Origin of the sequence: Streptomyces sp. NPDC007875 (genome assembly GCF_042868035.1) — a bacterium.
Classification (GTDB): Bacteria; Actinomycetota; Actinomycetes; order Streptomycetales; family Streptomycetaceae; genus Streptomyces; species Streptomyces antimycoticus.
This window is the reverse complement of record NZ_JBIADZ010000045.1, coordinates 1-57,671: the sequence shown is the minus strand read 5'-3', so window position 1 is coordinate 57,671 and position 57,671 is coordinate 1. Positions and strand designations below refer to the sequence as shown.

Annotated in this window: 46 protein-coding genes and 1 pseudogene (1 of these 47 running past the window's edge); 29 read left to right on the top strand and 18 right to left on the bottom strand. The window is 72.1% G+C overall.

From position 1 onward, the window contains the following. A protein-coding gene (locus tag ACFYOY_RS45620; protein ID WP_351881502.1) for a citrate synthase 2 crosses the window boundary here: on the bottom strand, positions 1–768 show its 5' portion. 333 nt of this gene lie to the left of the window's left edge; only the first 768 of its 1,101 coding nucleotides appear in the window; the start codon lies at positions 766–768; the stop codon falls past the left edge of the window. A 339-nt stretch (positions 769–1,107) separates the two neighbouring features. On the opposite strand from ACFYOY_RS45620, the gene pdxH reads away from it, so the two are divergent. Both pdxH and ACFYOY_RS45610 read left to right on the top strand, forming a co-directional pair. Further along, positions 1,108–1,803 carry a pyridoxamine 5'-phosphate oxidase gene (pdxH, locus tag ACFYOY_RS45615; protein ID WP_351881499.1) on the top strand — a complete coding sequence of 232 codons (696 nt, stop codon included), beginning with the start codon at positions 1,108–1,110 and terminating at the stop codon, positions 1,801–1,803. A gap of 587 nt (positions 1,804–2,390) precedes the next feature. After that, complete coding sequence (locus tag ACFYOY_RS45610; RefSeq protein ID WP_351881496.1) at positions 2,391–3,944, top strand: PAS domain-containing protein; 1,554 nt, start codon at positions 2,391–2,393, stop codon at positions 3,942–3,944. Positions 3,945–3,991: 47 nt separating this feature from the next. Here the strand turns inward: ACFYOY_RS45610 and ACFYOY_RS45605 are convergent, their stop codons facing one another. Continuing rightward, positions 3,992–4,747, bottom strand: a complete 756-nt coding sequence (locus ACFYOY_RS45605; protein ID WP_351881493.1) for an SIS domain-containing protein — start codon at positions 4,745–4,747, stop codon at positions 3,992–3,994. 152 nt (positions 4,748–4,899) lie between these two features. On the opposite strand from ACFYOY_RS45605, the gene ACFYOY_RS45600 reads away from it, so the two are divergent. Beyond that, entirely contained in the window at positions 4,900–5,592 is a 693-nt protein-coding gene (locus tag ACFYOY_RS45600; protein ID WP_059143620.1) for a metal-dependent transcriptional regulator, read from the top strand. Positions 5,593–6,427: 835 nt separating this feature from the next. Continuing rightward, positions 6,428–7,297, top strand: coding sequence for an alpha/beta hydrolase (locus ACFYOY_RS45595; protein ID WP_351881490.1), 870 nt, complete (start codon positions 6,428–6,430; stop codon positions 7,295–7,297). 19 nt (positions 7,298–7,316) lie between these two features. Here the strand turns inward: ACFYOY_RS45595 and ACFYOY_RS45590 are convergent, their stop codons facing one another. Next, the gene (locus ACFYOY_RS45590; RefSeq protein WP_351881487.1) at positions 7,317–7,946 is read right to left on the bottom strand and encodes a hypothetical protein; all 630 of its coding nucleotides are present in this window, start codon (positions 7,944–7,946) and stop codon (positions 7,317–7,319) included. Positions 7,947–8,090: 144 nt separating this feature from the next. On the opposite strand from ACFYOY_RS45590, the gene ACFYOY_RS45585 reads away from it, so the two are divergent. Further along, positions 8,091–9,278 carry a lactate 2-monooxygenase gene (locus ACFYOY_RS45585; protein WP_351881484.1) on the top strand — a complete coding sequence of 396 codons (1,188 nt, stop codon included), beginning with the start codon at positions 8,091–8,093 and terminating at the stop codon, positions 9,276–9,278. Positions 9,279–9,454: 176 nt separating this feature from the next. Continuing rightward, the gene (locus ACFYOY_RS45580; RefSeq protein ID WP_351881481.1) at positions 9,455–9,799 is read left to right on the top strand and encodes an SH3 domain-containing protein; all 345 of its coding nucleotides are present in this window, start codon (positions 9,455–9,457) and stop codon (positions 9,797–9,799) included. A 138-nt stretch (positions 9,800–9,937) separates the two neighbouring features. Here ACFYOY_RS45580 and ACFYOY_RS45575 read toward each other — a convergent pair whose 3' ends face one another. The 3 genes from ACFYOY_RS45575 to ACFYOY_RS45565 form a co-directional block, all read right to left on the bottom strand. Continuing rightward, complete coding sequence (locus tag ACFYOY_RS45575; protein WP_351881478.1) at positions 9,938–11,623, bottom strand: transporter; 1,686 nt, start codon at positions 11,621–11,623, stop codon at positions 9,938–9,940. Further along, entirely contained in the window at positions 11,620–12,429 is an 810-nt protein-coding gene (locus ACFYOY_RS45570) for an ABC transporter ATP-binding protein (RefSeq protein WP_351881475.1), read from the bottom strand. The genes ACFYOY_RS45575 and ACFYOY_RS45570 overlap by 4 nt, the downstream gene beginning before the upstream one ends. 184 nt (positions 12,430–12,613) lie before the next feature. Further along, a complete protein-coding gene (locus tag ACFYOY_RS45565) occupies positions 12,614–13,279 on the bottom strand; it encodes a bifunctional DNA primase/polymerase (RefSeq protein ID WP_351881472.1) in 666 nt (221 codons plus the stop codon). Between the two features lie 383 nt (positions 13,280–13,662). Between ACFYOY_RS45565 and ACFYOY_RS45560 the strand changes: the two genes are divergently transcribed. Both ACFYOY_RS45560 and ACFYOY_RS45555 read left to right on the top strand, forming a co-directional pair. Then, positions 13,663–15,060 carry a transcriptional regulator gene (locus tag ACFYOY_RS45560; protein ID WP_351881469.1) on the top strand — a complete coding sequence of 466 codons (1,398 nt, stop codon included), beginning with the start codon at positions 13,663–13,665 and terminating at the stop codon, positions 15,058–15,060. Positions 15,061–15,393: 333 nt separating this feature from the next. Next, positions 15,394–17,037, top strand: a complete 1,644-nt coding sequence (locus tag ACFYOY_RS45555) for a hypothetical protein (protein ID WP_388593802.1) — start codon at positions 15,394–15,396, stop codon at positions 17,035–17,037. Between the two features lie 80 nt (positions 17,038–17,117). Here ACFYOY_RS45555 and ACFYOY_RS45550 read toward each other — a convergent pair whose 3' ends face one another. Continuing rightward, positions 17,118–18,428 (bottom strand): ABC transporter substrate-binding protein, encoded by a 1,311-nt coding sequence (locus ACFYOY_RS45550; RefSeq protein WP_351881463.1) that lies wholly within the window; start codon positions 18,426–18,428, stop codon positions 17,118–17,120. 171 nt (positions 18,429–18,599) lie between these two features. Here ACFYOY_RS45550 and ACFYOY_RS45545 point away from each other — a divergent pair, with 171 nt between their 5' ends. Both ACFYOY_RS45545 and purU read left to right on the top strand, forming a co-directional pair. Further along, on the top strand, positions 18,600–19,046 hold the full coding sequence (locus ACFYOY_RS45545) for a hypothetical protein (protein WP_059143611.1): 447 nt from the start codon (positions 18,600–18,602) through the stop codon (positions 19,044–19,046). Positions 19,047–19,078: 32 nt separating this feature from the next. Further along, positions 19,079–19,948, top strand: a complete 870-nt coding sequence (gene purU, locus ACFYOY_RS45540; RefSeq protein ID WP_351881460.1) for a formyltetrahydrofolate deformylase — start codon at positions 19,079–19,081, stop codon at positions 19,946–19,948. Between the two features lie 17 nt (positions 19,949–19,965). On the opposite strand, the gene ACFYOY_RS45535 is transcribed toward purU, so the two are convergent. Both ACFYOY_RS45535 and ACFYOY_RS45530 read right to left on the bottom strand, forming a co-directional pair. After that, positions 19,966–21,582 (bottom strand): zf-HC2 domain-containing protein, encoded by a 1,617-nt coding sequence (locus ACFYOY_RS45535; RefSeq protein ID WP_351881457.1) that lies wholly within the window; start codon positions 21,580–21,582, stop codon positions 19,966–19,968. Further along, positions 21,579–22,157 carry a sigma-70 family RNA polymerase sigma factor gene (locus ACFYOY_RS45530; protein WP_351881454.1) on the bottom strand — a complete coding sequence of 193 codons (579 nt, stop codon included), beginning with the start codon at positions 22,155–22,157 and terminating at the stop codon, positions 21,579–21,581. Before ACFYOY_RS45530 ends, ACFYOY_RS45535 begins: the two co-directional genes overlap by 4 nt. Positions 22,158–22,468: 311 nt before the next feature. Here ACFYOY_RS45530 and ACFYOY_RS45525 point away from each other — a divergent pair, with 311 nt between their 5' ends. After that, positions 22,469–22,846: an STAS domain-containing protein gene (locus ACFYOY_RS45525; RefSeq protein ID WP_014061449.1), complete on the top strand. Its 378-nt coding sequence runs from the start codon at positions 22,469–22,471 to the stop codon at positions 22,844–22,846. Between the two features lie 62 nt (positions 22,847–22,908). On the opposite strand, the gene ACFYOY_RS45520 is transcribed toward ACFYOY_RS45525, so the two are convergent. The 3 genes from ACFYOY_RS45520 to ACFYOY_RS45510 form a co-directional block, all read right to left on the bottom strand. Then, positions 22,909–24,264 carry a histidine kinase gene (locus ACFYOY_RS45520; RefSeq protein ID WP_351881451.1) on the bottom strand — a complete coding sequence of 452 codons (1,356 nt, stop codon included), beginning with the start codon at positions 24,262–24,264 and terminating at the stop codon, positions 22,909–22,911. Then, on the bottom strand, positions 24,261–24,929 hold the full coding sequence (locus tag ACFYOY_RS45515) for a response regulator transcription factor (protein WP_351881448.1): 669 nt from the start codon (positions 24,927–24,929) through the stop codon (positions 24,261–24,263). The genes ACFYOY_RS45520 and ACFYOY_RS45515 overlap by 4 nt, the downstream gene beginning before the upstream one ends. Positions 24,930–25,417: 488 nt before the next feature. Further along, positions 25,418–26,878, bottom strand: coding sequence for a helix-turn-helix transcriptional regulator (locus tag ACFYOY_RS45510; RefSeq protein ID WP_351881445.1), 1,461 nt, complete (start codon positions 26,876–26,878; stop codon positions 25,418–25,420). Between the two features lie 67 nt (positions 26,879–26,945). Here ACFYOY_RS45510 and ACFYOY_RS45505 point away from each other — a divergent pair, with 67 nt between their 5' ends. From ACFYOY_RS45505 to ACFYOY_RS45480, 6 genes are all read left to right on the top strand, one after another. Next, on the top strand, positions 26,946–28,304 hold the full coding sequence (locus tag ACFYOY_RS45505; RefSeq protein ID WP_351881442.1) for an alpha/beta fold hydrolase: 1,359 nt from the start codon (positions 26,946–26,948) through the stop codon (positions 28,302–28,304). A 151-nt stretch (positions 28,305–28,455) separates the two neighbouring features. Then, complete coding sequence (locus tag ACFYOY_RS45500) at positions 28,456–29,823, top strand: M64 family metallopeptidase (RefSeq protein WP_351881439.1); 1,368 nt, start codon at positions 28,456–28,458, stop codon at positions 29,821–29,823. Between the two features lie 514 nt (positions 29,824–30,337). Further along, complete coding sequence (locus ACFYOY_RS45495) at positions 30,338–32,038, top strand: serine/threonine-protein kinase (protein WP_388593796.1); 1,701 nt, start codon at positions 30,338–30,340, stop codon at positions 32,036–32,038. Between the two features lie 87 nt (positions 32,039–32,125). Continuing rightward, entirely contained in the window at positions 32,126–33,892 is a 1,767-nt protein-coding gene (locus ACFYOY_RS45490) for a serine/threonine-protein kinase (protein WP_388593793.1), read from the top strand. An 89-nt stretch (positions 33,893–33,981) separates the two neighbouring features. Beyond that, on the top strand, positions 33,982–35,592 hold the full coding sequence (locus ACFYOY_RS45485; RefSeq protein WP_351881430.1) for a succinic semialdehyde dehydrogenase: 1,611 nt from the start codon (positions 33,982–33,984) through the stop codon (positions 35,590–35,592). 25 nt (positions 35,593–35,617) lie between these two features. After that, on the top strand, positions 35,618–37,525 hold the full coding sequence (locus tag ACFYOY_RS45480; RefSeq protein ID WP_388593790.1) for a GMC oxidoreductase: 1,908 nt from the start codon (positions 35,618–35,620) through the stop codon (positions 37,523–37,525). A gap of 66 nt (positions 37,526–37,591) precedes the next feature. Here ACFYOY_RS45480 and ACFYOY_RS45475 read toward each other — a convergent pair whose 3' ends face one another. Both ACFYOY_RS45475 and ACFYOY_RS45470 read right to left on the bottom strand, forming a co-directional pair. Continuing rightward, positions 37,592–38,596, bottom strand: a complete 1,005-nt coding sequence (locus tag ACFYOY_RS45475; protein ID WP_388593787.1) for an LAETG motif-containing sortase-dependent surface protein — start codon at positions 38,594–38,596, stop codon at positions 37,592–37,594. Between the two features lie 767 nt (positions 38,597–39,363). After that, positions 39,364–39,651 (bottom strand): chorismate mutase, encoded by a 288-nt coding sequence (locus ACFYOY_RS45470; protein WP_351881424.1) that lies wholly within the window; start codon positions 39,649–39,651, stop codon positions 39,364–39,366. A 286-nt stretch (positions 39,652–39,937) separates the two neighbouring features. On the opposite strand from ACFYOY_RS45470, the gene guaA reads away from it, so the two are divergent. From guaA to ACFYOY_RS45445, 5 genes and pseudogenes are all read left to right on the top strand, one after another. After that, positions 39,938–41,524, top strand: coding sequence for a glutamine-hydrolyzing GMP synthase (gene guaA / locus ACFYOY_RS45465; RefSeq protein WP_351881421.1), 1,587 nt, complete (start codon positions 39,938–39,940; stop codon positions 41,522–41,524). Positions 41,525–41,663: 139 nt separating this feature from the next. After that, a pseudogene (locus ACFYOY_RS45460) lies at positions 41,664–42,270 on the top strand (Uma2 family endonuclease). 65 nt (positions 42,271–42,335) lie between these two features. After that, positions 42,336–43,145 carry a class II aldolase/adducin family protein gene (locus ACFYOY_RS45455; RefSeq protein ID WP_351881418.1) on the top strand — a complete coding sequence of 270 codons (810 nt, stop codon included), beginning with the start codon at positions 42,336–42,338 and terminating at the stop codon, positions 43,143–43,145. 105 nt (positions 43,146–43,250) lie between these two features. Next, positions 43,251–44,546, top strand: coding sequence for a hypothetical protein (locus ACFYOY_RS45450; RefSeq protein WP_351881416.1), 1,296 nt, complete (start codon positions 43,251–43,253; stop codon positions 44,544–44,546). A 77-nt stretch (positions 44,547–44,623) separates the two neighbouring features. Continuing rightward, a complete protein-coding gene (locus ACFYOY_RS45445) occupies positions 44,624–45,196 on the top strand; it encodes a DoxX family protein (RefSeq protein ID WP_351881413.1) in 573 nt (190 codons plus the stop codon). Positions 45,197–45,294: 98 nt separating this feature from the next. Here the strand turns inward: ACFYOY_RS45445 and ACFYOY_RS45440 are convergent, their stop codons facing one another. Next, a complete protein-coding gene (locus ACFYOY_RS45440) occupies positions 45,295–47,169 on the bottom strand; it encodes a protein kinase (protein ID WP_351881410.1) in 1,875 nt (624 codons plus the stop codon). 124 nt (positions 47,170–47,293) lie between these two features. On the opposite strand from ACFYOY_RS45440, the gene ACFYOY_RS45435 reads away from it, so the two are divergent. The 4 genes from ACFYOY_RS45435 (at position 47,294) to ACFYOY_RS45420 (ending at position 51,780) form a co-directional block, all read left to right on the top strand. Then, positions 47,294–48,610 carry a PspC domain-containing protein gene (locus ACFYOY_RS45435; RefSeq protein WP_388593782.1) on the top strand — a complete coding sequence of 439 codons (1,317 nt, stop codon included), beginning with the start codon at positions 47,294–47,296 and terminating at the stop codon, positions 48,608–48,610. Next, entirely contained in the window at positions 48,607–48,903 is a 297-nt protein-coding gene (locus ACFYOY_RS45430) for a hypothetical protein (RefSeq protein WP_351881404.1), read from the top strand. The genes ACFYOY_RS45435 and ACFYOY_RS45430 overlap by 4 nt, the downstream gene beginning before the upstream one ends. Before the next feature lie 259 nt (positions 48,904–49,162). Further along, positions 49,163–50,440: a PspC domain-containing protein gene (locus ACFYOY_RS45425; RefSeq protein WP_351881401.1), complete on the top strand. Its 1,278-nt coding sequence runs from the start codon at positions 49,163–49,165 to the stop codon at positions 50,438–50,440. Between the two features lie 575 nt (positions 50,441–51,015). Then, positions 51,016–51,780 (top strand): LuxR C-terminal-related transcriptional regulator, encoded by a 765-nt coding sequence (locus ACFYOY_RS45420; protein WP_388593811.1) that lies wholly within the window; start codon positions 51,016–51,018, stop codon positions 51,778–51,780. A 45-nt stretch (positions 51,781–51,825) separates the two neighbouring features. Here ACFYOY_RS45420 and ACFYOY_RS45415 read toward each other — a convergent pair whose 3' ends face one another. Beyond that, entirely contained in the window at positions 51,826–52,677 is an 852-nt protein-coding gene (locus ACFYOY_RS45415; RefSeq protein WP_351881395.1) for a helix-turn-helix transcriptional regulator, read from the bottom strand. A gap of 86 nt (positions 52,678–52,763) precedes the next feature. On the opposite strand from ACFYOY_RS45415, the gene ACFYOY_RS45410 reads away from it, so the two are divergent. After that, positions 52,764–53,573 carry an SDR family NAD(P)-dependent oxidoreductase gene (locus ACFYOY_RS45410; RefSeq protein WP_351881393.1) on the top strand — a complete coding sequence of 270 codons (810 nt, stop codon included), beginning with the start codon at positions 52,764–52,766 and terminating at the stop codon, positions 53,571–53,573. A gap of 58 nt (positions 53,574–53,631) precedes the next feature. Here the strand turns inward: ACFYOY_RS45410 and ACFYOY_RS45405 are convergent, their stop codons facing one another. Together ACFYOY_RS45405 and ACFYOY_RS45400 are read right to left on the bottom strand one after the other, a co-directional pair. Next, entirely contained in the window at positions 53,632–54,618 is a 987-nt protein-coding gene (locus ACFYOY_RS45405) for an SDR family NAD(P)-dependent oxidoreductase (RefSeq protein WP_351881390.1), read from the bottom strand. A gap of 264 nt (positions 54,619–54,882) precedes the next feature. Further along, positions 54,883–55,911, bottom strand: a complete 1,029-nt coding sequence (locus ACFYOY_RS45400; RefSeq protein ID WP_351881387.1) for a C40 family peptidase — start codon at positions 55,909–55,911, stop codon at positions 54,883–54,885. A gap of 334 nt (positions 55,912–56,245) precedes the next feature. On the opposite strand from ACFYOY_RS45400, the gene ACFYOY_RS45395 reads away from it, so the two are divergent. Together ACFYOY_RS45395 and ACFYOY_RS45390 are read left to right on the top strand one after the other, a co-directional pair. Continuing rightward, positions 56,246–56,599: a hypothetical protein gene (locus ACFYOY_RS45395; RefSeq protein ID WP_351881384.1), complete on the top strand. Its 354-nt coding sequence runs from the start codon at positions 56,246–56,248 to the stop codon at positions 56,597–56,599. A gap of 121 nt (positions 56,600–56,720) precedes the next feature. Next, positions 56,721–57,515, top strand: coding sequence for a L,D-transpeptidase (locus tag ACFYOY_RS45390; RefSeq protein WP_388593777.1), 795 nt, complete (start codon positions 56,721–56,723; stop codon positions 57,513–57,515). The last annotated feature ends 156 nt before the right edge of the window (positions 57,516–57,671 follow it).

Below are 57,671 nucleotides of genomic sequence, written 5' to 3'. Positions count from 1 at the left end.
CCGCGCCCGAGGGTCCTCGGCGCGGTAGACGCGGTGGCCGAAGCCCATCAGCCGCTCGCCCCGGTCGAGGGCCTGACGGACGTAGCCGGTGGCGTCCCCGGTGCGCTCGATCTCCTCGATCATGCCGAGCACCCGGGAGGGCGCGCCGCCGTGCAGCGGCCCCGACATGGCGCCCACCGCGCCGGAGAGCGCGGCGGCGACATCGGCGCCGGTGGAGGCGATGACGCGGGCGGTGAAGGTGGAGGCGTTCATCCCGTGCTCGGCGGCCGAGGTCCAGTACGCGTCGACGGCGGCGACATGCTTGGGGTCCGGCTCACCGCGCCAGCGCCGCATGAAGCGCTCCACGATGGTCCCGGCCTTGTCGATCTCCCGCTGCGGCACCATCGGCTTCCCCTGGCCGCGGGCCGACTGGGCGACGTAGGAAAGGGCCATCACGGCCGCGCGCGCCAGGTCCTCACGGGCCTGCTCCGCGTCGATGTCCAGCAGCGGTTTGAGGCCCCAGACGGGCGCAAGCATGGCCAGCGCGGACTGGACATCGACCCGGACGTCCCCGGAGTGGACCGGGATGGGGAACGGCTCGGCGGCCGGCAGCCCCGGGTTGAAGGCACCGTCGACCAGCAGACCCCACACGTTCCCGAAGGAGACATGGCCCACCAGGTCCTCGATGTCCACGCCTCGGTAGCGCAGCGCGCCGCCTTCCTTGTCGGGTTCGGCGATCTCCGTCTCGAACGCGACGACTCCTTCGAGTCCGGGTACGAAGTCGGACATCAGGCGGCTCCTCATGCTGCGGACGACGGCGGTGCCGGAACGGTTACGCGGCCGCCTGACACGGCTCGCGGTCCGTACCGGTCACTCCGGTGATGTGCCCCGTGCGGGTAGTGGTCACCCAACCGCGGCGGGGAGTGACCTCCAGAACACGGGGGGTGGTGCCTGCCAGGCGCCGAAGGCGCATGGTCAGCCTCAGTCTGGTGCGTGGGCTCGCCACGGGGAAGCGTGAGAAGCGGCACATGCGGTGCGCGTCGCGGGAGGGTTACGGGGCGGTGGGGCGGGGGAGGGAGATCGCTCTTCCGGGGCAGCCCGTGCGAAGGACCGATGATGTTGCAAGATATGCCCGTGCCTCACGTTGACTCGGAGCCCTCGGCTTCCTCCGCGCGTACGTACGACCCGGCCGCCATGCGCGAGCACTACCGCGCGGCCGGCTTCGACGAGGCGGACCTCGCGGGTGATCCGTTCCGGCAGTTCACCCGGTGGTTCGAGGACGCGGTCGGCAGCGGGCTCTTCGAACCGAACGCCATGATCGTCTCGACGGCCGACGCGGCGGGCCGCCCCAGCTCCCGCACCGTCCTGATGAAGAGCTTCGACGAGCGCGGCTTCGTCTTCTACACCAACTACGGCTCCCGCAAGGGCCGGGAGCTGGGCGAGAACCCGCATGTCGCGCTGCTCTTCCCCTGGCATCCCATCGCCCGGCAGGTGATCGTCACGGGCACCGCGCGGCGCACCGGACGGGACGAGACGGCGGCGTACTTCCGGACCCGGCCGCACGGCTCGCAGCTCGGGGCGTGGGCGAGCACGCAGTCCTCGGTGGTGGGCTCGCGGGAGGAGCTGGACCGCTCGTACGAGGAGCTGGCGGACCGCTATCCGCCGGGGGAGCAGGTGCCGGTGCCGCCGGAGTGGGGCGGGTTCCGGGTGGTGCCGGAGGCGGTGGAGTTCTGGCAGGGCCGGGAGAACCGGCTGCACGACCGGCTGCGGTACGTCCGGCTGCCCGATGGGGAGGGCTGGCGGGTGGAGCGGCTGTACCCGTAAGGGCGGCGCTCGGGTCGGTGCGGACCGTAAGGCCGCCGAGAACAGGCAGGCCGCTGAGGCTGCTGAGAACAAGGGGGACTGCTGAGAACAAGCCCCTGAGGCCCCTGAAGAGCTCTGGGTCCCCGCGAAGAGCCCTGGGCCCGTGAAGAGCCCTGGGCCCGTGAAGAGCCCTGGGCCCGTGAAGAGCCCTGGGCCCGTGAAGAGCCCCGAAAACGCGGACAACCCGCGGGTCTTTACCCCTGACGCCCTGAGGCGGAAGGGGGCCGGTCGGACGTACCGGCGACCCGCGGGTCGGGTGACTGCATGGGATTGGCCGGCTGCGCACCTCTTTCGTGCGCCAGTCCGGCGATGCGCAGAGCGCGACGACGGACTGCTAGCCCGCAGTCACCTCACGCGTCCGGATTTCATACATCTGCCGAACCACCTCCCTTCTCGTGTACCGCAAGCCTAAGAACCGCCTCCTGCCACACACAAGCGAATTTCCGTGTGGCAACGATTTCGACGAATGCGGTGTGGCGCGTGTCACGTTCGAGTTCAATGTCCGACGTGCCCCACAACAGACAGCCACGTCGAGCAAGGGGTGTCAGGTGAGCGCTTCACCACGTTCCGAACCCGCAGGGCCGGCGCGTTCCGCCCGCTCCTCGCGGGGGGTCCCCGGACAGGCGGGCGCCGCCGCGTCGGCGTCCGTCCGGCCCGAATGCCCGGACGGGCCCGAGCGGCCCGACTCCGAACTACTCGCCGCGCTGCTCGAGGGGATGGACGCAGCCCTGTGCGCGTTCGACGCCGACGGCACGGTGACCCACTGGAACCACGAGGCCGAGCGCATCCTCGGCTGGACGGCGGCGGAGGCGGTCGGCCGCAAGGGGCTGGGCGGCTGGGCCGCCCGCCCAGGGGACGCACGGGACGTCGACGCACGCCTTACGGAGGCCATGGGCACCACGGGACGCCGGGTGCACGAGTTCGCGCTGCTGACCAAGGACGGCGGCCGGGTCCTGGTCCGTACGCAGTCCTCTGCGGTGGCGGGCGCGGACGGCCGCCCGGCCGGGGTGTACTGCGCCTTCAGCGAGGTGCATGCGCAGGTCGACCTGGAGCGGTCGATCGCGCTGAGCGAGGCGCTGCTGGAGGACGCGTCGTGGAACGTGGTCCTGGTCGACGCCGATCTACGCGTGGCCGTCGTCAACGCCAGTGCGGCGGGCGCGCTGCGTACGGCCCGTAAGGCCGCGCCCGGCCGGCCGCTGGGCGACTTCCTGGACCAGGGCGTCGAGGAGGCGGAGGCCGCGCTGCAGCACGTCCTGGCGGAGGGCGCGCCCCCGGCGCCCACCGAGCTGTGGGTGACGCTGCGGGACGCCGACGCGGCGGACGGCATCGAGGGCGCGGACGGCGTGCGCTACGAACTGCTCGACGACGACGAGGCGGTGCGCGGTGAGGGCGGCGTCGACCGCGGCGAGGCCGGCGCTGCGGCCCGGCGCCGCTGCTGGCGCAGCGGCTTCCTGCGGCTGGCCTCACCGCTCACCGAGGAGCCGACGCCGCTCGGCGTGGCCTGGATCTTCCAGGATGTGACGGAGGCGAAGAGCCAGGAGCAGGAGAGCGCCCGGATGCGCTTCCGGGGCAACCAGCTGCACCGGGCGGCGCGGGCGGCGGCCGAATGCGAGGACCCGATGGAGGCGGCCTCGGTCCATCTGGACTTCGCGCTGGCGGGCTTCGCCGATCACGCCCTGATCGACCTGGTCCTGGACCCGCCGCCGGGCGCCCCGGCGGACCGGGTCCGACTCGTCCGGGCGGCGGCCACCCCCGTCGGCGCCCCCGGCCCCTGCCCGCCCGTCGTCCCGGGCGGCATCCCGCTGGGCTATCCGGAGGGCCATCCGGCGCTCCAGGCGGTCGACCGCTGCGGTTCGGTACGGGCGAGCACGAGACGCTCGGACGAGCCGGCGGCGGCCCAGTGGGCGGCGGTCCGCAAATGGCCGGAGGGCACGGTGCACGGCCTGTGCGCGGTGCTGCGCAGCCGCGGCCGCACCCTCGGCGTGGTCACCTTCCTGCGCACCTCCAGCCGCCGGGCCTTCGACCGTACGGACGCGGCGTACGCGGAGGACGTCGCGGCCCGGGTCGCAGCCTCCGTGGACCTGGCCGCAGGCCGCCGCTGACGCCCCGGCCCGTGAAGCCCCGGGCCGGGAGGCGCCGCGCCGGGGTCTCACCTTCGGTAGAAGATCCGGTCCCCGTATTCGGTCATCACCTTGCGGTTCCACTCATGCCCGCCGTCCACGTTCCCCGACCTCAGCATGGGCGGCTCGACCCCCCGCTCGGCCAGCTCCGCGACCCCGGCCGCCACCATGGACTGCATGATCGCGCTCGTCACGACGGTGGACGCGGGGGCGAAGGGCGCGCCGACGCCGTCCACCGTGAGCTCCGCGTCGCCGATCGCGATCTTGTTGTCGATGACCAGATCGCACTGGTCCTTCAGGAAGCCACCGGAGGAGTTGCGCGAGGTCGTGCCGGTCGCGTAGCCGACCGAGGTCACCCCGATCACCCTGACACCGCGCTCCCGCGCGCTCATCGCCATCTCCACGGGCAGGGCGTTGCGCCCGGACAGCGAGATCACGATCAGCAGGTCCCCGGCCCGGAGCGGACTGCTGTCGAGGACGGTGGTGGCGAGTCCGTCGACGCGTTCCAGCGCGCTGCCGAGGGTGGCGGGGATGACGTCCACGCCCACCACCCCCGGCACCGGCAGCAGGTTCATCAGCGCCAGCCCGCCCGCGCGGTAGACGACGTCCTGCGCGGGCAGGGAGGAGTGCCCGGCGCCGAACGCGAAGAGGCGGCCGCCCGCGGCGACCGTATCGGCGATCAGGGCGCCCGCCGCGGCGATATGCTCGCCCTCCTCGTCCCGCACCTGCCGCAGCAGGCCGATGGCCGCGTCGAAGAATTGCCCGGCCGGTTTGGACTCGTTCATCAACGCGTCGCCTTCCCTGTGGGGGTTTCCGATCATGACGCTGTCAATAGCAGCCCGGTCCCTTGCGGCGGAAGAGGCCGTCTCGGCCCCGTTGTCGGCGGGATGCGTCAGAATTGGCTGAGGGCCACCGCACGACACTTCGAGGGGCACGCATGTCCGGACTGATCGACACCACGGAGATGTATCTCCGCACCATCCTCGAGCTCGAGGAGGAGGGCGTGGTCCCCATGCGCGCCCGGATCGCGGAGCGGCTCGAGCAGAGCGGCCCGACGGTCAGCCAGACGGTGGCGCGAATGGAGCGCGACGGGCTGGTCACGGTCGCGGGCGACCGTCATCTGGAGCTGACCGAGGAGGGCCGCCGGCTGGCCACGCGGGTGATGCGCAAGCACCGGCTCGCCGAGTGCCTGCTCGTCGATGTGATCGGGCTGGAGTGGGAGCAGGTCCACGCCGAGGCGTGCCGCTGGGAGCATGTGATGAGTGAGGCGGTGGAGCGGCGCGTGCTGGAGCTGCTCCGCCATCCGACCGAGTCGCCTTACGGCAACCCGATTCCGGGCCTGGAGGAGCTGGGCGAGAAGGCCGAGGCCGATCCGTTCCTGGACGAGTCCATGGTGAGCCTGCGGGAGCTGGAGCCCGGCGCGGAGGGCAAGACGGTGGTGGTGCGCCGGATCGGCGAGCCCATCCAGGCCGACGCCCAGGTGATGTACACGCTGCGGCGGGCCGGGGTGCAGCCGGGCTCCGTGGTGAGCGTCACGGAGTCGCCGGGCGGGGTGCTGGTCGGCAGCAGCGGTGAGGCGGCGGAGCTGGAGGCGGAGATCGCCTCGCATGTCTTCGTGGCCAAGCGCTGACCGCGGTCCTCGTGGTCAGGCGCCGACTGCGGTCCTCGTGGTCAGGCGCTGACCCCGGTCTTCGTGGTCAGACGCTGACCCGGGCCGGGCGCGAGCTTCTCGCATCCTGATTTCCGCCCCCTGCCCTGTTCCAGACCCTGATCGCCGACTCCCCGACTCCCCGCCCCCGGGCCCCCACAGATCCCCCCGACCCGACCGCCCCGACCCCCGGCGCGCGGACGCCCCGCCCCGGTCCGCTCCTGGCCCGGTCCGCTCCTGGCCCGGGGGCCCGGCTGCCCAACGCCTCGCGCGTACACCCCCGCACATCCTCACGCGCTTCGACACGCTGACCGATACACCCCGTTCAGTCGATTCGGCCGTCACGACCTGCGACGACGGATTTTCCCGAAACCGGAGTCGAAAGAAACCGAGCGGGCGGGGCCGACGCGTGCGACGCTGTCGCTGACGCTCAGGCCGTCAGGGGAGGGGGCCGCGGTGGGCCCGAGAGGCTGTGCCGCCGAGGGGGAGATCTTCTGCGAGGGCCCCGGTGCCGTCAGGTGCCGGGGCCCCGCTTCCCCATGTCCCCCCGCTGGACCCCGGGCCGCACGGACCGCGCGAACGCGGCCGGTGCGACCCGGAGCCCTGGTGACCCGGAGCCCCGAGCTCTCAGGGTCGTCCCCCGCGGACTCCCTTCCCCGAGCAGTCCGCCTCCCGCTATCTGTCTCCCCATGGCACAGACGATCAATCCCTGACGGTGGTCACTCGAACGAGGGGTGTTGGCCGTAACAGCACCGTGTTCGAATACGAGTTCGATACTGTGAGGGTGTTCGAGAGAGGGCTGGAGGTGCCAGACCACATGGTGCGACGCATCGAGGTGAGCGGGACCGGCGGCGTGCGGCTCGCCGCCTGGGAGTTCACCGATCCGCCCAAGGCAGGCGCTGGCCGCGAGGGAGCGCGGGGTCCCGGAGTGCTGTTGCTCCATGGGCTGCTGGGCCGGGCGGCCCACTGGGCGGAGACGGCCCGCTGGCTCTCCACCCGCCATCGGGCGGTCGCCCTCGACCAGCGCGGCCATGGCCGCAGCGACAAGCCGGCCGAGGGGCCGTTCGACCGCTCCACCTATGTGGACGACGCCGAGGCGGCCGTGGAGCAGCTCGGTCTCGCCCCCGTGACCCTGATCGGCCATGCCATGGGCGCCCTCACCGCCTGGCAGCTCGCGGCCCGCCGCCCCGATCTGGTCCGGGCGCTGGTCATCTGCGATATGCGCGCCTCCGCCCTCGGCGCCGCCTCACAGCGCGAGTGGGCCGAGTGGTTCCGCTCCTGGCCGGTGCCGTTCGCGACGCTCGCCGATGTGCGCAAGTGGTTCGGCGAGGACGATCCGACGCTGGAGCGGCCGAATCCGGCCCGGGGTGATTTCTTCGCCGAGGTCATGGCCGAGCGTTCGGACGGCTGGCGCCCGGCCTTCTCCTGCCGCCAGATGCTGAAGGCCCGTGAGACCTGGATCCAAGACGCCCATTGGGAAGAGCTCGCCCTGGTCGAGTGCCCCACCCTGGTCGTCCGCGGGCTGGACGGCCAGCTGGGCCGCGCGGAGGCGCAGGAGATGGTCCGCGTCCTGCCCCGCGGGCAGTATGCGGAGGTGGTGGACGCGGGCCATTTGGTCCACTACGACCAGCCGGACGGCTGGCGCCGCGCCGTGGAGCCCTTCCTGGCCTCGGCCCTCCCCGTCTGACGACGACGCGACCCCCGGTTCAGAACGCCCAGGTGAAGGGCTCCCCGCCGATCTCCGTCCACATGACCTCGACCTCCCTGGCCCGCGCGGGAATCAGGAAGGTGGTGCAGAGCAGATAGCTCTGCCCGTTCTTCCAGTCCTTGATCTCGTCCGGGTCCGCGCAGCCCTTGGGCTGTCCGGCATCGCCCACGACCTTCGCTCCCCGCCGGCCGTCCGCGTACACCTCCGCGTAGTCCCCGACCCGCGGATACTCCCTCACCGTGGCCCCGCGCAGATGGGTGTACTTCACAGAGGCGACCGCGGGCACCAGGCCCTTGGCGTCCGCCGGGTCCGGCACCAGCGCCTTCGCCTCGTCCGCCGTGCCGATGTCGACCTTCTGCGCGGCGATCCGGTAGGTGGGCTCGACCCCGGTGTCCTCCTTGAACGCACGCGTGCCGGTCTGACCCGGCCAGAACACCCCACCCTTTGACCGCATCCCCACCGTCTGCGCCCCACCCTGATCTCCGCCGGCGGCCTCCGAGCGGGACGTATGCCGTGCGTTCTCGGATGTATCGCCCTTTTCCCCGAATGGTCCGCACGCGGTCAGGGCGAGAGCCAGTACGGCGACGGGCGCGCCGACCCGCAGCCATGTTGTCTTGGTCAGCGGCACGGTGGAACTCCAATGCGGGAACTGTCTCCGTAGCGTTCCGGTGTGATCCCTTGAACGCGACCGACGGTTCGTTGATCCTACGAGTCCTCTACTCCCTCGCGGCAATGGGAAATTGACCAGTAATGAACAGGTGAAGGGAAGCACATGATCGGCGGCGACATCACGGATCCGGAACCCGGCAGGGACTGGGCGGCATTTCAGTACGAGATCTATCTGAACGGGATGACCGGCGCCGTTCCCCGGCTGCCCGCCGATCTGACCCGGCTCGAGGAGCTGGCCGAGGCCCGGCTGGGGCCCGGGCCGGTGGGCTATGTCGCGGGCAGCGCGGGCAACGGCAGCACCGAGCGGGCCAACCGGGCGGCGCTGGACCGGCATCGGATCGTGCCGCGGATGCTCCGTGACGTACGGCGGCGGAATCTGTCGGTCGAGCTGCTCGGCACCCGGCTGCCCGCGCCGCTCGCGCTCGCGCCGATCGGCGTGCTGTCGATCATGCACCCGGACGCCGAGTGCGCGGCGGCGCGGGCCGCGGCGGCGCAGGGCGTGCCGTTCATCCTGTCCTCGGCGTCCAGTACGCCGATGGAGCGGGTGGCGGAGGCGATGGGGGACGGCGAGCGGTGGTTTCAGCTCTACTGGGGCAAGGACCGCGAGGTCACCAGGAGTTTTCTGGACCGGGCGAGGACGTGCGGTTTCACGGCCCTTGTGGTGACCCTGGACACCCCGCTGCTGGCCTGGCGGCCGCGCGATCTCGACCAGGCGTATCTGCCGTTTCTGCGCGGGGTGGGAACCGCCAACTACTTCACCGATCCGGCGTTCCAGGCCGGGCTCGCCAAGCCGGTGCACGAGGACCGGGACGCCGCGGTGCTGCACTTTGTGCAGATGTTCGGCGACCCCGGGAAGACCTGGGAGGACCTGGCGTTTCTGCGTGAGCACTGGGACGGCCCGATCGTGCTCAAGGGGGTGCTGCACCCCGACGATGCCCGGCGCGCGGAGGCGGCGGGGATGGACGGCGTCGTGGTGTCCAACCACGGCGGCCGCCAGGTGGGCGGCTCCATCGGGGCGGCCGACGCGCTGCCGGGGGTGGTGGCGGCGGTCGGCGACCGGCTCGCGGTGCTCTTCGACAGCGGGGTGCGCACCGGTGACGATGTGTTCAAGGCGCTCGCCCTCGGCGCCCGCGCGGTGCTGTTGGGACGGCCGTACGCGTATGGGCTGGGGCTGGACGGGCAGCCGGGGGTGGAGCATGTGATCCGCTCCCTGCTGGCCGAGTTCGAGCTGACGATGGCGCTGTCGGGCCACACGGATGCGGCGGGGCTCACCTCGGACGCACTCGGCTGACAATTCCCTTCGGCTTTCAACTTGTTGTCAGGTACACCGGTAGACCGCCGACTCGCCGCGGGGCCGTCGGGGCTTTACCGGGGCATGAGCTTCCGGATTGACGGGTGCTACGCTCATCGGCGCGCAGTGAATTAACCGATCATGCAGTGAATTAACCGATCACGGGGGGTGGTTGCGTGAAGATCCAACGTAAAGCCTCGATGGTCGTGCTCGTGGCGGCGCTGATGCTGGGCGGTTCCGTGGCCCTGGCGCCAACGGCGTCGGCGGTGGGGTCATCGGCGTGTCAGTTCAATTCCCCGGACGTCAATTTCAAGGTCTCCACCAGTGGGGCGAGATTCCGTGCCGGACCGGGAAAGCGGTACCGCGCTATAGGGACGCTTTACCGGGGGGATTCCTTCCGGTACTTCTGCCGCACCCGGGGCTTTGAGAAGAGCTGGTCCTACGGAAAGATCCTGAGGCGGACGACGACCGGAATCCGGCCCGGGACCAGAGGCTGGGTGTACAGCAAGTACCTCGACTAGCCGGAACGTTACGGCAGTTGAGGTGCGGGCGGTTCGTGCGACACCACCACGCATCGGCGGGGCCGGGTGAGTCCCCGGCCCCGCTGCCCGTATCCGGGTTGAGGCCCCGGCCCCGCCGATGCGCTGCGTGCCCGGGGCTCACCCCTTGCTGACCGCCGCCAGGATCTCCGGCAGCCGCGCCGCGACCCGCGGCGCCGCCACGCGCAGGCCGGTCTCCGCGAGCGCCGCGCCGTACACCGCGCCCAGCGGGAACACCACCCACAGCCAGCCGTGCGCTCCGGAGACATGCAGCCAGATCGTCAGGCCCAGCACCGGTGCGCACAGTACGGCGCCCACGATCATCCCGCCGAGGATGCTGAGCCAGGCGATCCCCGCCTGCGCCGGGACGACGTTCTTGTAGCCGCTGTCCTGCGGAATGGAGTACGGGGCCAGCACGGAGGTCACGGAGCCGGTGGCCAGCATCGAGCCGAGCAGCGCCAGGGCGATCCCGAGCGCCTCGGGGGCGGCCGGCCAGTTCTTCTGGAGGGCGGCGGAGCCGAGCACCGCCACCGCCACATACGGCACCGCGACCAGGAGGAGCGCCAGGGCGCGGCCCCGCAGCTCCAGATAGGCGTCACGGCGCGAGGAGATCGTCTGGGCGACCATCCAGAAGGCGGAGGAGTCCTGGCCGAACTGGTTGTACATCAGCATGCCGAGCATCCCCGACGCCCAGCAGGCCCAGTAGATCGAGCCATTGCCCTGGACCGCCGTGACGAAGGGCACCAGCAGGCCGACGCCCAGCGAGGTGACCCATGCCGACTTGGTCTTGGGGTCCCGTACGGCATAGCGCAGCGTCCGCAGCAGCGCCGTGCCGCTGCGGCCGGCGGGCAGCAGCCGGGCGAACGGGCCCGAGGCGTCCGGGGTGTCGGCCGCGCCGGAGCCCCGCCGCTCGCGCGGTGCCGCCGCCTGGAGCGTGGAGGCGTCCGGGGTGGTCATCAGGTGGGTGAGGGTGCCCCTCCACCACCACATCAGCACCGCCAGCGCCCCTATGGTCAGCGCGAACTGGGCCGCCGCGACCCCGTAGGAGCCGTCGCTGACGCCCTGGACGGCGTCGACCGCCGCCGCGGGCGGCACCCAGCGCAGCACCTGCGCGGCCGGTTCCAGCACGGCCAGGCCGTTCTTACCGCCGAGCTGCTGGGCCCCGAGGTTCACGAACTGGGCGCCGATGGCCACGAACAGACCGCTGAGCACCGCTAGGTCGCGGCCCTTACGGCTGGTGAGGAGGCGGGTGTTGGCCGTGGCGACGGCGCGGGCCAGCGCCACGCACACCAGCACCGTCAGCACGACGGCCACCACCGCCGCCACCGCGGCCGCCGCCCCGTGCGCGACGGCGACGGCCGAACCGGCCGCCAGGGTCAGGGTGAACAGCGGGCCGATGCCGATCAGCGAGGACACCAGCAGCGCGATGATCAGCGAGCGCGGCCGCAGCGGCAGCATCACCAGCCGGGTCGGGTCGAGGGTTTCGTCACCGCCGGGGAAGAACAGCGGCATCACCGCCCAGCCGAGCGCGAGCACCGCCGTCAGCAGCGTGACCAGCGCGTCGACGTGGTTCGTGTCGCGCAGCAGCACCAGACCGAGCAGCTGCAACACGGCGAACAGCATGGCCAGCACCAGCGAGGTGATATACGCGGCCCGCCGACCGCTGGACTGGCGCAGCCCGTTGCGCAGCAGCGCCAGCTTCAGGGAGACGAAGACGGGGGTGGGGGAGACGGTGGGGACGGCGGGCGGCGCGGGCGCGGCGGTGCCGAGCGGGCCCTTGGCGTCGAGCGGGTCGGTGAGCGTCATCGGGCGCCGCCGCCCAGCCAGTCGAGGCTCTGGCCCGCCTCGCGCCGATTGGCGCCGACCAGCTCCAGGAAGGCGTTCTGCAGGGAGGGTGCGTCGCCCCGCACCTCGGCCAGCGGGCCATGGGCCCGGATCCGGCCGCTCGCGATCACCGCGACCCAGTCGCACAGCGACTCCACCAGCTCCATGACATGGCTGGAGAAGACGACGGTGGCGCCGGAGTGGGTGTAGCGCTCCAGAACCCCGCGGATGGTCTGGGCGGAGACCGGGTCGACCCCCTCGAAGGGCTCGTCGAGGAAGAGGACTTCCGGGTTGTGGAGCAGCGCGGCGGCCAGTCCGATCTTCTTCCGCATACCGGTGGAGTAGTCGATGACCAGCTTGTTCTGGGAGCCCGCGAGATCCAGGACGTCCAGCAACTGGGTGGCGCGCTTGTCGACCTCGTCACCGGGCAGCCCGCGCAGCCGCCCGGTGTAGGTGAGCAGCTCCCGGCCGGAGAGCCGCTCGAACAGCCGCAGTCCCTCCGGCAGCACCCCGATCCGCGCCTTGATCTCGGCCGGGTCCCGCCAGACGTCGTGCCCGCCGATCTCCACGGTCCCCGAGTCGGGCCGCAGCAGGCCGGTGATCATCGAAAGCGTGGTGGTCTTACCGGCGCCATTGGGCCCGACGAGACCGATGAACTGCCCGGCGGGCAGCTCCAGATCGATCCCCGCGACCGCGATCTGCTCTCCGTAGCGCTTCCACAGGCCGCTCACCCGCACGGCCGCGGCCCTGGTCGGCTCCGTGCTGGCTGCTGATTGCTCCTGAGGCACCGGCTTCCCCCGTTTTCCTGTGGGACGAGTCACGCGGGGGCCGGTCGTGACGCCCCCGTCCGTCGCTCCACGATAGGGGCTGACCTGGGGACCGCTCCGGGGTGTCAGCGGCCCGGGGCCGGCGGCGCAGGGCGTCAGCGGTGCGGGGTGCCTACGGCCCGATGTGTGAGCGGCCCGGGGGCGTTCAACGGCGCTCGCGGCCGCAGGCGTAGGCGAGGGCGCTCACCAGCTCCTGGGCGTCGGGCAGCCAGCGGTTGGCGGCGGTGGGCCGCCGGGCCCACTGGATCGGGCCGCGCAGGCCCACTCGGGTCGGGGGCGCGACCACGTAGTCGCCCTCGCCGCGCGCGGTCAGGTCGATCGCGTTCGGCGGCCAGCCCAGATTTCGCACCAGGTCGGGGACCTTGGCGGCGGCGCCCGGGAGGACGAAGAAGAGCATCCTGCGCCCGGGGGTGCAGGTGACCGGACCCAGCTCGACCTGGCGGCGCTCCATGCGCGCGAGCGCCAGACAGCCCGCCGACTCCGGTACGTCGAGTGCGTCGAAGGTGCGGCCGGTGGGCAGCAGGATGGAGGCGCGCGGCGTCCTGGCCCACATACGGCGGACCACGACCGCGCTGCCCGTGGCCTGGTTCACCCAGTCCCGGCCGGTCGGATGGGCGCCGGGGGCCGGGCAGTCGGCGCTTCCGCAGGAGCAGCGCTCCACTCCGTCCACGGTCTCCAGCCAGGCGCCGGAGAGCACGTCCCAATGCCGCTCCTCGGCATATCGCACCGCCGCGTCGCGCAGCCGCTCCCCGCGCTGCTGAGGGATCTGCGAGGTTCCCGCGGGGAACCGCGATGGTCCTGTCACGTCCATGGTCTCTTCCACGCAAGGACAACTTCCGCCGTCAACGGGGGTTACGGCCGGACCCTCGCACGGGCGGGCCGCCGGGGGCCCGGGGTGCGCGGGGACGGCACGGCGGGGCGCATGGGTGCACAGTCGGGGGCGCGTGTGGGGTTGCGGCTCTGTAAGCGGGTAACCACCATGCGTGACAGGCGTGCGAGTGTCCGGCGGCCATGCCGCGGCGCCAGGGGGAGGGCGGTCCCGGACTCGTATCGGCGCCGTGCGCGAACGATGCGGTCGATGCGGTCAATACGGGCAAGTTCCGCATTCGCCGTATACCTGCGATATCTGCGGGGCATCACTCAGCAACAGAGACGGATACGCCGAGAACGCAAGCAGTCACAGGGGGTAACGCCATGGCCGCTAGGCCGCTTGTGGCGCGGCAGCCGAACGAACGGCTGCAGGCGCTCATCCAGGAAGCCGGATGCTCCAACGCCGGGTTGGCGCGCAGGGTCAATATGTGCGGCGCCGAGCACGGTCTCGATCTTCGGTACGACAAGACATCGGTGGCCCGTTGGCTGCGTGGCCAGCAGCCCCGGGGCCGGGCGCCGGGCATCATCGCCGAGGCGCTCGGCCGCAAGCTGGGCCGTACGGTCACGATCGACGAGATCGGCATGGCCAACGGCAAAAACCTTGCCTCCGGGGTCGGTCTGCAGTTCTCGCCCACCGTCCTCGGCGCGATAGAGCAGGTCTGCGAGCTGTGGCGCAGCGATGTGGGGCGCCGCGACTTCCTCAGCGGTTCGACGGTCGCCGCCTCCGCGCTGGTCGAGCCGAGCCGCGACTGGCTGATCACCGGTGCGGACACCCAGGTCGCGCGCACCGCGGGTGCCCGGGTGGGGCGTTCGGACGTCGCGGCGGTGCGGGCCACCACGGACGCCCTCGTCGACCTGGACCACCGCTACGGCAGCGGACATGTGCGCCCCGTCGTCGTCCACTATCTGAACAGTGTGGTCTCCGGGCTGCTGGCCGGCTCGTACACCGAGGCGGTCGGCCGTGAACTCTTCGCGGCCGTCGCTCGGTTGACGGAGCTGGCGGGCTATATGGCGGTCGACACCGGGCAGTCCGGTCTCGCCCAGCGCTATTACATCCAGGCGCTGCGGCTCGCCCAGGCCGCCGGGGACCGGGGTTACGGCGGGTATGTGCTCGCCGCCAGCATGAGCCATCTCGCCGCCCAGCTCGGGAATCCCCGGGAGATCGCCCAGTTGGCGAAGGCAGCGCAGGAGGGCGCCCGCGGCCAGGTGCCGCCGCGCGCCGAATCGATGTTCCTGGCGGCCGAGGCGCGCGGCCACGCCCTGATGGGGGACGCGCGGGCCTGCCAGTCCGCGGCCGGGCGCGCGCTGGACGCGTTGGAGCGGGCGGTGGGGAGCGGTTCGGGCTCCGTCACGGGTGACGACCCCATCTGGATCCGCCACTTCGACCACTCCTATCTCGCCGATGAGCTGGCCCACTGTCACCGCGACCTGGGCCAGGCCGAACAGGCCCGGCGGCGCGCCGAGGAGGCACTGGAGGGGCTTCCGGAGGGGCGCGTGCGGCGGCGGGCGATCGGGCTGCTGCTGCTGGCCACCGCGCATGTGCAGCAGCGCGACGTGGAGCAGGCGTGCCATGTCGGCACCCAGGCGGTGGATCTGCTGGGCGCGCTGCGGTCCAACCGGGGGGCGGAGTATCTGGACGACTTCCAGCAGCGGTTGGAGCCGTATCGGGACGAGCCGGTGGTGCGGGAGTTCGGGACGCGGCTGCAGATGCAGGTCGCCTGAGACGGTCGCCCGAGATTTCCGCTGGGCTCGGAGATGTTGTGGGGCCTCGTGGGGTGCGGGAGCTATGGGGTGCGTCGCGTTGTGGCCGCTGGTGCGTCTGGTGTTGGTGGGTGTGATGAGGTGCGTGCGTTGGAGGTGCGTGTTGGGGTGCGCGTTGCCTTGTGATGACCGGAGGTACGGGTGGGATTCATATCGCCCCTGATCGCGGCGGTGTGCCCCCTGTCGCGGTGACCAGTCTCTCGCCGTCCCCATGGGCTCATGGGCACCGAGCCGTCTGGGGAACCGGTAGCGTGAGCCGACGATTCCGTAGTCCCGTATAACCAAGGAGTCCCGGTGACACAGAGCGGTCAGGGGAATGAGCCGCGGCTTCCCGCGGTCCCGCCCGCGCAGCCTGTGCGCGAGGGGGTTGTGCTGCCCGCCCAGGGGGACTACAAGCCCTCGGACGGCCACCAGGCGGCCCCGGCCGGGGGACAGGCATGGGGGCAGCCTTGGGGGCCGCAGAGCGCTCCGGAACTGCCGCCGCAGGGGGAGTTCGGTGCGCCGCTGTCTCCCGAGGGACAGCCTTACGGGCCGCCTGAGGGACAGACCTACGGGGGGCCGCCCGGGGCGCAGTCTTACGGGCCTCCCGAGGGGCAGACGTACGGACGGCCGCCCGAGGGGCAGCCTTACGGGGCGCCCGACGGGTCTTACGGGGCGCCCGGCGGGTCTTACGGGGCGCCCGGCGGGTCGTACGGGGCGCCCGAGGGACAGCCTTACGGGGCGCCCGAGGGACAGCCTTACGGCCGGCAGCAAGGATGGTCAGCCCCCCAGAGACCGGCTCAGCCGCCGTATCAGGCCGCGGACGAGACCCAGGTACTGCCGCCGCAGCCCGCCGGGGACGCCGACGCGACCCAGGTCATACCCCCGGTCCCGGGTGAGGCCCCGCCGCCTCTGGACACCCCCACCACCACGCTCGCCACGGTCAAGAGCGCGCCGCTGCCGCCCGAGAACCGGCCCGAGTCCCCCGCCGAGTCCACCACCCAGCTGCGCGCCGTCCGCCCTGGCCACCGGGGCGCCCACCGCCAGCAGGCCGCCGCGGAAGAGACCGCGGTACTTCCGCCCACGCCGCCCGCACCCGCGCCGAACGCACCCGTGCCCGCGTCCGCGGCGAACGTCCCGGAGCGGCCCGGCAGCGCCCCGTACGCGATCCGTCCCGGCCGTCCCGGGGACCGGCCGCCGCCCTCGGAGTTCGACGGCCTGTTCCGTGACGGCGGCGGCGCCGACGAGACCCAGCAGCTTCCGCAGTTCGCCCAGGACGTTCCGCAGCCGTCGCCGCCGTCCGGTGGTGGCGGTGGTGGTGGTGGGCGGCGCCGGATGTCGCGGGGCATGCTCATCGGCATCGTGGTGGCGGGCTGCGGCATCGCCGGGCTCGCCGCCGGAGCCGCGCTCAGCATGGGCGGGGACGACGACAAGAAGGACAACTCCACCCTGAGCAGCTCCTCGCCGAGCGCCGGGGAAGAGGAGCCGTCCACATCCGCCGACCCCGCCGAGCCGCAGGCGAAGGCGCTGGACGCGCTGCTCGCCGACAGCAACAACAGCCGCGCGTCGGTGATCAAGGCCGTGGACAACATCAAGTCCTGCAAGGACCTGTCCACGGCGGCATCGGATCTGCGGACGGCCGCGGGCCAGCGCAATGGCCTGGTGACCCGGCTGGGCAAGCTGTCCGTGGACAAGCTGCCCGACAACGCGCGGCTGACCGCGGCTCTCACCAAGGCGTGGAAGTCCTCGGCCAGGGCCGACAACGAGTACGCGGCCTGGGCCGATCAGGTCGGCGGCAAGAGGGGCTGCCCCAAGGGCAAGGCCCGCCGTACGCCCCGGGTCGGGGCGGCCGAGCGGGCGAGCGGCGAGGCGACGCAGGCCAAGAAGACGGCCTCGGGGCTGTGGAACCCGATCGCCTCCCAGTACGGCCTCACCGCGCACCAGGCCACCGAACTGTGACCGGACGGCCGGGGGGCGGCGGCGCCGTCCCCGGCCCGGTCCGCCGGGTGTGAGCGGCCCGGCCCATCGGTGCCGGCGGCTCAGTCCGCCGGGTGGTAATGCTCGAGGATCTTGGACACGTTGACGAATCCCTTGCGCACCGCCACCAGTCGGCCGTCGCGCACCATCTGGTAGGTGACGTCCGCGTTCACGATCCGCGAGTAGTTGGGCACGTGCAGCGTGTCGTCGTAGCCCCAGCGCAGCGTCGGCGTCAGCCCGCCGGTGTTGACCGCGTGGCCGTTGTCCAGCGCGTTGCGCACGGTGCGGGCGCTGATGTCGTCGGCCTGCAGGGACATCAGGACCGAGCGCAGCACGGTGTAGCCGATCCAGGTGGTCTGCGTACCGGGGTCGTCCGGGTCGATGCGGTTGTCGTCGAAGGCGTACTTGTTGATGACCTTCTTCATGGGGTTCCAGCGCGCATCGTCCCCGGCCGGGTACCAGCCGGTGGCGTAGGTGCCCTCCAGGGGGCTGGAGCTGCCGCCGGTGGAGTCTATGAGGGACTGCCGGACGCCGCCGAGTATGGAGGCGATCCGCACCTTCGGATGGTTCTCCTGCACCCGGCGGAAGGAGTCGAAGAAGGCGCCGGTGCGGTTGCCGAGCGCCGCGGTGACGCAGGAGCTGTCCAGGGCCGCGCCCTGGGCGGCGCTGCCGAGCGAGCTGTCGGCGCCGACGCTCTTCAGGGCGCTGGTGGCCTGGTTGCTGTAGTCGCCCGCGTCCTCGGGGGCGCGGACGTCACGGGCGGCGTCGCGCCGGCCCGCCCTGAGGCCGGTGTTGAGGAGCTGGGGGAGTTCGTCGCCCGCGATGGTGTCGGGGCGCACGAGCGCGGTGCGCTCGCAGCGGGAGGCCAGCTGACGGCCGTTGCCCACCAGCAGGGCGGCCTGGCCGCCGTTGACCGGATAGGAGTACGGGCTGTCGAACTCCTCCTGCGTCAGGCCGTAGCCGCCTATGTAGGGGATGCCGGCGACCTCCAGCGGGGAGATGAAGGCTCGGCCGTACTGGCTGTAGGAGCCGACGACCGCGACGGCCTTCTCGTCCTTGGCCTGCTGGGCGCAGCGGGCGGCCTGGACGGCGTCGTTGCGCTCGTTGCAGGTGACGACCTGCAGCTTGCGGCCGTGGATGCCACCGGAGTCGTTGACCCAGCGGGCAAATGCCTTCGCCATTGCGGGCATTCCCGGCATATTGGTCGCTTTGGTGCCCTCGGGGGCCCAGGTCATGACGGTGAGGGGGTCGCTGTCGTTCTTGTTCGACAGCACCCCGCCGCAGCCGGTCAGCAGCGACGCGCCGACCGCCGTGCACAGTGCCGCGACGGCGGCTCGGAAGGGGCGGGAGGAGGGGCGTCGCCGACCGGTCATGACAAGCGAGCCTGTCCCGTCGGGAGGAACGGCGCGGCTATGACAAGACAAGGAACGGTGTCCTGGAGGTGAACTCCGGGGGCCGATCCGTCGCCATGTGTGAAGAACGTACGATCGGTGATTGTGCAAGGTTCGGAGAAGTCTTCCCGTCGCGCCCGTCGCTCGACCACCATGGGAGGCATGCCTGTCAACGACATGCCCTGGTGGCGCTGGCGCACCAATGTGCGCTCGGCGCTGCACATGCTCTCGGATCCCGTCTTTCAGCAGGAGTGCTGGCTGGCCGGCCAGGCCGGGTACGGGGATGTGACCGACGCCGTCTACCGGCTCGTCGAGGACACCTGGTTGGACAACTGGTCCGCCGAGAAGTACGTCGGCACGATCTTCCGCGACTCGCAGGAGGCGGCGCTGGTCGATGTCGCCGTGCTGCGGGTGCTGAGGATCATGCACCAGGTGGGCGCGGACGCCCTCGTCTCGGCCTACCTCGAACACCATGGCTGGCCGGAGGCCGTGCGGGCGGCCCGCGAGGCCCATGTGCGGCTGGCCACCAACGACGGCGAGGACCCGGATGTGCCGCCGCGCACCCTCGAAGTACTGGCGATCATGACGCAGGCGGTCTGAACGACGTCGCGGGTGTGGGACGCTATGGAGTCATGAGCGAGCCGCATTCCGTCCCCGACCAGTACATCCTCACGCTGTCGTGCCCTGACAAGCAGGGCATCGTGCACGCCGTGTCGAGCTATCTGTTCATGACCGGCTGCAATATCGAGGACAGCCAGCAGTTCGGGGACCGCGACACCGGGCTCTTCTTCATGCGGGTGGCCTTCCGCGCCGTCTCACCGGTGAAGGAGGAGGATCTGCGGGCCAGCTTCGCGGCGGTCGGCGAGTCCTTTCAGATGGACTGGGAGATCCATCGCGCCGATCGGAAGATGCGCATTCTGCTCATGGTCAGCAAGTTCGGGCACTGCCTGAACGATCTTCTCTTCCGGTCCCGGATCGGCGCGCTGCCGGTCGAGATTGCCGCGGTGGTCTCCAACCACACGGACTTCGAGGAGCTGGTCGGCTCCTACGGGATTCCGTTCCACCACATGCCTGTGACGAAGGACACCAAGCAGGAGGCCGAGGCCCGGCTGCTGGACCTGGTGCGCACGGAGCAGGTCGAGCTGGTGGTGCTGGCCCGCTATATGCAGGTGCTCTCCGACGACCTGTGCAAGGAGCTGTCGGGCCGGATCATCAACATCCACCACAGCTTCCTCCCGAGCTTCAAGGGCGCCAAGCCGTACCACCAGGCGCATGCGCGCGGGGTCAAGCTGATCGGGGCGACGGCCCACTATGTGACCGCCGATCTGGACGAGGGCCCGATCATCGAGCAGGAGGTCGAGCGCGTCGGCCATGAGCTGACCCCCGACCAGCTGGTGGCGGTCGGCCGCGATGTGGAGTGCCAGGCGCTGGCCCGCGCCGTGAAGTGGCACAGCGAGCGCCGGGTGCTGCTCAACGGCCACCGTACGGTCGTCTTCGGCTGATTCGGAGACAGCACGGCTCAGAGGCGTGAGAGGGACGCGGCGGCGAAGAGGACGTCCCGGATCGCCTCGGTGTCCCCGGACAGGCCCGCGGCCGCCTCCTGTGGCGGCACATGCCCGGACGCCAGCAGGTAGAACGCCTCCTGGTCCAGGGCGATCGTCGCCACCGCCTCCTCCGGTGAGGCCACCGCCGCCGGGGAGTCCAGCGCGATGTACCAGTCACCGCCGCCCGTGCCCTCGACCTGCAGATGGAGCGTACGGCCCGGCGTGCCCGCCTCGACCAGCCGGCGGGGCGGGGCCGCGAGCCCGGCCCGGCGCCGCTCGGCCAGCGTCCCCGGGAGCAGTCGGGCACACAGGTCGATCATGGCTCTGAGGTGGGCGGAGGCCGGTGGTTCATAGGGGTAGTCGATGGCCTCGGCGATGTCCCCGGCGTGCACCCAGCATTCGAGGGCGCGGTCGAGGAACGCGTCGCGGATCGGCAGCGCGAAGTCCCCGTACGGCACGTCGAGCTCCGCGACCCCTCGCCCGGCGAAGGACACCGTACGGACCAGGGCATGGCCTTGCTCACGCCACAACTCCCGTACCGCCCCGGGCGGACCGGCCCCGTACGAGGCGCCGGGCTCGTGGTGCCAGTACGCCTCCGTACGTACTTGGGGCGAGCGGGGGGCGTCGGCGCCGAGCGGGTCGGGGAGGCCGAGGGAGGCGGCGATGATGCCGTCGACGACCATCAGATGGCCGATCACCCCGGCGACGGTGGTGTCCCGGCCGGTGAGCCGCCGCCCGTCGAACCACTTGAGCCGCACCGGCGCACGCCACTCGGCCTCGCCCATGTCGCGCAGCAGCGCGTCCAGCCGGGCGGCCTCGGCGTCGTACGCACCGGCCCAGCCGGGCATGGGTATCCGGGCCGGGCGGCGGCCCAGGCAGCCCGCGAGAACGCGGGAGCGGAGCATCGGATCGAGGTCCAGGCTGTGCTCGGTGTGCAGCAGCCCGACGGCGTCGCGCAGCCGCAGCGCCTCCTCGGCGCAGGAGGGGCAGTGGTTGAGATGCGCCTCGACGGCGGCGGTCTCCTCGGGCGAGCACGCGGTCAGCGCCCAGGCGCCGAGCAGCGATCGCAGCAGATCGTGCGAGAGCGGATGGGCCGCCGAGGGCGTGGGCGCCGCCAGCGGCGCGGCCGCGGGCGGGGGCGTGACCGGTGGTGCGGGCGCGGGCAGGGGCGCGGAGGCGGGCGGCTCCGGCGCTGGGCCCGGTTCCGGGTCGCGACTCAGGGCCGGTTCCTGGTCGGGGTCCGAGGTCGGCTCCTGGTCTCGGCCGGGGCCCAGGGCGGACTCCGGCTCGCGGCCCGGAGCGGGCTCCGCCTCGGGGTTCGCGGCCGGTTTCGGGGCGGGCTCCGGCGCCCGCCCCGCCGGTGTCTCGTCCGCGGTGGGCGGGCGCGGGGCGGGGATTCCGCCGTCCAGGGCACCCGGCCAGTGGCCGCTGTCCTCGGCGGCCGACCGCGGCGGCGGTATGCGGGGTGGCCCGGCGGGGTGGGACGGCAGACCCGGGTCGCTGCCCCGTCCGGGCCCGTCTCTCCCGTCCCCGGGGCCGGAGCTCTCGCCGTAGGCGTCGTCGTACGGGTCCGGCCCGCCGCGCCCGGTCACAGCGCCCGTCCGTAGCCGGGAGGCGAGACCGCGCGGGGCGGCTGGACATGGGCCGTGGAGAGCAGCTGGAGGCCCAGCCGGAGGCGGCGCCTGGCCTCGTCCTCGGTCACCCCGAGGGCGGCCGCGGCCTCGCGGTAGTCGCGGCGGTCGAAGTAGGCGAGTTCCAGGGCGGCACGCAGCGGGGCGGGCATCGAGGTGACGATGTAGTCGGCACGGGCGGCCACGGACACCTCGCGGATCCGCTCCTCAAGGGCCTCGGCCGTGAGCGTGCGCCCGTCGGCCGGGGTGGTCTGCGACTCGCGCAGCCGGTGCACCGCCTGGCGCTGGGTGAGCATGGCGATCCAGGCGCGCAGCGAGCCCTGCTGGGGGTCGTACGCGTCCGGGTTCTCCCAGACGTAGCCGAAGACTTCCCGGGTGACGCGGTCGGCGGCCGTCTCGTCCTCCAGGACCCGATGCGCCAGATTATGGACAAGCGAGGCGAATCGGTCATAGAGCTCGGCGAGTGCGGCCGCTTCGCCGCGCGCCAGGCGCTGTTGCATCCTGCGGTCCCAGCGGGGCGGTGCGTCATTCGCCATGCGGCCCCCATTCCCGAGTCGTCCGGCCGGCCCTCCAGGCACTATGCCCACGTTCATATCGAATGTAATGCCGGTTGCTCACACAACACGCGTCCATCAGGCAAAGTGCGCGAGAAACGAGCCGCGCATGGTATTGGCGCGGTCGCTTTGCGCAGCAACGGGGAGACGAAACGCTTCGGCGCGGCATAGGGTCGTCCCTCAAGGCGTATGCCTGGGGGAGTTTCATGCGCCGACGGGCGGGCAGCCGCCCGGGAACAGCAAATTCCGGTTAGGGGCGAGCGAAGGGCTTCGGGCGCGTGACGTTGAAGGTGATGGAGGACCGGCGGGGGGAGTGGGTCGTTCTCCAGGTCTCGGGAGAGATGGACCTGGTGACCTCGCCCGCAGTCCGGCAGCACATCCACGACGCGGTCGCCGAGGGCCGCCACTGGCTGGTTCTGGACCTCTCGGAGGTTCGCTTCTGCGACTCCAGCGGGGTCGGCGTACTGATCGCGGCGCGTCGGCTGATGCGGTCGTGCTCGGGGCGGCTGCGGCTGATCCTGCCGCCGCAGGATGCCGCGCACGGTTCGCATGTGCACCGGGTGCTGGCGGCCCTGGGGGTGCGGCGGCTGTTCGACGTCTATCCCGACCTGGGAGCCGCCACGGAGCTGGACGGGGACGACGAGGAGGCGGCCGACCCGCTGTCCGCCTAGGGGCGTTCGCGCTCGTCCGCCCAGGGGCGCTCGTCCGCCGCCCACGGCTGTTCGTGGTCCGCTCATGCCTTTCCCGTGACGCGCGGGGTCTTGGGGAAGTCGGCCCGTACGACGAAGCCGCCCTCCTCCGTTGGCCCTGCCTCCAGGGTGCCGCCCAGTAGTTGTGCGCGCTCCCGCAGCCCGACCAGGCCGTGACCGCCGCCCGGCAGCCCCGGGGCCACGGCGGAGGCGTCGGGCGGCCCATTGCGCACCTCGACCCGCAGGCCCCGTGTCTCCTCCGCTTTCTCAGCCGCCTCTTGAGCCGCGCCTCCAGCCGCCGTTCGAGCCGCGCCTTTGGCCGCCTCCGCGTCGTTCACCCGTACCGTCACCCGCGCCCCCGGCGCGTGCTTGCGGACGTTGGTCAGCGCCTCCTGGACGATGCGGAAGGCGGCCCGTTCCACGGCCTCCGGATGGCCCGGACGCCGCGTCGCGTCGTCCGTCTCGAAGCTGACGTCCAGCGCGCTGAGTTCGATCAGCCGGGGCAGATCCGCCAGCCGGGGCTGAGGGGTCAGCTCCTCGTGGTCGCCGCCCGCCGCGCGCAGGATGCCGACCATATGGCGGAGTTCGTCCAGAGTCCGTACGGACAGTTCGCGGATCGTCCGCGCGCCCTCCCGCGCCTTCGCGTCCTCCGCGCTGATCTGCACCGCCCCGGCCTGCAGGCTGATGAGGCTGACCTGATGGGCGACCACGTCGTGCATCTCGCGGGCGAGCCGGGCGCGTTCGGTGGACAGCACCTGCTCGGCGATCAGCTCGTCCGCATGGCGGCGGCTGCGGGTCAGATCCTCGATCCGGGCGGCGAGTTCCCCTCGCGTACGCACCAGGAGGCCCAGCGCGATGGGCCCCACCGAGGTCACGCACGCGTCGATGAGTGTGAGGGTGTTCTCCCGGTACGCGGTCGGCTCGAAGTCGGAGACCGGCCAGGGGATGAAGTGCGCGGCGGCCAGCAGCAGCGCGGAGATCCCCAGCAGTCGGCGGTTGGGGCGGAGCAGGGCCACCGTGTAGAGGGCGATCATCGGCGCGAACCATACGTAGCCGATGAGGATCCCCGGCAGCGTGATCAGGAAGACCAGCGCGGGCAGCCGTCGGCGCACCAGCAGTGCGGCCGCCGCGGCCAGTGAGACGTTGAGCTCCAGCCCGAAGGTGATGCCGTTGACGAGCAGCGCGTCGGCCACCGCGAGGAGGACGGGGACGATCAGCGACCCCCAGCGCATGACCCGGCGCGGCGGCCGCCACCGGCCGGCGGAGACGGGCGACGGCGAGGCGACGGAGGAGGCAGGCGAGGGAGAGGGGGCGGCGGAGGCAGGCGCGGGCGGCGAGGCCGGGGACGCGCCCGGCGTGCCCGGGGACGAACCGTGGGGCGGCAGCGGCGAGACGGTCATCGGGCGCCGCCTATCGGCGGCCGGCTCGTGACGAGTCCGGCGCGGTCGGCGACGATCGCGGCCTGGACGCGGTTGAGCCCGCCCAGCTTGCCGAGCATCGCCCGCACATGGTCCTTGACGGTGCTGGGCGCCAGCCCCATCCGCTCGGCGATCTGGGGATTGGCCAGCCCCTCGCCCAGCAGCGCCAGCACCTCGCGTTCGCGCGGGGTGAGCGCCTCGACGGCCTCGGCGGCCGTCGCCTCCGCCTCGGCGGCGAGATAGCCGCCGATCACGGCGCGGGTGACGGCCGGGTCGAGGACGCTGCCGCCCTCGGCGAGGGTGCGTACGGCCCGTACGAGCTGTTCCGGATCGGTGTCCTTGAGGAGGAAGCCCGCGGCTCCGGCGCGCAGCGCGGCCGCGAGGTACTCCTGGACGTCGAAGGTCGTCAGCATGGCCACGGCGGGGGAGCGGGGCGCGGCCCGCAACTGTCTGAGCACGGTGAGCCCGTCGGCATCCGGCATCCGGATGTCGAGGAGGACCACGTCGGCCTTGCTGCCCAGCACCGTGGCCACCGCGGAGGCTCCGGAACATTCCGCCACCACGTCGATGTCCGGGGCCGTGCCCAGGATCAGTCGCAGACCGGATCGTACGAGCGCTTCGTCGTCCACAACAGCAACACGAATCACCGGCCGCTCCCTCTCCTCAGCTGTCATGCCCATTGCCCGGACAGCCTGCCTCATCGGAGAGCGAATATGGAGTGGTTGGCTCCGTCAGTGGGCGGGAACACCCCCGCCGACCGGCGGGGGTGACGGACGCCCAATGGTGGATTTCCCCGGCGGCTGCGGCCAGGCAGAGTGGATATCAAGCCGCATCACCCCGTGGGGTCGTCCCGAAACCCCAGCCCCGTGAACGCGCCGGAGTGCCTCCCGATGCGCGGTCGGCGGAAACGGCAGGCGGAGTGTTGCCGCGGTCAGGCCGCCGCGACCCCCACACGCGGCGGCCTGACTCGTTTTCTCCGACCGCCCGCTATGTGGTGCGCCCCCGACCAGGCGCCCCACCGGCGACCCGGGCGCCGGTCTCCGACCGGTGGCCCAGGCGCCGCCCGGCCCCCCGAGAAGGTACGGGGAGGGGCCGGGTGGGCGGTCGGTTGGGGCGGGGAGGGCCGATGGACGCCTCACATGGGGGGCTCGGCGGGGGCCGGGCCCAGGGTGGTGGTGCCGGGCGCGGCGCGGTGGCCGAGCCCGGTGCGGTAGGCGTCCATCGCGGCCTCCAGACGGCCCTCCCGGCGCAGCAGGTCGCCCAGCAGCCGGCACAGGTCGGCCAGGTCACCGGCCGCGCCGGTGCGTTCGAGCAGGGACAGCGCCGCGCAGTAGTGCTCCTCCGCGGCCTCGGCGTCGCCCCGTTCGTCCGCGATCAGACCCAGCAGCCGGTGTGCGCCGCCCGCGTGGACCGCGCCGCGGTCCGCGGTCAGCCCGACCTCGTCCGTCGCGTCGCCCGGCTCTCCGGGGGCGTCCGCGGCCCCCTCGGCGGGGGTGCGGGCCAGCAGCGGCAGCAAGAGGGCCTCCGCGTCGGCCGTACGGCCGCGACGGCGCAGCACATCTGCCAACTCGACCTCGACCTGCACGGTGAACAGCGCGGCCCGCTTGGAGGCCAGCATGTCCCGGGCGGTGCGCAGTTCGCGCTCGGCGCGCTCCAGATTGCCGTCCTGGGCGTGCACATAGCCGCGCATCCAGTGGCAGTGCGCCAGGTCGGTGTGGATGCGCAGCTGCTCGTACAGCTCCTGCGCCTTGGCCAGGGAGGCATCGGCCTCGGCGGTGCGCCCCTCGGCGATCAGGGTGCGGGCCACCCCGCGGTGCATCCGGGCGATGAGCCCCGGGTCGTCCACGCTCGGGGCCAGCGCGAGCGCCAACTCGGCGGCGCGTACGGCACGGGCGTGCGCCCCCATGTCCATATAGGGCGCGATGGCCGCCGTATAGAGCAACAGCAGTGCGTACGGATCGTGCAGCCCGGAGGCGTTGAGCTCGTCGATGGCGCTCTCCAGCAGATAGCAGGAGTAGCGCAGTTCGCCCGCGAGGAGATGGGCCACGGCCCGGCCGCGGATCGCGGGGATCCGGCGGGGCAGCGGCTCACCGGCGAGCAGCCGCTCCACGGCCTCGAAGTGGTCGCGCGCGACGGTGAGTTCACCGGTCTCCAGCGCGCAGTCACCGAGCCCCAGCAGGGCCGCCCCCCGCTCCTCGGCGAACCCGAGCCGCTCCGCCTCGTCGCGCACCTCCGCGAAGAGCTCGGCGGCGTCCTCGGCGGCGCCGGTCGCCAGGGCCCGCCGGGCGTCGGTGACGGCGGCGCGCAGCCGGGTGGCGTCACGGGGTGAGCGGCCGGTGGTCAGCTCCTCGTAGCTGACCCCGAGCCGGTCCGCGAGATGGCGCAGCGCGGCCTCGGAGGGGCGCACCTTCCCGGCCTCGAGGGTGGAGACATAGGCGGCGGTGTAGGCGGGTTCGGCCAGCTGCCGCTGGGTGAAGCCGCGTTCCGTGCGGAGTCTGAGAACCCGGCGCCCTATCTCGGTGGTCGATTCCGCCCCCGCGGCCGCCCCCGTCACCGTTCCCGCCGCCCGCCCGTCACCGGCGCTTCTGTCGGCCACCGTGCCCTCTTCTCCCCGGCGGTAGCTTAAGCGCCGGGCTAAGTTCATTTAACGTGAGGATTGAAGGATGCAGCAGGCAAGCACAGCGGTACCGGCCGGGCCGGGCGCCGTGACGACCGTCCGTCAGCCGGAACTGCTCCTCGCCGACTATCACTTCGACGTACCGCTCGACCATAAGGCTCCCGAGGGCGAGCTGATCCGGCTTTACGCACGAGAGGTCGTCGCCGCGGAGAAAACTGGTGCCGAGCGCGACCGGCTCCCCTGGCTGGTTTACCTCCAGGGCGGGCCCGGCTGCGGCGCGGACCGTCCGGTGGGCCGCTACGGCTGGCTGGACCGTGCGCTCGACGAATACCGCGTGCTCCTCCTCGACCAGCGCGGAACCGGCCGCTCCACCCCGGCCAACCGTCAGACCCTGCCGCTGCGCGGCGGCCCCTCGGAACAGGCCGAGTACCTCTCCCATTTCCGCGCCGACGCGATCGTCCGCGACTGCGAGCTGATCCGGCGCCGGCTCATCGGGGACCGCCCGTGGACCGTCCTCGGCCAGAGCTTCGGCGGCTTCTGCGCCGTGAGCTATCTGTCCCACGCGCCCGAGGGACTCGACGCGGTCCTGATCGCCGGCGGACTGCCCGCGATCGACCCCGACACCGACGTGGACGCCGTCTACCGGGCCGCCTACCCGCGGATGGAACGCAAGATCCTCGCCCACTACGCCCGCTATCCGCGCGACGCCGCCACCGTCCGTGCCCTCGTGCGGCATCTGACCGACCACGAGGAGGTCCTGACGGACGGGACCCGGCTCACCGTCCCCGCCCTCCAGCAGCTCGGCTTCCTGCTCGGCACCGGCGACGGATCGCACCGGCTGCACTACCTCCTGGAGGACGCGTTCGTCCCCACCGCCGACGGGCCGCGGCTGGGCGACGCCTTCCGCGAGCAGGTGGCGGCGGTGCTCTCCCGCGCCGCCACCCCGCTGTTCAGCCTCCTGCTGGAGTCCATCTACGCCCAGGACGGCCGGGCCACGCACTGGTCCGCGGAGCGGGTCCGCGCCGAATTCCCCGCGTTCGACGCCGGTAAGGCGGTCACGGAGGACCGTCCGGTGCTCCTTACGGGCGAGACGGTGCACCCCTGGATGCTGGACACCCACGCCGCGCTGCGTCCGCTGCGCCGCACCGCCGAGCTGCTCGCCGAGCGCACCGGCTGGGGCCCGCTGTACGACACCGGGCGGCTGGCCCGTAACACCGTGCCGGTGGCCGCCGTGATCTACCACGACGACCTGTACGTGGACACGGCGCACTCCCTGGCCACCGCCCGGGCGATCCGGGGCGTGCGCACCTGGGTGACGGACGAGTTCGAGCACGACGGGATCCGGGCCGGCGGCCGGCGGGTGCTGGACCGGCTGCTGGGGCTGGTGCGTGACGAGAGGGGATGACGAGCGGTGAGGGCTCCACATGGTTGTGCGGTGCCCGGTTTCCTAGCCACTTCCCTAATTACCATTGCCCACGACCCCCGGACCCCTTAGGTTGAGCGGCGAATTAATCCTGTTTAACTGGCCGCTTATCGCGAAGACTTGGGGAGTCACCGTGCGCAGACGCATACGGAGCCGCATACGCAGCCGCATCTCCCTGCGCACCGCGGCCGCCGCCGGAGGCATCGTCCTGGCGGCGGCCGCAGCCATGACCGGGCCGGCCACCGCCTCGCCGGGAGCGGCCGACCCGTCCAGCCCGGCTGGCGCGCGCTCGTCGCAGCGCGCCCTGGACGTGGAGTACTTCACCGGCCCGGGCGCCCACCCCCGCCACACCGAGGTCCCGGCGGCCGCCCCCGAGCGGCTGAACCGCGCCGCCCGTTCGCTGTCCGCCAAGGAGACCGCCGCCGACGGCAAGGTCGCCTCGCTCATCGGCAACGGCACCACGGCCGACAAGCTGGACGTCGTGTTCATCGGCGACGGCTACACCGCCGGCCAGCAGGCGGACTTCCAGGCCGACGCGCGCTCCAAGTGGGACCAGATGTCCGCCGTGGAGCCGTACGCCTCGTACAAGGACCTCTTCAACGTCTGGACCGTGGACGCCGTCTCCAACCAGTCCGGCGTCTCCGGCGACCCGTCCAGGGACGTCGTCAAGGACACCGCCCTCGGCTCGTACTTCTGGTGCGACGACATCGAGCGGCTGCTGTGCGTCGACACCGCCAAGGTCGAGTCGTACGCGGCCAAGGCGCCCGAGGCCGATCTCGTGGTCGTGCTGTCCAACTCCACCAAGTACGGCGGTGCGGGCTACACCCTCACCTCGCAGGTCGGCTACGACGGCATCGCCACCGCCTCCTCCGACCACGCCGACTCCGACCAGATCGCGGTCCATGAGACCGGCCACTCGCTCGGCAAGCTGGCCGACGAGTACTTCTACCCGGAGTACGGCACCTACACCGGCGCCGAGCCCGACGAGGGCAACGCCACCAAGCTCACCGCGGACCAGATGACCGCCCAGCAGAAGAAGTGGTACCGCTGGATCGGCCAGACCTCGCCCGACGGCGGCACGGTCGGCGCCTACGAGGGCGGCCGCTACTACCCCAAGGGCATCAACCGGCCCACCGACAACTCGATCATGCGCACCCTGGGGCGGGAGTTCAGCCTCCCCGGCCGCGAGGCGATGATCGCGGGCTTCAACAGCCACGCCAGCGTGCTCAGCAGCCGTACGGCCACCACCACGGCCCTCGAGCGGTCGGCGGGCATCCAGGTGAGCATCCCCAAGAGCGCATCGCTGAAGTGGTACGTGGACGGCGTGGAGGTCGCCGCCGCGAGCGGTAAGACGAGCGTCACCCCGGCCACGCTGGGCGTCCCGAGCGACGGGGCGACCCACACCGTCACCGCGAAGGCGACGGACGGCACGAGTGCGGTGAAGGACCCGGCACTGCGCAAGCTGCTGAGCGACTCCCGTACCTGGAAGGTCACGAACTGACCCTTCCGCCCCCCTGACTGGCCGCCCCGTGGACCCCCGCCGCGGGGCGGCCCTCCCTTTTTGGAGGCTCGGTTCGCCTCCGGGGCGCATAAGTCGCTGTCGATGGTCGACCGTGCTCGGCCCCTTCGTTCCTCAGGGGCCTGCGCGCGCTCTCCCTTCCGACAGCGACGCGCCCCTTCGGCTCGCCCCCAGCTACCGCCGGGGGTTCCCCCGGCCGGTAAGACCAAGGATCCGGGAGCTCTACGGCACCCTGCGGCGTACCCCAGCACCGGTGGGAGGTGCCCCGGCCGGACGACCCGAGTGCCCGGATGCTCTATGGCACCCGGCCCTTTGGGTTGGCTCGGGTGCAAATGCCCGGAAGGGCGAAGTTGCCCGATGGGGGCGGCCGCGGTCCGCCCCTTTAACATCGGCATGACCTACGTTCCTCCATGCCGCGCCCATGCTCAATCGCCCGTAAGGGCGGCTCCGTGGTCCGGTGTTCGAGGGCTTCGATGGGGTGAGGCAAGATGAGCCCATGGGTACCGGGGGAGAAGGCCGTCTGATCGCCAACCGCTACCGCCTGGCCACGCGGCTGGGACGCGGCGGAATGGGGACGGTCTGGCGGGCCGTCGACGAGCTTCTGGGCCGTGATGTCGCGGTCAAGGAACTCCATGTGGACGAGGGGCTCACGGCCTTCGATTCGCAGCTGCGTGGCGAGCGCACCCTGCGCGAGGCCCGGACCGTCGCACAGATCAAGCATCCGAACGTGATCGTGCTCCACGATGTGATCGAGGAGGACGAATGCGCCTGGATCGTCATGGAGTTGGTCGACGGGCTCTCGCTCGCCGACCGGTTGAGCGCGCACGGTCCCGTCGGGGCGCGTGAGGCGGGGCGGATCGCGGCCGCGCTGCTGGACGCCTTGCGGGCCGCGCACGCGCGCGGGGTGCTGCACCGGGACATCAAGCCCGCCAATGTGCTGGTGGAGTCCGGCACCGGCCGGGTCGTGCTGACGGACTTCGGGATCGCGCAGGTCACCGGGTCCACCACGATCACCGAGACCGGTTCGTTCGTGGGCTCGCCCGAGTACACCGCGCCGGAGCGGATGTCGGGGCGTCGCACCGGGCCGGAGTCGGACCTGTGGTCGCTCGGGGTGCTGCTCTGCACGCTGGTGCGCGGTGAATCCCCGTTCCATCGCGAGTCCCTGGCCGCGGTGCTGCACGCCGTGGTCTTCGACGAGATCCCCATGCCCGAGGCGGCCGGACCGCTGAAGCCGGTCATCGAGGGGCTGTTGCGGCGGGATCCGGAGGAGCGGCTGAGCGGCGACGAGGTCGAGCGGATGCTGCGGATGGCCCAGGAGGTGGGCGACACCCCGGAGATCCCCCTGGAGTACACCCCGACCCAGCCCAGCGTGCCGATCGGGCCCGACGGCCGGGGCTCTTCGGCGTTCGTGCCCGCTCCCGTTCCCCTCCCTGCCCCCGCCCCGGCGGGGGCGCCCGCGTCCGCCTCCGTCCCGGCGGCCGCCCCGGCCGCCCGGGCCCGTTCGGGTCGTGGCGCGCGCCGCCGTGCCGTCCTTACGGCGGCCGCCGCGGTGGTCGCGCTCGCCGGTGTGGCCGCGGGCGTCGTGGCGCTGCTGGACGACGGGGGCGGTGACGGTGGCACGGCGAAGGGCGGGGGTGCGAGCCAGAGCGCCGACGAGGGGGGTTCGCGGAGCCCGAGCGCCCCTGAGAAGGCGCCGCAGCGTCCCGTGAAGGACGCCGATTCCACGGCGGGCTCCTCGGCCCGGATCCCCGACGGCTATGAGCTGGTCAAGGACCCGCTCGGTTTCTCGCTCGCCGTGCCCGAGGGGTTCGCCCGCGAGTACAAGGCGCCCCGGGTCTACTACAACTCGCCCGGTATGGAGTTCCGGATCGGGATCCATGTCCAGGAGCAGAGCGCCGAGGGTCCGCTGGGGCTCAGCCGTAAGGCGGATGCCAAGGGCCCGCAGGACTATCCGGGATACCGCAGCGGCCAGGTCATCGAGACGGAGCACAACGGCCGCCCCGCCGCCCTGTGGGCGTTCATCTGGAACGGCTCGGCCGACGACGGGGGCTCACGCCAGACATACGACTTGAGCTGGAACGAAAACGGGAAAATGTACGACCTGTGGCTGTCCGCCCCGGTTGGCGAGAAGTCCGTGGGTAAGCAGCATTTCGACACCGCCGCCGCCACGTTCTCGCGCCCCGGCGCGGCGAACTGAACGGGGTCGCAACGGCTTTGTCACGAGCGTCCACGGCGGCTTCCCAGCAGTGGCGGAGGGTGCCGCACCCTGGGTAATGATGGGCGCATGACGAACGACGGGGGACGGGCGAACGAGCCCACCAGCTACAGCCTGCGACCGCCGCACGCGCCGGTCGCCCCGGTGCCGGCGCCCCAGCCGCCGCCCGAGGCGCCCCAGCAGCCGGGCCGGTCGGCCGGGGCGGCGGGGCCGTCTTCGGGCGCGTACGAGCCGACGCGGTTCGCCGATCCGCGCAGCGGCTCCCAGCCGTCCGCCGGAGAGCCACACGCGGGACAGCAACCTGCCCCCGGCGCCCGGGACTCGAACAGCGGGCGGCTCATCGGCGGCCGCTATCAGCTCGTCTCCCGGCTCGGTCACGGCGGTATGGGCACCGTCTGGCGGGCGCATGACCAGATCGTGGACCGCGATGTCGCGGTCAAGGAGCCGCGCGTCCCCGACGATCTCCCCGAGCGCGAGCGGCAGACCGTCTACCAGCGGATGCAGCGCGAGGCGCGCGCCGCGGCCCGGATCGACCACCCCTCCATCGTCAGCGTCCATGACGTGGTCGTCGAGGACGGCCGCCCCTGGATCGTGATGGAGCTGGTGCGCGGCCAGTCGCTGGGCGACCGGCTGATGGAGGGCACGCTGGATCCGCGCGAGGCGGCCCGGATCGGCCTCGCCGTGCTCGGCGCGCTGGCGGCGGCGCATGAGGCGGGCGTGCTGCACCGCGATGTGAAGCCGGACAATGTGCTGCTCGGCCGGAGCGAGCGGGTGGTGCTCACCGACTTCGGCATCGCGCAGATCGAGGGTGAGCAGAGGCTCACCGAGACGGGGGGCTTCGTCGGCTCGCCCGAGTTCATCGCGCCTGAGCGGGTGCTGGGCCAGCGGCCGGGGCCGGAGTCCGACCTGTGGTCGCTCGGCGTGGTGCTGTACGCGGCGGTCGAGGGCATGTCCCCGTTCCGCCGCTCCCACGCCCCCGCGACGCTTCAGGCCGTGCTCGGCTCCGAACCGCAGGTCCCCGCGCGCGCCACCGGGCCGCTCGCCACGCTGATCATGCAACTGCTGCGCAAGGACCCGGCGATGCGCCCGGCGGCGCCCGAGGTGCGGCAGGCTCTGGAGGCGGCGGCACGCGAGCCGCAGTCGGTGCCCACGATGCTCGCGTCGGCCGGATTCGCACCGGGCGGCGGCGGGCAGTCCGCCGGCAGCCGCTTCGTGCCGCCGATCCTGCACAAGAACCGTAAGGCGCAGTTCGGGTTGGGCGGTCTGGTGCTGGTGGTGGCGGCCGCCGTGGTGCTGGTGGTCATGAAGCCGTTCTCCAGTGAGGGGCTGCCGGCCGGCTGGACGGTCCGGGAGGAGCGCGATGTCGTGGGCGCGTCCCTGGCCGTGCCCGGCGAGTACCGGCGGGTCCAGGACGACAGCGACTCGGACAACCCGGTGGTCACCTACTACGACCCCAGCGGTGTCTTCACCGTGTCCCTGAGGCGTTCCACACCCGACGGCGAGAACGACCCCGCGAGCCTCGACGCGGCGGCGGACCAGATCGTCGCCTTCTACAAGGACGGCGGCGGGTCGACGGTCGAGGACGCCATGAGCGAGACGACCAAGACCGAGCAGCAGGGGAAGGAGGCGCGGGACGTCACCACCTCGTATCTGCCGTACGGCACCAGCAGCAACAAGAACCCCATCCGGTACCAGAAGCGCGATCACCTCTACGTCAACAAGGCCAAGGTCGCGTGGGATCTGACGGTCTCCATCCCCGCCGACGGCGACGCCCATGAGGAGGGCGCGAAGCTGTACGAGCGGATCGTGCGGAATCTGAAGATCGACAAGCTCTGAGGGAGTTGGGCGGGTCCGCCGGGGGCCGCCGGACGAAAGTTGTTACCGCCGGGTACCCAAAGCCGCCGGGCGGGCCTACTCTCGCCCCCATGACGGACTCGCACATAACGCAGGGCGGCACCGGAAACCCGGTCGCCCCCGAAGGCACCCGCACCGCCGCCGACGTCGTCACCCCCGAGCTGATCACCCGGCTCACCCGGGGCGTCGCCGGCAGCGGTACCACCGTCAGCCACACCCCGTTCACGGGGGACGTCCTCGCCTCCGCCCTGCCCGAGTCCACCCCCGAGGACGTCGCCACCGCGTATGAGAACGCCCGTGCCGCCCAGCGGGCCTGGGCCGCGACCCCGGTCCGCCGGCGCGCCGCCGTCCTCCTCCGCTTCCACGATCTGCTGCTGCGCCGCCAGCCGGAGATCCTGGACCTGATCCAGCTGGAGACCGGCAAGACCCGGCTGCACGCCCAGGAGGAGGTCCAGGGCGTCGCCATCGTGGCCCGCCATTACGGCCGTAAGGCGCCCGCCTATCTGCGCCCCAAGGGGCATCTGGGCGCGGTGCCCACCCTCACCAAGGTCACCGAACTGCGCCAGCCGCGCGGGGTCGTCGGCCTCATAGCGCCCTGGAACTACCCCCTCCAGCTCTCAGTGGGCGATGCGATACCCGCCTTCGTGGCGGGCAACGCCGTGGTGATGAAGCCCGACACCGAGACCGCGCTGTCCGCCCTGTGGGCGCGCGAGCTGATGGTGGAGGCCGGACTGCCGGCCGGGGTGTGGCAGGTCGTGATCGGGGACGGCCCGGTGGTCGGCCCCGCCGTGGTCGAGCACGCCGACTACGTCGCGTTCACCGGCTCCACCCGCACCGGCCGCGAGGTGGCCCAGGCCGCCGCCGCCCGCCTGGTGGGCTGCTCCCTCGAACTCGGTGGTAAGAACGCCATGCTGGTGCTGCGCGACGCCGACCTCGCCCGCGCGGTCGACGGCGCGGTGCGCGGCAGCTTCGCCTCCGCCGGGCAGCTGTGCATCTCCATGGAACGGCTGTACGTCCACGAGTCGATCGCGGACGCCTTCCTGGAGCGCTTCGTCGCCCGTACGAAGGCCATGCGGCTCGGCACCGCCCTCGCGTACGGGGCGGAGATGGGCTCGCTCGTCTCGGAGCGCCAACTGGAGACCGTCACCCGCCATGTGGACGAGGCCGTCTCCAAGGGCGCCACGGTGCTCGCCGGCGGCCGCGCCCGCCCGGACATCGGCCCGTACTTCTACGAGCCGACGATCCTGGACGGTGTGGAGTCCCCGATGGCCGTCTGCGCCGAGGAGACCTTCGGCCCGGTCGTCTCCGTCTACCGTTTCCGCGACGAGGGCGAGGCGATCGAGCGCGCCAACGCCACTTCCTACGGCCTGAACGCCAGTGTCTGGACCAAGGACGCCCGGCGGGGACGCGCGATCGCCACCCGGCTGCGCGCGGGCACGGTCAACCTCAACGAGAGCTATGCCGCCGCCTTCGGCAGCGTTGCCTCCCCGATGGGCGGCATGGGCGACTCCGGGCTCGGCCGCCGCCACGGCTCCGAGGGCATCCTCCGGTTCACCGAGCCGCAGACGGTCGCCCAGCAGCGGCTGATGCCGCTCGGCCCGGCCTTCGGGATGACGGACGAGAAATACGCGGACTTCATGACCCGCAGCCTGCGCGCGCTCAAGGCACTGCGCCTGCGCTGACCAGCACATTCCAATGGAGGTACCAGTGGCAGGGGAGAAGTCTGCCCAAAACCGGCAGCAAGAGCCCGGGCACGACGAGGACTTCGACGCCGTCGACGCGGTCGGCGCGCTCGATGACCGCGACGAACGCGGCGGTAACGATGACAGCGACGACGGCGACTTCGACTACGACGTGATCGTGATCGGCTCGGGATTCGGCGGGTCGGTATCGGCCCTGCGCCTGACCGAGAAGGGCTATCGGGTCGGCGTCCTGGAGGCGGGCCGTCGCTTCACCCCCGAAACCCTGCCCAAAAGTTCCTGGGACCTCCGCAACTACCTCTGGGCCCCGTCGCTCGGCTGCTTCGGCATCCAGCGCATCCATGTCCTCGGCAAGGTCATGGTGCTGGCGGGCGCCGGGGTCGGGGGCGGCTCGCTCAACTACGCCAACACGCTCTACGTACCGCCCGAGCCGTTCTTCCGGGACCGCCAGTGGGGGCACATCACCGACTGGCAGGAGGAACTGCGCCCTTACTACGACCAGGCGCGGCGGATGCTCGGAGCGCGCCTCAACCGAACCCTCACCCCCTCCGATGTCCACCTCAAGGCGGCCGCCGAGAAGATGGGCGTGGGGGACACCTTCCATATGGCGCCCGTGGGGGTCTTCTTCGGGGACGGCCACGACGCCGACGGCGCCGCGAGGGCCGAGCCGGGCCAGGCTGTGCCCGACCCGTACTTCGGCGGCTCAGGCCCCACCCGTAAGGCGTGCACGGAGTGCGGTGAGTGCATGACCGGCTGCCGCCACGGCGCCAAGAACACCCTCAACGAGAACTATCTCCACCTCGCCGAACGGGCCGGCGCCGTCGTCCACCCGATGACGACCGTCGTCGCCCTCTGCGACGATCCGCACGGCGGCTATACGGTCACCACCGTCCCGACCGACAACCGCCGTAAGGGCAAGCCGAAGGCGCTGCGCTCCCGGTACGTCGTCCTCGCCGCCGGTACGTACGGCACCCAGACGCTGCTGCACACGATGCGGGACAAGGGGCTGTTGCCGCGCCTCTCGGAGCGGCTCGGCATCCTCACCCGCACCAACTCCGAGGCCCTGGTGGGCGCGCAGACCACCGACCGCCGCTACCGCCGGGCCCGGGGCGGGGAGGAACGGGCGGACTTCACCCGGGGTGTCGCGATCACCTCGTCCATCCACCCCGACGAGAACACCCATATCGAGCCGGTCCGCTACGGCAAGGGTTCCAACGCGATGGGGATGCTCTCCATCCTGCAGATCCCGCACGGCGGCCGTCTTCCGCGCTGGCTGCGGTTCCTGGGCGCCAACCTCCGGCATCCCAGCCTGGCCGTGCGCTCGCTGTCCAACCGCCGCTGGTCCGAGCGCACCATCATCGGCCTGGTCATGCAGACGCACGACAACTCGCTGACCACCTACCGCAAGCCGAAGGGGCCGGGGAAGGGGCTGCTCACCGCCCGCCAGGGCCATGGCGAGCCCAACCCGGACCACATCCCCGAAGGCGCCGAGGCCGCCCGCCATATCGCCGACTCGATCAACGGCTTCGCGGGCAGCAACGTGGGCGAGCTCATGGGCACTCCGCTGACCGCCCACTTCCTCGGCGGCTGTCCGATCGGGGCGTCCCCGGAGGAGGGCGTCATCGACCCGTACCACCGGCTCTACGGCCATCCGGGCATCCATGTGGTCGACGGCGCCGCCGTCTCGGCCAACCTGGGCGTCAACCCGTCCCTGACCATCACGGCCCAGGCCGAGCGGGCGATGTCCCTGTGGCCCAACAAGGGCGAGCCCGACCCCCGCCCGGCCCCGGAGGCGCCGTACGAGCGCCTCCAGCCCGTCCCGCCGGGCAGCCCCGCCGTACCGGCGGACGCCTTCGGCGCCCTGAGGCTCCCGCTGCTGCCGGTGCCGAAGGTCCCGCCGGGCCCCTCGGTCTGACGGAGGGGGCGGGACGGGCCGGTGACCAGCCCGCCCCGCCCTCAAGAACCGTCAGGCCCAGGACCGTCAGACGGTGGCGCGACGGCGGCGGACCACGAAGACCGCGCCTCCGCCCGCGGCCATCGCCACACCGCCGATCAGGGCGATCATCGGCAGCGCCGAGGAGGAACCCGTTTCGGCCAGGCTGCCCTGCGGGCTGATCTCCGTGTTGCCTTCCGGCTTCTGCGGCAGCGGCTTCTTCCCGCCCTGCGGCTTCGGGTCGGCCGGCGGCACCTCGCCGGGCTCCGAACCCGCCTTCAGCACGTCGAACTCGTAGTACTCACCGGTCGAGTAGACGCAGTTGCCCTCGTCGTCCGCGTACACGCCGACGCTGATGGCATAGCCGAAGCCCTCGGGCGCGCTCTTGGCGACGCTCAGCCGGAGGTCGACCTTGAGGGTCTCGTGCGGACGCACATCGGTGTAGCCGATGTAGCCGGAGCCCGCGTCGTTCTCGTCGGTGGAGATCGCCTTCCAGGCGCCGGTCTCGGGGTCCTTGTACTGCAGGGTCAGGTACTTGCCCGTCCCGTCCGGGGCGGACTCGTGCACCGTGCCCGCGAAGAGCCCGAAGTCGACCCGCTGGTAGCTGCGGTCCGAGTCGTTCTTCACCTGGAACGTGAAGCCGTGGAAGCCGCTGCCCGCCACGACCTTCGACGGCAGGCCTACCAGGGTCGTGCTGAGCTCCGGGTCCTCGTTGTAGTCCCCGTCGTCCGCGCACTCGCCGTCGCCCGGTTCCTCGGTCGATGTCGGGGTCGGGGTGGCGGTCTCGGTCGGGGTGGACGAGGGAGTGTCGCCGGGGGTCGGAGCCTGGGTGGCGCTCGTGGACGGCGACGGGGTGGTCGGCGTGGGATCGGCGGTCGGAGTGGTCTCCGACGGCGACGGGTCCTGCGGAGACGGTGTGACCGTCTCGGAGGCGGACGGCGACGGGCTCTCGCTCGGCGACGTCTCCGCGAAGGCAGCGGGGGCCGCCAGGAGCGCGGCAGGGGCTATGGCGGCCGTCGCTGCGGCAGCCGCCAAGGCGCGGCGTAGCTTCATGAAGACCTCTTCTGGGTCCGTACGTATCCCCTGGGGGCGATACGCATGTGGAGGGCCGTCGCGGTGGGGCGCGGGATGGCCGTGCTTTGCACGTACATGACCAGGCCGATGGCCGAAAGGTTGCCTTCACGGTTGCTCACAGAATGGTCACAGAATCCGCCACGGGCGCTCGGCCCCGCACGTCATCACCCGTACGGCGCGTGACCGGCCCGCGCGGGGGATCGTTGTGCCCGGTGCCGCGCCAGCCAGGAGCGGCCCGGAAAATCCACGCGTGGCTCAGATCCGCCGAAGCGATGAGACGCGGCCCCTGTGGTGATTCAGGCGGCGCGTCGTGGGACCTCGCATCGGCGAGGTGACCGGTCGGCAGGGGACAGCAGCCCGGTCATCACCTCAAGGACGGCCGGTCCCGGGGACGCCCGGGGCCGACCGTATCCGGTCGAAACGGTTGCGCCCGGCGCTCCGCATCCACCACGATGCTGACAGGGAGAACGCCCCCGGTCACACCCCGACATTGGTCCGACCACGCGGGCGTACGCCGTTCAGACACCCCTGACATACGGGCCCCAGAAGCCAGCGGCGCAACCCCCCGGCGCCGCCTTCAGCACCGGCGCTGCCCTGACGCCGGTGCTGACCGCCTAGGGCCCCGGGGGCGCCCGCCCCGTTCGGGCGCCCCCGGGGCCCTTCGCTTGTCCGAGGGGCCCCTTCGCTCGGTGGGGAGGTCCTCCGCCCGGTGGGGAGGTTCTCCGCCCGGCTGAGAGGCAGCGGTGTCAGACCCGGCCCCGGCACAGCTCCAGCAGCGTCATGGCGAGTGTCGTACCGGGCTTGCCCAGCCGCTGCCGGTAGCGGTCGAGGATCTCCATCTCGCGGGAGAGCTGCACCCGCCGTCCGCCCGACGCGATCCGCGCCTCCTGGATGGCGGCCGAGACGGCCATCCGCTCCCGGACGAGATCGAGGATCTGCCCGTCGAGGGCGTCGATCCGCTCCCGCGCGCTGCCGATCACATCGGCGGTGTCCGTCGTCTCCGTGCTCTCCGTCGCCGTACTGCTGCCGCTCATGTCCGTATCTCCTGGTCCGTGATCGCGGAGCCCTGGAGTCCGGCAACAGCCCGGAGGAAAGACAGAGCGCCCCGGGCCTTTGCCGGCCCGGGGCGCCTGGGAAGTCGCTGTCAGTGTTTACGCAGCACGACCATGGCAGCCGGACGGGCCGGTGCCATAGGTAAAGACGAAGGTCATGTGCGTGGACATGGCGTCGATTATGAGCCCGTTAGAATCGAAAGTCCAAACCTGCGGTCCCGCCGCAGACGGTTCCACCGCACGCCACCACCGCCGGAAGGCCGCCGAAGTGCCATCAGCGTCCCCTGCTGCCGCCCCCGACACCGTCCTGGTCGTCGACTTCGGCGCGCAGTACGCCCAGCTCATCGCCCGCAGGGTCCGTGAGGCCCGGGTCTACAGCGAGATCGTTCCGTCCACCATGCCGGTGGCCGAGATGCTCGCCAAGAACCCCAAGGCGATCATTCTCTCCGGCGGCCCCTCGTCGGTCTACGCCGAGGGCGCGCCCTCGCTCGACAGCGCGATCTTCGAGGCAGGCGTCCCGGTCTTCGGCATGTGCTACGGCTTCCAGCTGATGGCCAGGGCGCTAGGCGGCACCGTGGACAACACGGGGGCGCGGGAGTACGGCCGTACGGCGCTCACCGTCACCAAGCAGGGCTCGACGCTCTTCGCGGGCACCCCCGATGAGCAGCAGGTGTGGATGTCGCACGGCGACGCCTGCTCCCAGGCCCCCGAGGGCTTCACCGTCACCGCGTCCACCGATGTGGTCCCGGTCGCGGCCTTCGAATGCGAGGAGCGCAAGCTGTACGGCGTACAGCACCACCCCGAGGTGATGCACTCCACCCACGGCCAGCAGGTGCTGGAGCACTTCCTCTACCGCGGCGCCGGCCTGGAGCCCACCTGGACCACCACCAATGTGGTCGAGGAGTCCGTGGCCGCGATCCGCGAGCAGGTCGGCACCAAGCGCGCGATCTGCGGACTGTCCGGCGGAGTGGACTCCGCGGTGGCCGCAGCCCTGGTCCAGAAGGCCATCGGCGACCAGCTGACCTGCGTTTACGTGGACCACGGCCTGATGCGCAAGGGCGAGTCCGAGCAGGTCGAGAAGGACTTCGTGGCGGCCACCGGGGTGCAGCTGAAGGTCGTCGAGGCCGAGGAGCGGTTCCTGTCCGCGCTCGCCGGGGTGTCCGACCCCGAGGAGAAGCGGAAGATCATCGGCCGGGAGTTCATCCGGGTCTTCGAGCAGGCCCAGGCCGAGCTGGTGGCCGAGGCGGGCGCGGCAGGGGAGGACGTGGAGTTCCTGGTCCAGGGCACCCTCTACCCCGACGTCGTGGAGTCCGGCGGCGGCACCGGCACCGCCAACATCAAGTCCCACCACAATGTGGGCGGGCTGCCCGACGACATCGAGTTCCGGCTGGTCGAGCCGCTGCGCCGGCTGTTCAAGGACGAGGTGCGGATGGTCGGCCAGGAGCTCGGCCTCCCGGACGAGATCGTCCACCGCCAGCCCTTCCCGGGCCCGGGCCTGGGCATCCGCATCGTCGGCGAGGTCAACAAGGAGCGCCTGGACCTGCTGCGTGAGGCCGACGCCATCGCCCGCGAGGAGCTGACCGCCGCCGGCCTGGACCGCGACATCTGGCAGTGCCCGGTGGTCCTGCTCGCCGACGTCCGCTCGGTCGGCGTCCAGGGCGACGGCCGCACCTACGGCCACCCGATCGTGCTGCGCCCGGTCTCCTCGGAGGACGCGATGACGGCCGACTGGTCGCGGCTGCCGTACGACGTGCTGTCGCGGATCTCGACCCGCATCACGAACGAGGTCGACCAGATCAACCGAGTGGTGCTGGACATCACGAGCAAGCCGCCCGGCACCATCGAGTGGGAGTGACCGGCACGCTCCTTCCGGGTCAGATCGTCATCTGATCGTCAAACGCCGACGCCGTCGCTCATTCGTTTGATCGGCGGCGTCGCCGTTTGCGCTGGGTAGTCTGTGCGCGGAGGCGAGACTCCGTCCCATGGGAGCAATCATGAGCGCCGCACGCGAGTACGAGCTGGACGAGCAGTACGGGCAGTGCGAGTGGCCCCGCCGCCGCAGGGCGGCTGAACGGCGGACGACCTCGACCGGCTTCCGAATCTTCCTCCGCACACGGAGCTGATCGACGGGAGTCTCGTCCTCGTGAGTCCGCCGCGTTCCACGCACGGGTCATGAAACTGCTCCAGATCGCCTTGGAGAACCAGGCACCGGAGGAGTCAGAGGTCTTGCCGGAGATGAGCGTCCGGCTCGATGAGAAGAACCAGGTCGAGCCGGATGTCCTGGTGACGCAGGCTTACGAGATTCTTGACGCGCACCAGACCTGGTACGGCCCTCAGCAGATCCTTCTGGCCGTGGAGGTCGTGTCGCCGGACTCCAGGGCACGTGACCGTGAGGTCAAGCCGCGCAAGTACGCCGGTGCGGGTGTGCCGCATTTCTGGCGGGTGGAGGAGGACCGCGGCCTGCCCGTTGTCTACGTCTACGAACTCGACTGCGCTACGGAGGCTTACAAACTCACCGGCATCTGCCACGACAAGCTCCGCCTGACCGTCCCGTTCTCCATCGAGATCGACCTCACCGCGATCAATCGCCGTAGGCCCTGACTCTGGCCTCCTGCGATACCCAGAGGTAGCTTCCGCTCCAGCACCCCCGAGGAGCGGAGCTGCCGATGACGAACCAGCCGCAGACCCAGCCGCAGACCCCCACCCCGATACCGACCGATCAGCTGCGGTTCACGATGCCCCCGCAGCACACCTCCCCCCACGACGAGCGCCGTTATCGCAAGGAGCGGCTGGCGGCGGCGCTGCGCCTGTTCGGGCGGTTCGGGTACGAGGAAGGGGTCGCGGGGCACATCACCGTGCGGGACCCGGAATTCACCGACTGCTACTGGGTGAACCCTTTCGGCACGCCCTTCGGCCATATCACCGTGAGTGATCTGCTCCTCGTCAATCAGGCGGGCCAGGTGGTGGAGGGGCGCTCCCACGTCAATCAGGCGGCCTTTGTCGTTCACTCTTCCGTGCATCAGGCGCGGCCGGACGTCGTGGCCGTCGCGCATAGCCGCTCGGTGCACGGCCGCGCGCTGGCCGCGCTCGGCGAGCCGCTGGAGCCGATCACCCAGGAGGTCTGCGCGTTCTTCGAGGACCACGCGGTCTACGGGGGCACCACGGGCGTCGTCGTGGACGAGGAGGAGGCGCGCGCGATCGCCACCGCGCTCGGCGGGTACAAGGCCCTCGTCCTGCGCAATCGCGGTCTGCTGACGGTCGGGGACTCGGTCGACGCGGCCGCGTGGTGGTTCATCACGATGGAGCGGGCCGCCCAGGTGCAGCTGACCGCGAAGGCGTCGGGCAAGCCGGTGCCCATCGACTACGGCGACGCGATGCGGACGCGTGAGCAGCTGGGAAACGATCTTGTGGCCTGGATCAACTATCAACCGCTGTATCTGCAGATCACCCGCGATGAGCCGGACCTGCTGAGCTGACACCCTCCGCGGTGCGGCACAATCCCCTCTCAACAGCTGTCAGTTGGGCGGTGCCGTGCGAACCCGCGGTCCCGTACGGAACGAGTGAACGACGGAGCGACCCGCGTGGCGGTGGAGACGGCGGAGAACGCCACGACGGCAGAAGGACAGCACGCCCATGGGCATCCCCACGGCCACACGGGCTGTGAATGCCCTCAGGGGGCCCGTGACGGACATCGGCGGGCCGTGGCCGCGTTCGTGGCCCTGCGGGAGCGTTTCGCGGCCGGAGAGGGCCTTCCAGCGGCCCTCGTCCACTCGGCAGGGGCGTCCCGGCAGTGGGTCTCGGACGAGCTGTCCCAGGCGGCCCGTTCGGTCGCCGACAGCGGCCGCGCCGAGACCTCGGCATGGCGGCACCGGGTATGGCGGCGCACCGTGTTCGTGGTGTGGGGCGCGGTCGGGGTGCTGCTGATCGCTCAGTTGGCCACGGCGATCGGCGCGGGCTGGTCGGTCGCGCGGACGGCCGGGCTCAGCGCCGCCGTGGTCACCGCCGCGCTGCTGACCCTCACCGCCCGGCTGCACCGCGCGGACGGCGGCCCGCTCGCCCCGCTCGTCGGCGAGGACAACCGCCTCTCCACCTCCCGCGCCGTCGCCGCCGCCTGGCTGCTGATCGCGGTCTTCGCGGTGCTGGTGCTCGGCGTCGAGCTGGCCGTGGCCCCCGGCGACCGGCAGCGGCTGACCGACGGACTGGCCCTCGACCATGCCGCCGGGCTCCTTACGGTCGCCGCGTTGACGTGTGTGACCGCGGTACTGGCACGGCTCTTCGTGGCGGCACGGGTGCGGGCGCAGCGGCTGCAGAAGGTGCGGGCCGTGCGCCCGCGCGCCGCCGATCTGCTGACCGACGACGCGGGCCGCGGCAGCTTCGCCGATGTGCAGTACATCGTCGTCCACACCGCGGCCCTCGCCTACACCGCCGTCCGCCTCGGCCGCGAGCCGTGGCGGCTGCCCGATGTGCCGTGGGGCCTGGCGCTGCTGGCGGCCGTATCGGTGGTGATGTATCTGACCGGGAAGTACGCGGAGGGTGGCCGGCCGACCGTGCTGTCCGTCGTACGGGTCCGCCCCGAGGAGGGCGCCATCGACCGCGACGCCCCGATCCGCACCGGCGACGACATCGAGATCCGCGGCAGCGGCTTCGTCCCGCCGGGCGCCCAGGACCCGGACCGGCTGGCCAAGTTGGTCGTCCGCATCGGCACGGTGCACGTCCATGTGCCCCTGGTCCCGGTCGCCGGAGGCTTCAGCAGCCCGACGGACACCGCGCTCACGGTGCCGGTCCCGGTGGACGTGGAGCCGGGCCGGGTGGATGTACAGGTCGTGACGGCCTCGGGCGCGGAGACCAACCCCTATCCCATCGATGTTATGGACTGAGTCGTTCCGGCCTGCCGCTCCGTATGGTTTTGTCGAACGCGCAACGAAATAGCGGCGCGACGGGAGAGGCGGGCGGCATGAGACACGCGGATCGTATGGCCGGTTCGGGTACGGCGGGCAGCGGCGGCAGCGTGCACGGCGTGAGCGGCATAGGCGGGCAGCAGCCCGTGGGAGTCCGGGCCACGGCCGCCCGTTACGCGCTGCTGCCACTGCGGATCTTCCTCGGCGTCACCTTCGTCTACGCCGGGATCGACAAACTCACCGACTCGGCCTTCCTGTCCGACTCGGGCACCGGCTCGATCGGCGAGCTGATGCGTCAGGTGCGGGACAGCTCGGCCCTGCCGTGGATGGTCGACCAGGCCCTCAAGGACCCCACCGCGTTCGGCTACGCCATGGCCTATGGCGAACTGGCCGTCGGCCTCGGCATCCTGGTGGGCCTCCTCTCCCGCCTGGCCGCCTTCGGCGGCGCGCTGATCTCGCTGAGCCTGTGGCTCACGGTCAGCTGGCAGTCGGACCCCTACTACTACGGCAACGACCTGGCCTATCTGATGGCGTGGCTGCCGCTGGTGCTGGCGGGGGCGCCGTATCTCTCCCTGGACGTCGCCATCTCCAGGCGCCGTCGCCGGCAGGGCTCGCAGCTCTTCACGTAGGTCGTGACGCTTCACGTGGGTCGTGACGCTTTGCGCAGGACCTGTAGGGCGGGTGGCTCTTCGCGCAGGGCGTGGCCGGGGCCCCGGGTCCCGGCCCGTCAGCTGAGGATGCGGAAGCCGTCCCGGACCTCGTCGAAGATCGGCCGGGTGGTGCCCCAGTCCGCGTCCGGGCCGCTCAGGTAGATCGCGTACTCCTTCTCGCCCTCCTTGCCGAAGCCGAGGTCGATCGCGCGGTACATCCGGACCTCGCCGCGGAACTTGAACTCCCAGATCGCGGCGGGCAAGCCCTGGTACTTCGTCTCCTGCAGCCGCAACCGCTCGTAGATCGGGTATGCCTTCTTGTCCTTGAACCCGACCTCGAGGTCCTCGAAGTGCTGGACCTGGTCACCGGAGGCGAAGTCCAGGACGTTGATCCGCAGACCGACCAGCCCGTTGGGGTCGAGGTAGCGGACCTCCTGGGTGCGGTCGACCGTATTGCCGTCGGGGTCGGACTTCTCCTGACGGGACCAGCCGTCGGGGATGGGCAGGGAGAAGCCGAACTTCCTCTCGGTGACGATGTGGTAGCCGGACGGCGGGGTGTACGGCTTGTTCGCGACGGACGACGGCGTGTCCGTGGCGGAGGACTGACCTCCGCCGTTCTTCTGGCCGTTGTCGTGGTCGAAGCCGAACAGATAGACGCCGCCCGCCACGGTCACGACCGCGAGGGAGGCCGCCACGGCCGTCCGTACCGCCTTGCGGCTCTTGCGCGCCGGGGCGGGAGCGGGCGGGGGCACCGGTGTCGGTGTCGTCATGGACGGCGTCGACGCGGTGAACGGCGTGGACGTGGGCGGGGTGTGCTGCTGGCCGGGGATGTTCCCGGTGCCCGAGCTGTGTTGCGGGCTCGGCGTGTTCCCGGTGCCCGGCGGGGTCTGGTGCGCAAGCCGTGGGTCCGAGGGGTGCGGAGTGCTCGGTGTGTGTGGACCGTTCGGCGCGCTCGGCGTGTGCGGCGTGCTCGGTGTGTGGGCCGTGTGTGAATACGGGGTCGATGTCGTGGGCGGGTTCGGCGAGGCGTGGGATGTGGTGCTCGTGGTCCCGCCCGTGGCCGCGCCGGGCTCCCGTCGCGTCGACAGATTCATGGTCGCGTCGAGCGGCGGCGTCGACAGCGATGTCGTCTCCGCCTCCGCCGCCGGCATCCGCAGCGCCTGTTCGGTTTCCTCCGCCGAGGGCCGCAGCTCCGGCTCCTTCGCCAGCAGGCGCTCGATCAGCGGACCCAGCGCCCCCGCCTGTTTGGGCGGGTCCAGCGGATCGACGGCGATCGCGTAACCCGTCTCGATCGCCGTGGCCTTGCGGAACGGCGGACGCCCCTCGACCGCCTGGTAGAGCGTCGCCCCCAGCGCCCAGAGGTCCGACGCGGGGCCGGGCTTGCGGCCCCTGACCCGCTCGGGCGCGATGTAGTCGATGGAGCCGACGACCTCGCCGGTCTTGGTCAGCGTCGAGGTGCCGGTGGCCATCGCGATGCCGAAGTCCGTGAGCACGACCCGGCCTTCGGGGCCGAGCAGCACATTGCCGGGCTTGACGTCCCGGTGCAGCACCCCGGCCGCGTGCGCGGCGCGCAGGGCGGCGACCATGCCGCGGCCGATGCGGGCGGCCTCGTCGGGGGCGACCCGTCCACCGTTCTTCAGCAGGTCGGCGAGGGTCGTGGAGGGCACGTACTCCATGACGATGCACGGCAGTCCGTAGTGGTCCACCACGTCATGGACCACGACCACATTGGGGTGGGTGATGCGGGCCGCGCTGCGCGCCTCGCGGCGAGTGCGTTCATGCAGCGTCGTCAGCTCGTCCTCGGCGAGGTGTGGAGAGACATAGAGCTGCTTGACCGCCACCTGGCGGCCCAGCAGTTCGTCCTCCGCGCGCCACACCGTGCCCATGCCGCCACGGCCGATCTTCTCGACCAGGCGGTAACGTCCGGCTATCAGGTGGCCTTCGTCCGACACCGCTGTCCCCTCCCGCACACGTTCGATGCGACACGATAGCCGTCGTGACCCTTGGGGAGATCTCAGGGAAGACCTAGGGGCATGCCGGATGTCGCGGATACGGCCCTGTTGTCACCATGGAGGCATGACCGAAGCACCCACCGTGGCGGACGAGGCCGAGGCCGCGTCCGGTTCCCGCCTGTCACAGACGCCACTGCGGCGCAGTCGTGACCATAAGGTGATCTCGGGGGTGTGCGGAGGGCTCGGCCGCTACTGCGATCTGGACCCGGTGATCTTCCGGGTGGTGCTCTCGGTGCTGGGCGTCGCGGGCGGCCTCGGCCTGATCGTGTACGGCTTCTGCTGGCTGCTGATCCCGTTCCACGGCGAGGACGAGAACGAGGGGCGCAGGCTGCTCTCGGGGCGGGTCGAGGGCCCGGGACTGACGGCGGTGCTGGTGGCGCTGGTGGGCTGTGGGCTGTTCCTGTCGATGCTCAACAACGGCGGCGTCATGTACTTCTCGTTCATGCTCGCCCTCGCGGCGGCCGGTGCGGGCTACTGGTCGCACCACCGCCGCCAGGCGGTGAGCGTGGGCGCGGTGGACCCGGCCACGGCCCAGGCGGTCGCCGACGCGCCGCCCGAGACCAAGGCCCCGCCCACGCGCGGCGGCCCCGCCCCGTCCTGGTGGCGCGACCCGATCGTCAAGGACGGCACGACCGGGCCGCTCGGCTTCGCCTCGGGGTCCGGCGCCGGGTCGCGGACCGGCTATCTGTGGGGGCCGGACGACGGCCCGTACGACAAGGCGGAGGCGAAGGCGGAGCGGGCCCGCCGGGTGCGGGACCGGGCGTCGATCGGCGGCTGGGCCTTCCTGGTGGCGGTCGCCGCCGCCGTGGTGGGGGCGCGGGCGGGATGGTCCTCCCAGTCGCTGGGCACCAGCCTCGAGATCGGGTTCGCCTGCGCGCTGGGCGTGTTCGGGCTGGCCCTCGTCATCAGCTCCCGCTGGGGCCGCGCCGGTGGCGGCACGGTGTTCCTCGCGCTCTTTACGAGCGCACTGCTGGCGGGCGCGGCGGCCCTTCCCGATTCCGTCACCCCCGACTGGGCCCGCCGGACCTGGGCCCCGACCTCCGTGGACTCCCTGCGCGGCGGCTATGAGCTGGGCGGCGGCGTCGCCGAGTTGAAGCTGGACCGCCTGCCCCTGGAAGCGGGCAGCGCCGTCTCCAGCCGGGTGGAGATGGGCGCCGGCAAGCTGGCCGTGACGGTCCCGCGCGACGCCCGGGTGAAGCTGGACATCGACGTCGGGATCGGCGACATCTGGCTTCCGGGCGAGAAGACCAACAACGTCGACATCGGGCCGGGCCGGGAGCGCAAGCTCACCCTGGGCCCGGCGGGCGGCGGCAAGGCCGAGGGGACGGTCTCGCTGAAGCTGGAGCTGGGGCTGGGCACCGTGGAGGTGAAGCGATCATGAGGCGCCATTCATTCGGCCATTCATTCGGCCATTCATTCGATCACTCGGCCCCCGACCGGACCCGCCATGCGTTCGAGCCGGGCAAGCTGGTGGCCGGTCTGGTGATCCTGGGCGTGGCCGCCGCGTACGGGATGGACGCGGCCGGAGAGTGGGACGTCCGCCCGGAGATCGCCCTCCCGGCGCTCCTGGGCGGCCTGTGTGTGGCGGCCCTGACCTCGGCCCTCACCTACGCCCTCCGCCGCCGGTCGCGGCGTGCGACCCCTGAGGAGGGCGTAGCCGAGGGCCAGGACTGAGGGCCAGGGCCGAGGGCCAGGGTCGAGGTCGAGGGCTGAGGGCCGAGGGCGCCTGCGGGACGCCGGCCGGGCGCGTGTGTGGATGCGTGTGGATATGTGTGGGTGTATGGGGCATGTGTGGATGTCTTGAGAGGGGCCGCGGGGCGGGACCCCGGGCGCCGGGGCCGGGAACCCGGGGAGGGACTCCGGGCGCCGGGTCCGGGAACGATCAGGGGCGACCCTGATGCCCACTATCGGCCGGGCGTGTGACGATCGAGCCATGACCGCCGCCGTGCCCCCTACGACCCCCGAGCCACCCCCGCGCAAGCTCTACCGCAGTGCCGAAGGCCGCCTCCTCGGCGGTGTGGCGCGAGGGCTCGCGGGGCATCTCGGGCTTCCGGTCCTGTGGGTGCGGATCGTCTTCGTCGCGTTGTTCATGGCGGAGGGGTTCGGCGCCCTCGTCTACGCGCTCTTCTGGTTCATCGTCCCGCTGGGCGTCGGCGGTGTGGAGACGATGACCACCCGCCCGCTCACCACCGTGGGCCCCGACGGCCGCCGCCGGATCCTGGCCCGCAGGCCGGAGCGGGGCCAGATCATCGCGCTGGTCGCCCTCTGCGTCGGCATGGGCATCTTCATCCAGGGCTTCCATCTCGGCCGTGCCAACACCTACATCTGGCCGCTCCTCCTCATCGGCGCGGGTGTCGCCCTCTTCTGGCGCCAGGCGGACAACGCGCGCCGCGCCCAGTGGGTCGAGCTCAGCCGCAGCAAGCGGGTCCTGCCCCTCGCTCGTGGCGCCACGGGGGTCGTGCTGGTGGCGGCCGGGGTGTCCGGGATCGTCGTCCTGCAGGGTTCGGCCAAACACCTGGGGGCCGTGCTGCAGGCGGCCCTGGCCGTTCTCGTCGGCATCGCGCTGCTGGTGGGCCCGTATGTGGTGCGGATGACGCAGGACCTCTCCGAGGAACGGCTGATGCGCATCCGCGCGCAGGAGCGGGCGGAGGTGGCGGCCCATGTCCATGACTCCGTGCTGCACACCCTCACCCTGATCCAGCGGAACGCGGAGGAGCCCCGTGAAGTGGCCCGGCTCGCCCGCGCCCAGGAGCGGGAGCTGCGCGCGTGGCTCTACCGGCCGGAGGGCACGGGCAAGGACGAGGCCGAGGAGCCGGACACCCTCGCGGAGGCGGTGAAGAAGACGGCGGCGGAGGTCGAGGACCACCACGGCGTCCCGATCGAGGTGGTGGTGGTCGGCGACTGCCCGCTGGACGAGAAACTGGGCGCACAGATACAGGCGGCGCGCGAGGCGATGGTCAACGCGGCCAAGTACGGTGGCGACGGCGGGGCCGTCCAGGTCTTCGCCGAGGTCGAGGGGGCCACGGTGTTCATCTCCGTGCGCGACCGCGGCCCCGGCTTCGACGTGGACGCGGTGCCGGAGGACCGGATGGGCGTACGCGAGTCGATCATCGGCCGGATGCAGCGGAACGGCGGCACGGCCCGGCTGAGATCAGCGCCGGACGGGGGCACGGAAGTGGAGCTGGAGATGGAGAGGGCGGCGACGATATGACCGACGCGTATGGCCTGCCGGCCGGTAGCCGAGGCGGCGAGGGGGGCCCTGCCGCGCCAGGTGGCATCCCGGCTTTCGGGGGCAGCAACCCTGCTTTCGGTGGCCCGTCGGCCTTCGGCGGCGGCCCCCCGGCCTTCGGCGGCCCGCGTTCCACGGCGGCCGAGGGGGCCTTGGGCGGCGTGCCCATGGCGGACGGTGTCCCCATGGGGGGCGGCGCTTCCGCGGCGGGCGGAGTCCCCGGGGCGGGCGGCTCTCGCGTGTCGGGTGGCGGTTCTGCGGCCGGTGGCTCTCGCGTGTCCGGTACCGCCTCTGCGGCCGGTGGTTCTCGGGCGCCGGGTGGCTCCGGCCGCGCCTCGGTGCCCGGCGGCATGGCTGCGACCGGCGGAATCCCCGCCTCCGGCGGCACGCCGGGCACGTCGGGCAGCCCGGGCACGTCGGGCGGCACGGGGGCGTCGGGCCGCACGGGCACGGCAGGGGCCACGGGAGGCACAGGTATGGCAGGTGGCGCGGGCGACCCCGGCACGGCAGGTGGCGCGGGCGGCCCCGGCACGGCAGGTGGCGCGGGCGGCCCCGGCATGGCAGGTGGCCCGGGCGCGGCCGGGCCGGGTCCGGCCGGCGGCGTTCCCGCGCCCGGTCCGGCCGGGGCCGGAGGCGCCGGGGCCGACGAGGCCGCCGTGCCGCGCCGCGTCCGCGTCGTGCTCGTCGACGACCACCGCATGTTCCGTACCGGGGTGCAGGCCGAGATCGGGGAGACGGCCCGGACCGGCGTCGAGGTGGTCGGCGAGGCCGCCGACGTCGACCAGGCCGTGACCGTGATCACCGCGACCCGCCCCGAGGTCGTGCTGCTCGACGTCCACCTCCCCGGCGGGGGCGGCGTCGAGGTGCTGCGCCGCAGCGCCTCCCTGATGGCCGACCAGGAGCGTCCGGTGCGCTTCCTCGCGCTCTCCGTCTCGGATGCCGCCGAGGACGTCATCGGGGTCATCCGCGGCGGCGCCCGCGGCTATGTGACCAAGACCATCACCGGCACCGACCTCGTCGACGCCATCTTCCGGGTCTCCGAGGGCGACGCGGTCTTCTCGCCGCGCCTGGCCGGTTTCGTCCTCGACGCCTTCGCCTCCACCGACGCCCCGCCCGTGGACGAGGACATGGACCGGCTCACCCAGCGCGAGCGTGAGGTGCTGCGCCTCATCGCGCGCGGTTACGCCTACAAGGAGATCGCCAAGCAGCTGTTCATCTCGGTGAAGACGGTCGAGAGCCATGTCTCGGCGGTGCTGCGCAAGCTCCAGCTCTCCAACCGCCATGAGCTGACCCGCTGGGCGACGGCCCGCCGCCTGGTCTGAGCCGGAAACCGGTCTGAGCTGGAAACGGGGGCGGACGGCGGCCGCTCAGCCCGGCACCTCCATGCGCTGCGTGCCGATCACCGACAGCAGCCTCAGGGCCTCCTCGGACGGTGAGCCGGGGTCGGCGGTGTAGATGACGACCCGCTGATCCCGGTCGGCGATGTCCAGCACATCGCAGTTGACGGAGACGGGTCCGACGAGCGGATGGCGGAACGTCTTGCACAGGGTGGGCCGGGCGCACACGTCGTGGGAGTCCCACAGCCGGGCGAACTCCTGGCTCCCGGCGCGCAACTCGGCCACCAGCTCGGTCAGCTCGGGGTCGCCGGGGTAGCGGGCGGCCGCGGCGCGCAGATTCTCGGCCGTGGCCCGGGCGAACTCCCCCGCGTCCGTCACCCCGTACAGCCGCCGCTCGTCCTGGTACGGCCCGAGGAACGCGCGGCGGGCCAGGTTGCGGTCACGGCGCGAGAGGGCGGAGAAGTCCTCCATCAGCGCGGCGGCCAGGTCGTTCCACGCGATCACCTCGTACATCGCGGAGACCACGATCGCCGCCGCGTTCGGCAGCCGCCGCAGCAGATCCACGATGCTCTGCCGCACCTCCCGCGGGGGCCCGGCCGCGGGGCCCGGCGGGGCGCCCGCGAGATGGTGGAGATGGGTGCGCTCGACGTCCGCCAGCCGCAGGGCCCGGGCCAGCCCGGCCAGCACCTCGCGGGACGGACGCGGGGCGCGGGCCTGCTCCAGCCGCGTGTAGTACTCGGTCGAGATGAACGCCAGCTGCGCCACCTCCTCGCGCCGCAGCCCCGGGGTGCGGCGCCGCGTCCCCGCGGGCAGCCCCACATCGGCGGGGGTGATCCGCTCGCGCCGGCTGCGCAGGAAGGCCGCCAGTTCTCGTCTGTCCACGCCCTCAGTGTGCGACGTGGCGGTGGGCCCAGCCAGGTACCGCCGGTGCCTGGCTGGGCTCCGGCGCCCGCAGCAGGCTCGTCACCATGGACAACACACCGAACACCACCTTCGACCCCTCGACCCCCACCGCGGTCGGCGGCCTGCTGGCCGGCAAGGTCGCCTTCATCACCGGCGCCGGGCGCGGCATCGGCGCCGCCGCGGCGCGCCTCTTCGCCCGGGAGGGCGCCCGGGTGCTGCTGGCGGCCCGTACGGAGGCCGAGCTCAAGACCGTCACCGAGGAGGTCCGGGCGGCCGGTGGCACCGCGGATCACGTGGTGTGCGACCTGGCCGACGCGGCGAGCGTCCGCGCCGCCGTCGACCGGGCCGTGGAGCTGTACGGCCGGCTCGACGTGGCCTTCAACAACGGCGCGACGGGCCAGCGGCCGGGCCCGATGGACCAGCTGCCGGAGGCCGACTTCGACCACGTCTACGCCGTCAACCTCCGGGGCCCCTGGCTGGCCATGAACGCCGAGATCGCGGCCATCCGCGCGACCGCCGGAACGGGCGCCATCGTCAACAACTCCAGCGTCGGCAGCCTCAGCGGCAACCCCGAACTCCCCGCGTACGGCGCCGCGAAGCGCGCGGTCAACAGCCTCACCGAGTCCGCCGCCATCACGTACGGCCCGGAAGGCATCCGCGTCAACGCCATCGCGCCCGGGGCCACGCTCACCGAGATGATCCGTGAATGGGAGGCGGAATCCCCCGGCGTCGTCGAGCGGATCACCACCCACGCCCCGCTGCGCCGCGCCGCCGACCCGGACGAGATCGCCCAGGCCGCGGCCTGGCTCCTCAGCGACCGCGCCTCGTATGTGACCGGCGTCGTCCTCCCCGTGGACGGCGGCACCAGGGCCTGAGCCCGCCGGCACCACCGGCCGGGTGCGGCAGACCAACCGGGCCGCACCCGGATGGGCCTCATCCGAGGCCGAACTCCGGCTCGACCCCCGTCAGGTCGCGACTCGCCGACCACAGGCGGGCCGCGACCTCCGCATCCGCCAGATGACCTCGGACGGGCCGGCGGCGGGGGGTGCCGCGGAGGCCGAAGATCTTCGGGGCCCACAGCTGGCCGCCGCTGACGGACGGGTCGAGGACCGCCCGTACGGCGGGCCAGGCGGCCGCCTCCTTGCCCTGGACGAGGAGGCCGGCGGGCAGGCCGCGCAGCCGTTCGCCGGTCGTGGGGGCGTGGAGGGGCGGGCGGGGCGGGGTGAGGGAGTCGAGCGCACCACCGGGGTGGGTGACCACGCTCCGCACCGTGCTGCCGGGCGTCCTCAGGCGGCGGTCGAGTTCGAAGCCGAAGAGCATCTGGGCCAGTTTCGACCGTCCGTAGGTGCGGTCCGGCCGGTAGTCCCGGGTGCTTTCGAGGTCGTCCAGGTCCAGCCGTTCGGACGTGGCCGCGAAGCTGCCCGTGGTGACGACCCGGCCCTCCGGGGCGGCCACGAGCAGCGGTGCCAGCCAGTGGGTCAGCGCGAAGTGCCCGAGGTGGTTGATCCCGAACATCGCCTCATGGCCGTCCCCGGTCTCACGGCGGTCCGGCTGGTCGAACTTCACCCCGGCGTTGTGGACGACCGCGTCCAGACGGTCCGACCGCAGCGCTTCCGCGGAGGCTTTGAGCGAGGCGAGGTCGGCGAGGTCCAGCCGGATATGACGCACCCGGGCGTCGGGGACCCGGGAGCGGATCGAGGCCACGGCGGCGTCCGCCTTGTCCGCGTCCCGGCTGCCGAGGACGACGGTGGCTCCCGTACCGGCGAGCTGCTCGGCGACGAAGTACCCGATCCCCGCGTTGCCGCCGGTCACCAGAAAGGTCTTGCCGTCGGCGCGCGGCAGCCGATGGACGTCCCATGGCGCGGTCGAGGCATCGGTCGGGGTTTTGGACGAGGTGGCGGACGAGGCGGCGGAAGGCATACGGGGCTCCTGGCGTTCGTGAGGGCGGCGGGCCGGTGACCGAATGTGGCTGACGCGGCCACATGTCAGCCTTACGGCCGCGACCGACGCCCCGCCGACAGAGCTCCGTCAAACGGTGGCACCCCGCCGACAGGCCCCCGTCAGGCGCCGCCCTCCCGCCGACAAGTCCCCGTCACTCACTGTTCCCCGCCGACAGATCGCCGCTGAGGCGAAGCCGGAACCCACCGGCCCCGGGCCGGGGGCGGCTGCGCCGGCCCGGGACGGCTATGCCGGGCGGGCCGCTCCCGCGAAGGGCATGTCGGCGACGGAGGCCACCCGGACGGGGGCGCCCGGGCGCGGGGCGTGGATGATGCGGCCGTCGCCGATGTAGAGGCCCACATGACTGACGCCGGAGTAGAAGAAGACCAGATCGCCGGGGGCCAGTTGGCCGCGCGCGACGCGTCGGCCGGAGTTGATCTGGGTGTAGGTGGTGCGGGGCAGGGCGACCCCCGCGGCGCGCCAGGCGGCCTGTGTGAGCCCCGAGCAGTCATAGCCGTGGGGGCCGGTGGCGCCCCAGACGTACGGCTTGCCGAGGGCCGCGTAGGCGTAGGAGACGGCGCGGGCGGCGCGGCCCGCGGTGGGGGAGGCGGTGCCGTCGGCACCGGCCTTGTCGCCGTCCTGGGCCGCCAGCAGGCGCTGCCGCTGCTCGAGGGTCAGCTGGTCGAGGAGGCGATCGGCGGCGGCGAGCCTTTGCTGGACGATCCGCTTGTGGTGGGCGGCCGCCGTCTGGGAGGCGCGCAGAGCGGCGAGGCGGTCGGCCGCCTCGCCGCGGACCTGGCGTAATTTCCGCTCCTGACGGCCGACGGAGGCGATCAGTGCGGCCTGGCGGTTCCCCGCGCGCTCGGCGAGCGAGGCGCGCTGAAGGTACTGGCCGGGGGAGGAGGACAGGGCGAGCTGGAGGGCCGGGGCGATCGTCCCCGAGCGGTACTGGGCGGTGGCGAAGGCGCCGAGGGCGTTGCGCGCGGCGTTGAGCCGGGTGGTGCGGCGGGCGGCCTGATCGCGCAGCGCATCCAGCGCCTCACGGGCCTTGTCGGCCGTGTCCTTCGCACCGTTGTACCGCTCGGTGGCCTCCTCGGCCTGCCGCTGGTACGCATCGACCTTCGCCTTCACCTGAGCGGGGGTGAGGCGGTTCTCGGCGTGCCCGGTGCCGTCGAGGAGGGTGGCGGACGCGGCGCCGGTGAGGGCGAGGAGCGCGGCCGCGCGGGCGGTGCTGCTGGTGAGCGAGCGCTGCTTGGGCTTCCTGTGCGACGCCACTGCGGCGGTTCACCTGGTCTTTCTTGGGTATTCCAGGACATTCCGCTGATCCTGGACCCTCGTGGGGAGCGGACGGGCAGGTGGCAGTCCGCCGTGAGGCGGGGACCCTCAGTTGACGGGAAGCGGACTGCCACCTGGAGGAGGAAGTTAGGCCGGAAACCGGGGGTCGTGCGGGGGATTGAACGGGAGTGCACGGATTTCGTCGCTCCCGTGACGGCGGCTGATCGCCCGGCGAGTGGGGTGGTCGGGAGTGTGGGGCGGCCGTGACCGAAGCGTCGATAGGGGCCCACCCGAGTGCCGGGTGATGATATGCGCGCGGTTAGTCTCCGGAGCCATGGACGTACTCATTCACGTGTTCGTCGGCCTGCACATCGTCGGCATCGGCGCGCTGCTCGGCGGCTTCTTCTCGCAGCTGAAGGCGATGGGCGCGGGCGAGGCCCGGATGACCCCGGCGATGCTGCACGGCGCGCTGACCATGCTGGTGACCGGCGCGGCGCTGGTCGGGCTCAATCAGGCCGACGACAACAGCGTCAACAACATCAAGATCGGCGTGAAGCTGGCGCTGCTGATCGTGATCCTCGGCCTGGTGTATGTGAAGCGCGACGAGGAGAAGGTAGAGTCTGCCGCCTTCGGCGCGGTGGGTGCCTTGACAACGGCAAACATTTTCATCGCCGTGCTGTGGACCTGACGAGCTGATCATCTGAGGTAATCCCGAGACAATTCCGACACCTTTTCGACACGATCCTGGGGCAACCGTTTGCACTCGCGAGCTGTCCTGGTAAAGAGCGAGGCAGTCGAGAGGAGTGGCCATGGGGGCAGTGGGGACAGTCAGAAGCAGGCATGGTGGGCGTGGCCGGCGCGCGGGCCTCGTGCTGGGGCTGGCGGGGATGACGGTGCCGCTCGCGGTCGCCGTCGCCGGCCCGGCGCAGGCTCAGGCGCGGCCGGCCCAGGCACGGCCGCTGGGCAGGTCGGCCGGATCGGTGACACCGGCGACCATGGCCGCGTCATCGTGTACGACCAGCGTGGGGCCGTACCAGAGGCAGGCCGAGCGGTTCCTGGGCCGCCCCGTGGACGGGCGGCAGTCGCGGGCGGACTGTCTCGCGATCCAGAAGTTCCAGGTCAACCACGGCATCAGCCCGACGATCGGCTACGCGGGTCCGATCACCTGGGGCGTGATGAGCCTGATCAACACCCAGAAGGCCGCCGGACACAACCCGAACGCGGCGAAGAAATGCCCGACCAACAGGGGCCGCATCGCCTGCGTCGACCTCACCCGGCAGCTGAGCTGGATCCAGGACGGCTCCCGGCTGGTCTACGGGCCGGTGCCGGTGCGGTCCGGGCGGAACGGCTTCGAGACCCGCACCGGGCTGAAGAAGATCTACTGGCGGAACATCGACCACTGGTCGACGCTCTACAAGGTCGCCATGCCCTACAGCCAGTTCTTCGACGGCGGTCAGGCGTTCCACTCGATCGCCGGGAGCGTATGGTCCCCGCCCGGCTCCCACGGCTGCGTCAACATGCGCACGGGCGAGGCCAAGAAGTACTGGAGCCTGCTGAAGAACGGCGACGACGTGTACGTCTACGGGCGCAAGCCCGGCACGTGAACGGCACATGAGCCGATGACGTGACGGTGGCGGGGGGCCGGGGCCCCCCCCCCCGCCCCCCCCCCCCCCCCGCCCGGTAGGGCCCCCCCCCCCCCCCCCCCCGGCCCCCCCGGGCCCCCCCCCCCCGGGCCGGGGGGCGCCGGGGACGGAACCACC

Bases quoted from the DNA above. Each gene is read 5' to 3' on its own strand.
- ACFYOY_RS45505 (WP_351881442.1), top strand. From the start codon at position 26,946: ATGCAGCAGGCAAGCACAGCGGTACCGGCCGGGCCGGGCGCCGTGACG.
- ACFYOY_RS45550 (WP_351881463.1), bottom strand. From the start codon at position 18,428: ATGACCGGTCGGCGACGCCCCTCCTCCCGCCCCTTCCGAGCCGCCGTC.
- ACFYOY_RS45560 (WP_351881469.1), top strand. From the start codon at position 13,663: ATGGCCGCTAGGCCGCTTGTGGCGCGGCAGCCGAACGAACGGCTGCAG.
- ACFYOY_RS45565 (WP_351881472.1), bottom strand. From the start codon at position 13,279: ATGGACGTGACAGGACCATCGCGGTTCCCCGCGGGAACCTCGCAGATC.
- ACFYOY_RS45445 (WP_351881413.1), top strand. From the start codon at position 44,624: ATGAGACACGCGGATCGTATGGCCGGTTCGGGTACGGCGGGCAGCGGC.
- ACFYOY_RS45435 (WP_388593782.1), top strand. From the start codon at position 47,294: ATGACCGAAGCACCCACCGTGGCGGACGAGGCCGAGGCCGCGTCCGGT.
- ACFYOY_RS45405 (WP_351881390.1), bottom strand. From the start codon at position 54,618: ATGCCTTCCGCCGCCTCGTCCGCCACCTCGTCCAAAACCCCGACCGAT.
- ACFYOY_RS45455 (WP_351881418.1), top strand. From the start codon at position 42,336: ATGACGAACCAGCCGCAGACCCAGCCGCAGACCCCCACCCCGATACCG.
- ACFYOY_RS45525 (WP_014061449.1), top strand. From the start codon at position 22,469: ATGGAGGACCGGCGGGGGGAGTGGGTCGTTCTCCAGGTCTCGGGAGAG.
- ACFYOY_RS45605 (WP_351881493.1), bottom strand. From the start codon at position 4,747: ATGAACGAGTCCAAACCGGCCGGGCAATTCTTCGACGCGGCCATCGGC.
- ACFYOY_RS45410 (WP_351881393.1), top strand. From the start codon at position 52,764: ATGGACAACACACCGAACACCACCTTCGACCCCTCGACCCCCACCGCG.
- ACFYOY_RS45600 (WP_059143620.1), top strand. From the start codon at position 4,900: ATGTCCGGACTGATCGACACCACGGAGATGTATCTCCGCACCATCCTC.
- purU (WP_351881460.1), top strand. From the start codon at position 19,079: ATGAGCGAGCCGCATTCCGTCCCCGACCAGTACATCCTCACGCTGTCG.
- ACFYOY_RS45420 (WP_388593811.1), top strand. From the start codon at position 51,016: ATGGCAGGTGGCCCGGGCGCGGCCGGGCCGGGTCCGGCCGGCGGCGTT.
- ACFYOY_RS45575 (WP_351881478.1), bottom strand. From the start codon at position 11,623: ATGACGCTCACCGACCCGCTCGACGCCAAGGGCCCGCTCGGCACCGCC.
- ACFYOY_RS45585 (WP_351881484.1), top strand. From the start codon at position 8,091: ATGATCGGCGGCGACATCACGGATCCGGAACCCGGCAGGGACTGGGCG.
- ACFYOY_RS45425 (WP_351881401.1), top strand. From the start codon at position 49,163: ATGACCGCCGCCGTGCCCCCTACGACCCCCGAGCCACCCCCGCGCAAG.
- ACFYOY_RS45390 (WP_388593777.1), top strand. From the start codon at position 56,721: ATGGGGGCAGTGGGGACAGTCAGAAGCAGGCATGGTGGGCGTGGCCGG.
- ACFYOY_RS45485 (WP_351881430.1), top strand. From the start codon at position 33,982: ATGACGGACTCGCACATAACGCAGGGCGGCACCGGAAACCCGGTCGCC.
- ACFYOY_RS45475 (WP_388593787.1), bottom strand. From the start codon at position 38,596: ATGAAGCTACGCCGCGCCTTGGCGGCTGCCGCAGCGACGGCCGCCATA.
- ACFYOY_RS45495 (WP_388593796.1), top strand. From the start codon at position 30,338: ATGGGTACCGGGGGAGAAGGCCGTCTGATCGCCAACCGCTACCGCCTG.
- ACFYOY_RS45520 (WP_351881451.1), bottom strand. From the start codon at position 24,264: ATGACCGTCTCGCCGCTGCCGCCCCACGGTTCGTCCCCGGGCACGCCG.
- pdxH (WP_351881499.1), top strand. From the start codon at position 1,108: ATGCCCGTGCCTCACGTTGACTCGGAGCCCTCGGCTTCCTCCGCGCGT.
- ACFYOY_RS45470 (WP_351881424.1), bottom strand. From the start codon at position 39,651: ATGAGCGGCAGCAGTACGGCGACGGAGAGCACGGAGACGACGGACACC.
- ACFYOY_RS45490 (WP_388593793.1), top strand. From the start codon at position 32,126: ATGACGAACGACGGGGGACGGGCGAACGAGCCCACCAGCTACAGCCTG.
- ACFYOY_RS45595 (WP_351881490.1), top strand. From the start codon at position 6,428: ATGGTGCGACGCATCGAGGTGAGCGGGACCGGCGGCGTGCGGCTCGCC.
- ACFYOY_RS45395 (WP_351881384.1), top strand. From the start codon at position 56,246: ATGGACGTACTCATTCACGTGTTCGTCGGCCTGCACATCGTCGGCATC.
- ACFYOY_RS45530 (WP_351881454.1), bottom strand. From the start codon at position 22,157: ATGGCGAATGACGCACCGCCCCGCTGGGACCGCAGGATGCAACAGCGC.
- ACFYOY_RS45430 (WP_351881404.1), top strand. From the start codon at position 48,607: ATGAGGCGCCATTCATTCGGCCATTCATTCGGCCATTCATTCGATCAC.
- ACFYOY_RS45545 (WP_059143611.1), top strand. From the start codon at position 18,600: ATGGGAGGCATGCCTGTCAACGACATGCCCTGGTGGCGCTGGCGCACC.